The following is a 55,316-nucleotide window of genomic DNA, read 5'->3' as shown; positions in this document are numbered from 1 at the left end:
CAAGGCGAAAAGCTGCTTCAGCAGCAACGCAGCGTATGAAACGGCCAACCATTAACGGCCCGCGCCAAAAGGATTGAGCGCGCAACTGCCAGCCATAAAGGCCCCGCCCTAATCAAAATCCTGCTTCTCCATCCACGGAATAATCCGCTCGAACGCCTGCTCGATCCGCTCCAGCGAGGTGGAATAGCTCAGCCGCAAGGCATTGCTGCAACTGTTGCCGAAGGTCTCGCCGGGAATGGTGCAGACTCCGGTTTCCTTCAACAGCCGCAACGCCACGTTGGTGCCGTTTACCCCTTCTGGCAGCGACGGAAACAGATAAAAAGCGCCCTCGGGCTTGTAGCCAGTCAGGTGCGGCGTCTGTTCCACCAGCTCGACCAGCCGGTCGCGACGCCGGGTGTACTCGCTCAGCATCTGCTCGATAAACGGCCCGCCGCTGCGCAGCGCCGCTACCCCGGCCCACTGGAACGGCGTATTGGCGACCGTGGTGGTGAACATGTGATAGCGCCGCAGCTTCTTGATTGCCGCCTGGCTGCCGATCAGCCAGCCGATGCGCATACCGGCCATGCTGTAGGTCTTGGAAAAACTGCTGACTACCATCACGTGATCCAGATCGCTGCAGCACGACAGCACCGACGGGTATTCTCGCCCGTCATAGATCAGGTGGTCGTACACCTCATCGCTGATGACATGGATACCACGGTAGGCCGCCTCTTCCAGAATCGCCTCCAGCGTCTCGCGCGGATACAGCGTGCCGGTCGGGTTGCTCGGCGAGTTGAGAATGATCGCGTAGGTATGCGGCTCAATGGCATCGATCACCTCCTGCGGATCAAGCTGGTGATGATTCTCGGCACGCGTTGATATCTCGGTCACCTCGCCGCCGTTCATGCGAATCAGCGGTGCATAGAGCATGAACGCCGGATCCGGCACGATAAAGTGACGGCCTGGGGCTGCAACCGCTGTCAGCGCCAGATAGAGCGCCTCGGTCGCACCGGTGGTGACCATGATGTTGTCCGACGTCAACGGCCGCTGGTAGCGTTCGCTGTAGTACTCCGCCAGCGATTCCAGCAGCTCCGGCAGGCCGGCGTCCATGGTGTAGCCAGTCTGTCCGGCGCGCAGCGCCTCGACCGACGCTTCAACCACCACATCCGGCGCCGGCAGATCCGGCTGACCGATGGACAGATGGATCACATCCTCCATGTTGGCGGCCAGATTGACCATCTTGCGAATCCCCGGAATGGGAATGGTCAGCAGCGCCGGATTCCAGATCGGGTCTTCGGATTCATACAGATCAATATCGGAGTTTCCCAGCGGCATGGCATTACTCCTTGACGGTGGTAAAGAGCGCCGGACGGCGGTCGGTCAACGGAGCGGCCTGCTGATACGCATACCCCGCGCGCAGCACCAGAGCATCATTGAAGCGCGCGCCCACCAGTTGCAAGCCAATCGGCAGCCCCTGGCTGTCAAATCCGCAGGGCACAGAGATGGCCGGCTGGCCGGTCATGTTGAACGGATAGGTAAAGGGCGTCCAGGTCGGCCAGCGGGTGCTTGGCCAGTCCTCCGGCACCTCGCGCCCGGTCTTGAAGGCGGTCAGTGGCAGGGTCGGGGTGAGCAACAGGTCGTACTTCTGATGGAAGGTCGCCATGCGCTCGCGCAACGCCATCGACTCGTTCACCGCCCCCATGTAGTCCAGCATGCTCAGGCGGGCTGCCTTTTCCGATACCTTGACCAGTTCCGGATCCATCACCTCCCGTTTCTTCGGCCCCAGGTCGCGAATGGCATTGGCCGCTCCGCCGTAAAACAGATGGCCAAAGGCAGCCAGCGGATCACTGAAACCGGGGTCAACCCGCACCACCTCGGCCCCCAGTTCGGCCAGCACGCGGGCCGCCTCGGCCACGGCTGCTTCCACCTCGGGATCAACATCCACATAGCCCAGATTGGGGCTGTAGGCGATCTTCAAACCCTTTACCCCGCTGCGCAACTCAGCCAGATAGTCGATATTGCGGCGCGGCACAGCGTGGGTATCGCGGTAATCGGGCTCGGCCAGCACATTCATCATCAGCGCACAGTCTTCAACCGTCCAGGTCATCGGCCCGGCATGGGCCAGGGTGCCAAAAGGGCTGGAGGGCCAGTGCGGCACTTCACCAAAGGAGGGTTTGAGACCGACGATGCCGCAAAAGGAGGCAGGAATCCGAATCGAGCCGCCGGCATCGGTCCCCAGCGCCATCGGCGCCATGCCCAGGGCAACCGCCACCCCGCTGCCGCCGCTGGAGCCGCCGGCGGTTTTGTCCGGATTCCAGGGGTTGTTGGTGACCCCGTCAACCGGGTTGTCGGTCACCCCTTTCCAGCCGAGCTCCGGCGTTGTGGTCTTGCCGATCGGCACATAGTTGTGGCGGGCCAGCGCCGCGGTACAGGCGCCGGTCTTGCCGAGTGTGCTTTGCGGGTCGACCGTGTGCGAGCCTTTCAGGGTCGGCCACATCGGGGTCAGAAAGACGTCCTTGACCGCCACCGGTACGCCGTCCAGCAACCCGCTGGGGCACCCTTCGACATAGCGCTGCTCCGCTGCACGTGCCAGCGCCACACTGGTCTCCCGGTCAACCAGACAGAAGCCGTTGGTGTGCCCATCAACACGCTCAATCTGATCAAGCAGACAATTGGCCACCTCGACCGGTGACAGCTGTCGATCAACAAAATGCGCACGCAGCTGGGTTGCCGTCATTGCCAGAATGTCGTTGGACATATTCGCCTCCTCAGTGCCAGAGAGCCCGGACTTCGCCTTATTGCCGGGCGCTATTTCCCCCTGTTCACGATATTGAGCAGGGGCTCATCGGCCAGCCAGCGCTGCAGGTTGGCCATGAACTGCTCGCCCAGCGCACGGCGCCAGCCGATAAAGTCGCCCGCCATGTGCGCAGACAGCATCACATTGGGCAGTTCCCACAACGGATGGCCTTCCGGCAGCGGCTCGGGGTCCACCACATCCAGCACGGCCCCCCCCAACTGGCCGGCCTGCAGGGCCGCGACCAGATCGTCGGTCACCACGATGGCACCGCGGCCGACGTTGACCAGCAGCGCATCAGCGCGCATGCGCGCTAACCGGTCGCGGTTGATCAAGCCTCGCGTGGCGTCGGTCAGCGGTGCGGTAATCACCACAATGTCAGCCTCGGGCAACGCGCCATCCAGTTGTTCACTGGCCAGTACGCGGCTGAAGTGTTCGGCGCTGCGGGCGGTCCGGGCGATACCGATCACCTCGATATCCAGCGCCGACAGCAGCCGCGCCACCTCGCTGCCAATGGACCCGGCGCCGATCACCAGCGCCCGCTGCCGGGCCACCAGCGCGGTCTCGCGATGCTGCCAGCGCTGCTGGCGTTGCAGCGCCAGGTTGCCGAGGCTGTCCTTGGCGTGCATCAGCACCGCACCCAGCACGTACTCGGCGATGCCCAGATCAAACACGCCGCGCGCGTTGGTCAGCAGTACATCGCTGTCCCACAGCGCTGGGAACATCAACGCATCAACGCCGGCACTGGTCGCATGCACCCAGCGAATGCGGTGCTCGTCCGGCCAGCAGCGCTCAAGCAGGTCGGTGCGAAAATCCGTCACTACCAGCACATCGGTCTGCGGCAAATGCGTGCGCAGATCAGACTCGCTGCTGACCGTGCGCAGTTCTACCGTGGTCGGCAGATCATCCAGCCCCGGCAGCGGCGCGTCGCCGGGCGCAACCAGTACCAGCACGCGGGTCATGCCGCCACCTGCTCTAGTGCCCGGGTGAAGCGGGCTACCGCCTCGTCAACTTCGGCACTGCTGACCGTCAGCGGCGGCAACCAGCGAACGATCTGCCCCTCGGTGCCGCAGCGCAGCAACAACAACCCCTGCTGCTCCGCCGCGCTGGTCAGCCGGGCGGCCAGATCACCTCGCGGGGTGCGGAAGTCGTCGGCGATTTCCATCCCCAGCATCAGCCCCTTGCCGCGCAGGGTGTCGATCATCGGGAAGCGTTCTTTCAGCTCGTGCAGGCGCTCATTCAGCCGCTCACCCTGGCGGACGGCGTTCTCGACCAGCTGCTCACTGTCGATCACCTCCAGCGTCGCCAGAGCGGCGGCACAGGCCACCGCATTGGCGCCATAGGTGCCGCCCTGCGAACCGGCCAGGCCTTTGCTCATCAGCGCTTCGGAAGCGGCAATGGCCGACAGCGGGAAGCCGCTGGCCAGGCCCTTGGCGGTGATCACGATATCCGGGGTGACGTCAAAGTGACTGTGGCTCCAGAACCGTCCGGTGCGGCCATAGCCGGCCTGAATCTCGTCGCAGATCAGCAAAATGCCGTGCTGCCGGCAGCGTTCGGCCAGCCCCTGCATGAACACCTTGTTGGCCGGGTAGTAACCAAATTCGCCCTGCACCGGCTCGATCAGCATGGCGGCGGTGTCGCTGGGCGCAGTGCGGGTTTTCAGAATGTGGTCCAGCTCGCGCAGGGCAAACGCGGTAGCCTCTTCCTCGGTCCAGTCATAGCGATAGGCATGCGGGAAGGGCGACACCTCCACCCCGGCCATCATCGGGTGGAAGCCGGTACGCACCTTGGTGCCGGAGGTGGTGAGGGAGGCGGCGGCCATGGTGCGGCCGTGAAAGCCACCGTCAAACACGATGATATTGGCCCGTCCGGTGGCCTGCCGCGCCAGGCGCAGGGCCGCCTCGACCGACTCGGAGCCGGAATTGGCAAAGGCCACCGAGTCGATGCTCTCAGGCATGCGCTCGGCCAGCGCATCGGTCAGTTCCAGCATCGGCCGATGCGCCACCGTGGTGTACTGGGCGTGAATCACGCGGCCGACCTGCGCCTGCGCCGCCGCCACCACGGTCGGATGGCAATGGCCGGTGCTGGTCACACCAATGCCGGAGGTAAAGTCCAGATAGCGGCGGCCGTCGGTATCAACCAGCCAGCTACCTTCGCCGTGATCGACACAGACCTGGCTGGCCTGCTTGAGTAACGGTGACAAATGGTGCATAGCCATCTCTCCTGTCCTTTCGGCGGGCCGGAGCCCGTATCTGATCGGCCAGCGACACGCAGAGCGTGTCCTGACACGCGAGCGGGATCAGTGCAGTGCGGCAATCACGCCGGCAGTCACATCCCGACAGGTTCGCTGTTGGCCTGCGGTGGTCACCAGATCCTTGGCAACCGCTTGGCGCAGCCGTTCAGCAGCCTGTGCGCAGCCCACCCAGTCCAGCATAAGCGCCGTGGTGAGCAGCATGGCAGCAGGGTTTGCGAGCCCCTGGCCGGCGATATCCGGCGCGCTGCCATGTGTGGGTTCGAACAGCGCGGGCATCGCCCGGCTGTCCGGATTGATATTGCACGACGGCGCCAGCCCCAGTCCGCCCGAGAGCACGGCGGCCAGATCCGTCAGAATGTCTCCATGCAAGTTGCTCGCCACGACCACATCGAAGGTCCACGGGCACTGCACGAACTTCATGCAGGCGGCGTCGACCAGCTCGTGGTGCACGCCTATCTCGGGGAATTCCGCGGCAACCTCGGCAAACACCTCGGTATACAGATCACCCCAATACGGCTGGGCGTTGCGCTTGGTGATCAGGCACACCTGCGCCGCCGCCCGTCCCTTATTCGCGCAGTGAAAGTCGCGACTGCCCTGCCCCCGTGCAGCCAACCGCTCACGAGCACGGGCAAAGGCATGGCGAATCAGCCGCTCGGTTGCCCGGCGGGTAAACACTTCCAGCTGGGTCGCCACCTCATCGGCGCTGCCGCGGTGCAGCCGGCCGCCCTGATTGACGTACTCGCCTTCGCTGTTTTCGCGAATCACCAGCATGTCGACCTCGGCCGCGCGTGGGTCAGCCAGATACTGCGGTGCGCCCGGTAACAAGCGCGCCGGCCGTTCGCAGGCCCACAGGTCCAGCCCCTTGCGAAACTGCAGCAGCGGTGCCAGCGAGACGCTGTCGGGCAGGCAGTAGCGTTCGGCATCGGTCAGCGGCCCCGGGTCGCCCAACGCGCCCATCAGCAGCGTGTCATAGGCTTGCACCTGGGTCAGAGCATCGGCGGGCATCATCTCGTCGTGCTGGCGGTGCCAGTCGGTCGACGGCCAGTCCAGCCAGTCCCAGGTCAGACCGAGCGGGGTCTGGCGATCAAGCGCGGCAAGCACCTCGGCCGCGGCCGCCATTACCTCCGGGCCGATGCCATCGCCGGGCATGAGGGCAATGCGCCTTGGCTCGGTCATCTGTCAGGCCCCGCCCATGCACAGGTATTTGATCTCGGTGTACTCATCCAGCCCGTGCCGCGAGCCCTCACGGCCCAGTCCACTGGCCTTGACGCCGCCAAAGGGTGCCGCCGCGTTGGACACCGCGCCTTCGTTGATGCCGATAATGCCAGCCTCCAGCGCATCGGCAACACGCCAGACGCGGTGGATGTTGGTGCTGTAGAAATAGGCAGCCAGCCCGTAGGGCGTGTCGTTGGCCAGCGCGATGGCCTGCTCCTCGGTATCGAAACGGATGACCGCAGCCAGCGGGCCGAAGGTTTCATCGGCGCAGACCTGCATGTCCGGGGTCACGCCGGTCACCAGTACCGGCTCAACGTAGTTGCCTTTGGCCTCGCCGGGTGAGGCGCCGGCAACATGCCGCGCTCCCTTGGCCAGCGCATCGTCAAAGTGTTCCTGCACCTTTTTCACCGCGGCCCGGTTGATCAACGCGGACTGGGTCACGCCTTCGTCAAAGCCGTCGCCCAGCTTGAGCTTGCCCATCGCCTCGGCGAGTTTCTCGACAAACGGGTCATGAATGCCGCTCTGCACCAGAAAACGATTGGCGCAGACGCAGGTCTGCCCGGTATTGCGGAACTTGCAGACCATTGCCCCCTCGACCGCACGGTCCAGATCGGCATCGTCAAACACGATAAAGGGCGCATTGCCACCCAACTCCAGTGACACCTTCTGGACGTGCTCGGCGCACTGCGCCATCAACTGACTACCAACACTGGTCGAGCCGGTAAAACTCAGCTTGCGCACCGTCTCGCTGCCGGTCAGCACCTCACTGATCATCGACGCCTTGCCGGTCACCACGTTAAACACGCCCGCCGGAATGCCCGCTTCCTCCGCCAGCACACCGAGCGCCAACGCGGTGAACGGTGTGGCACTGGCCGGTTTGACGATCATCGGGCAGCCCGCTGCCAGCGCGGCACCGGCCTTACGGGTAATCATTGCCGCCGGGAAGTTCCAGGGTGTGATGGCCGCCGTCACCCCAATCGGCTGACGGGTCACGACAATATGCTGCCCGGGCTTGGCACCGGGGATGGTCTCACCGTAAACCCGGCGCGCCTCCTCGGCGAACCAGCGAATAAACGACGCCGCATAATCAACCTCCCCACGCGCCTCCACCAGCGGTTTGCCCTGCTCCAGTGTCATCAGGCTGGCAATGTCCTCGCGGTGCTTGAGCATCAGCTCGTACCAGCGCATCAGCAGGTCAGCACGCTCCAGCGCGGTAGTCTTGCGCCACTCGGCAAAGGCCTGGTCGGCCTGGGCGATACACTCGGTGAGCTGCGCCTCGCTCAGGCTGGGTACGTTGCCAATAATGTCGCCACTGGCCGGATTATCCACCTCAATCGTCGCGCCATCACTGGCATCAATCCATTGGCCGCCGACCAGACATTGCTGGCGATACAGACGGGATTCGGTGAGACGGGACAGAGCAGACATGTGGCCTCCTGTAGGGATTCCGCAAAATATGAAGCCAAGCGCAGAGGCGCTTGGCTGAGTGAATAAAACCGATACGCAGCAGGCTGCGCAGAAGCACCGTCAAAGCCATATTGAAGGCTTGCCGGCAGGAACGTGTTTCCTCACAGGGTAGGAAGGATTGACGCGAGAATCAAACTTCCGGCAGTTGAGGAACCGTGATTACGCCGGGCAGTCTAGAGTGAGTTGCAGGGTGTCTTTTCCGCACTCTGCCTGACCCCCAACCTGACCCCCCCAACCCGAGGAGGCAACACATGCAACGGATACTCCCCACGCTCGCCGGTTTGCTGCTCGCCAGTGCCGCCACTGTGACCATGGCCGAGACTGCCGCGCCGGAGGGTGCCAGCGTCTACTTCATTACGCCGACTGATGGCGCAACCGTCAGTTCACCGGTTACAGTGCAATTCGGGCTCGATGGCATGGGCGTTGCCCCTGCTGGCGTCGAGCGCGCAGCGACCGGCCACCACCACCTGCTGATCGATACAGACCAATTGCCCGCCGCTGGACAACCCATTCCAGCCGACGAGCATCATCGTCACTTTGGCGGCGGCCAGACCCAGACCAGCCTCGACCTGCCCCCGGGCAAGCACACCCTGCAACTGGTGGTCGGTGACCACAATCACGTTCCCTTATCGCCCTCTGTTGCCTCCGAGCGAATCACCATCACCGTCGAGTAATCTTTCCGCCCACCCGCCCTGACTGCCAAATCGGCGAGGGCGGGCACAGCAGCGGAACTGCAGCGCCCGTTCGCGGACCAACCTTTCAGATACCCATTGCAAGGAATCCGCACCATGCTTCGAGGGACGATTCTGATCAGTGCCGCAAGCTGCCTCTGTGTTCCGCTCAATCTGCCAGCTGCTGACTTCAGCTTTGAACAGGTCATCACCCAGGCGCGCGAGCGAGCCGCAAACGCCTACCAGCCGCCCAAAGAGGTACCCCGTTTTCTGCAGGAGCTCAGTTTCGATGACTACCAGGGTATCCGCTTCAAGCCGGAAAACAGCCTCTGGCACGATAGCGACTCCGCATTTCGGGTAATGCCGGTGCCCACCGGCCTGTTTTACCGCCGCCCGGTACAGATGCATATCGTTGATGAGCAGGGCACCGAGCCGCTGACCTTTGCCAAAAGCCAGTTCACTTACCCCAACACCGAAGTGGAACGGCTGGTGCCGGCTGACCTCGGTTATGCTGGATTCAAGCTGACCTTCCCGCTCAAGGGTGAAGACCAGCAGAACCAGTTTCTGGTGTTTGCTGGCGCCAGCTACTTTCGCGCGGTAGGGCGCGACAACAACTTCGGCATCTCCGGCCGTGGCCTGGCCATCGATACCGGCATGCCCGGCGGCGAGGAGTTTCCGGACTTTGTCGAATTCTGGCTTGAGCGCCCTGCGCCCGACGCCACCAGCATGACATTCTATGGTTTGCTCGACAGCCCGAGCATGAGCGGGGCCTATCGCTTTGTCGTCACGCCCGGCGAAACCACCGCGCTGGCGGTCGAGTCCGTGCTGTTTCCGCGCAAGGACGTTGAACTACTCGGCATCGCGCCGCTCACCAGCATGTTCTATTACGGCGAAAACAGTATCCGCCCACGGGGTGAATGGCGGCCGGAAGTGCACGACTCGGATGGTCTGCTGATCCATGACGGCGGCACCGGGGAATGGTTCTGGCGGCCGCTGCGCAACCCGAGCACCCTGCGCATGGACTATTTCAGCGTGCAGAACCTGCGCGGCTTTGGCCTGTTGCAGCGCGATACCGACTTTCGCAGCTACCAGGACCCGGAAGCCATCTACGACGGTCGCCCCAGCAGTTGGGTCGAAACTGACGGCAACTGGGGGTCGGGCAAGGTCGTACTGGTCCAGATCCCCACCGCAAATGAAACCAACGACAATATCGTTGCCTTCTGGCAGCCCAGCGATCCGGTTCAGCATGGCAAGCCAATTCAGCGACGCTATCGTGTGTTGTTCGGCGATCAGACGATTGCCGCCAGCCCGCTGGGTAGTGCGCAAGAAACCTTCGTTGGCGACGGTACGCGCGTCGGTGGCGGCAATCAGGAAGGTGCGCTGCGGCTGATTGTCGACTTTGCCGGCGGCCCGCTCGACGCGCTGGACGAAAACGCCGCCGTGCTGGGGGAAGTGCAGATGCAGCACGACGGCGAACTGCTGGAGCAATTCGTTCAGTATCTTCCCGCCCTCAAGCGCTGGCGACTGTCCATGCTGGTGCGCCCGGCGGCTGACCAGTCTCTGGCGCTGCGTGCCTATCTGCACAGCGCCGAACATACCCTGAGCGAAACCTGGCAATACGAAATTCCCGCCGGCAACGATATGACCACAGCGGAATAAGCAATGAACGCGCACGATAGCCAAATTATCCTGCAGCGTATTCTTGCCTACTGGCAGTGGTCCGGACTGCCACTGGACCGGGACAGCGAGCTGAGAGCGCTGGCCATAACCCGTCAGGCGTTGCAGCAACACCAGCTACCCGCCCTGGAGGTCGCGCTGCAAGCCACTCGCGCCGCCCTGCCAGCAGACGCCGCAACGCCCTTGGCAAATCCTCCCCTACGCCGGGGCAGCCTGCGCTACGGAGCCTACTGATGAACAGCCAGCTCCCGGAGCTGCTGCCAGACGCCGCCAGCGCGCACGACAACTGGCGCGTCAGCGCGCGATGCCGACGGCTCCTGCTGCTGATGCTGGTATTGGGGCAAACCCTGGCCGCCACCTGGCTGCTGCTCGCAGTGCTGCCCTATCACGGGCGAACATGGGTAGAGGCGGGCATCGCCGTCCTCTTCGCCCTACTGTTCACCTGGCTGTCACTTGGCTTCTGGATTGCCCTGTTCGGGTTTGTGCTGCGTCGCTGCGGCGGTGATCAGCGCAGCTTGCTGCATCGCCAGAGTGCCGCCGCCCTCGCCACCACGCCACTCGATCGCACCGCGGTGGTGATGCCGATCTATCACGAGCCGGTAGCGCGCAGTTTGCTCGGGCTCAAGGCAATCTATCGGAGCCTGGAAGCCAGCGGCACGCTGCAACACTTTGATTTCTACATCCTGTCCGACAGCCGCGACGCCGATATCTGGCTGAAGGAACAGACGGCATGGCAAGCCCTGCGCACCGAACTGAGTAGCGAATCCGCAACCCAGCCGCGCCTGTTCTACCGTCGTCGCCGTCTCAATCTGAAACATAAGAGCGGCAACATCGCCGATTTTCTGCGCCGATGGGGACACGAATACCGATATATGCTGGTGCTGGATGCTGACAGTCTGATGGGCGGCGAGACCATCGTGCAAATGGTGCGACTGATGCAGCGCCATCCCCGGGTCGGCATCCTGCAGTCGAGCCCGCGTCTGCTCAACGCGCAATCGCTGTTTGCCCGCATCCAGCAGTTTGCCAATCAGTTGTATGGCCCGCTGTTCACAACCGGGCTGGCGGCGGTACAGTTGGGCGAGGCAGCCTTCTGGGGACACAACGCGATAGTGCGCATCGCTCCCTTTATGCAGCACTGTGGACTACGCCGTCTGCCGGGCCGGGGTCTGTTCAAGGGAGCGATACTCAGTCATGACTTCGTTGAAGCCGCCTACATGGGACGCGCAGGACAGGAGGTCTGGCTGGAACCGGAACTGCATGCCAGCTACGAAGAATCGCCGCCAACGCTGAGCGATGAACTCACCCGCGACCGCCGCTGGGCCAAGGGTAACCTGCAGCATCTCTGGCTGATGCTGTTCGGTCGACGGCTAAAGCTGGCTCACAGGCTGGCCTTTCTCAATGGCATCATGGGTTATCTGGCTTCGCCGCTGTGGTTCGGATTTCTGCTCCTGACCACCGTCGAGGTAGCACGTCTGGTGCTCTGGCCCATCAACTACTTCCCGCAACCCAACCAGCTGTTCCCGCTTTGGCCGGAATGGCACCCCTCACGGGCGCTGACACTGATTGGCATTACCCTGACATTGCTGTTTGTTCCCAAGCTGCTGGCATTGGCCGATGTGCTGATCAGCGGCCAGCGTCGACGCTACGGCGGTGCCCTGCGTCTGAGTCTGAGCGTATTGATCGAATCACTGGCCTCGGCGCTGCTGGCCCCCATCCGCATGCTATCCCACAGTCGCTACGTAATTGAGGCCCTGTTCAACATCAACCTGCGCTGGGCCGGGCAGAACCGCAGCGGCGAGACCAGTTGGCTGGCCGCCATCGTTGATCAGGGTATTGGCAGCCTGTTGGCACTGGGCTGGGCCGCCTTCGCCTTATGGCTGCAACCGATGTTCTTCCTCTGGTCGCTGCCGGTAGCCATTCCTCTGGTGCTGGCTGCTCCCCTGTTTGTCCTGTTCAGCCGCATCGGCATAGGCGGATGGCTGCGTGAGCACAGCCTGCTGCTGAGCCCTGACGAACAGCAGGGCAATGCCCTATCGGATGCTCTGAATCAACCATCGAGCCTGCCGGTGCTGTGTGAGCGCGATGCCTTTGTCGAAGCGGTTATCCATCCGGCTACCAACCGCCTGCAGGCTGGCCTGGCCCACGCACCAAGAGCACGACGACAGCAACAGGAATTGCAACTGCTGCGCCAACGCTGCCTTGAACTCGGGCCGGATCAGCTGGAACGGGCGCATAAGCAACTGCTGGCAGAGGACGCTGACGCCCTGCGCTGGCTACATCAGCAAGTCTGGCTAAGCCCCCCCGACAGCCCCTGGGGCAGATGCCTGGCCGCACGTATCGCCGATGGAGATGACCGCCACGATGGCGTCCAGGCGGCTTCCCACAGCTGATCGGAGAAATACCCCGATTCAGGTACTTGCCATAAAAGCAGATGGCGATATGCTTCTAATCAGCCAGCCATGCACTGGCGACCCGTTCGGACAAGCTGCCCCGATCTACCACTGTTGCGGTAGGCCGAGTCGCCGCGAGGCCGTTGCCGTATCTTTTTTCGGTTTGACCGACCAGCTTTTGCGCCTGCCACAAAGGCGCATTCAGGGAGAGAGAAATGATCAAGAAAGCCTTGGCACTGTTTGCCGTTCTGTTTTTGTTCAGTGGTCACGCGGCCGCTGGCTTTGACGGCTACGTAGAGGTAACCAACAACACCGGCTATGACATCTACTATCTGTATGTCAGCCATGCCAAGTCCGACTCATGGGAAGAGGATGTGCTGGATGACGACATTCTGCCCAATGGGCATACCGTGCGCGTCAACCTGCGTAACGCCAAATCATCAATCTTTGACATCCGTGCCAAGGATGAAGACGGTGACACCTACACCATCTGGGATCTGGACGTCGCCCGTCACGACGTCGTATTCACTCTGGATGATATGGACTGATGTCCCGCTGCGGGGGCTTGCCGCCCCCGCAGTCTCCTGCCTCAGCCCGTCTTCTGGACAGCGCGGCGCACCACCCAGAGCTGATACACCAGCGCCAGTACCACAGCCATCCCCGCCGGCACCAGCAACGCCCTGAACTGCCACTGGCCAAAACCGAGCGCGCCGACCGTCCCGCCCAGAATAAAGCCGCCAATCAACAGCAGAAACAGCGTTGCCTTGCGCCGATCCATCGGCACCCCACGCAGACGCGCGCCCAGCATGACGCCCAGATCAGTGAAGATGCCTGAAACGTGGGTGGTGCGAATGATGGCACCGCTGTAGGTGGTAACCATCGCGTTCTGCAGCCCGCAGGCGGCCGAGGCCAGATAGTGTCCGGCCAGACTGTTGCCCTGCAGAGCGAACATCGCCAGCACCAGCAACAGCGCTTCCACCAGCAGCGCAACGCCGTAGCGACGGCCATGCTCCAGCGCACTGCTGCCGATAAACAACCCGCTGAACGCCGCCCCCAACACAAAACTGAGCAACACCAGCAACAGATGCAGCACTTCGGCAGACTGCAGGTGGGTCAGACCAACCCCGAGCAGCGTCGAGGTGCCGGTCAGGTGCGACACCGCCTGATGGCTGAAGCCCAGCAGGCCGACCGCGTTGACCACGCCGGCCATCAACGCAAGGGTAAAGGCACCCGCCTCAATCCAGGATGGCAATCTGGAAATCACGCTCCCCCTCCTCCGGCAAAAAGCCCATCATACGCCCGATAGGCCCTGTTGGCCCGGCAGCGCTTCAGTTCGTCAGCAGAGGACACCGCAAGCGTGGATATCCGTCGCCAACTGCGAGTAGAATCGCTGTTTTTCGAAATTTCGACAGGACACTCGCACATGGGTCGCGCTTATCAGAACCGCAAGGAATCCATGGCCAAAACGGCCGACGCCAAAACCAAGCTGTACAGCAAGTACGCACGGGAGATCTACGTTACCGCCAAGTCCGGCGGCGTCGACCCCGATGGTAACCTGGCGCTGCGTGGTCTGATTGATCGCGCCAAGAAGGACCAGGTCCCCGGCCACGTTATCGACAAGGCCATCGACAAGGCCAAGGGCGGCGGTGGCGAAGACTTCTCCAAGGCCCGCTATGAAGGCTTCGGCCCCGGTAACTGCATGGTGATCGTCGATTGCCTGACCGACAACCCGAACCGCACCTTCGCCGACGTGCGCAACTGCTTCACCAAGACCAAGAGCAAGATCGGCACCGAAGGCAGCGTCAGCCACATGTTCGATCACTGCGCGATCCTGGCGTTCAAGGGCGAAGATGAGGAAGGCACGCTGGAAGCGCTGATGATGGCCGACGTTGACGTCACCGACATCGAGAACGAGGATGGCGTCATCACCGTATTCGCCCCGCATACCGAATACTTCAAAGCCAAACAGGCGCTGATCGATACCTTCGGTGAGCTCGACTTCGAGGCCGACCTGATCCAGTTCGTACCGCAGACCACCACCGAAATCAGCGGCGATGATATCGCGCTGTTCGAGAAGTTCACCGACATGCTGAATGATCTCGATGACGTGCAGAACATCTACCACAACGCCGAGTTCTGACCCCGCTGCGGGCGCCTGCGGGCGCCCGTCAGTTGCCTCCGCTGCGCAGCAGGGCTGCCGCCACAAAGGCCGCCACTACCAGCAGCGTCACCACCCCGCTCACCAGCGACGACACCCGCTTGCCTGTGCCCTTGCGCTGATCGGCAAACGCCTGCTCCACCTGCTGCAGACTCGGCTGCTTGCCCCCTTCCAGAACCAGTACCTCACGAGCGCCGGCGCCCAGCGCCAGTTCACGCAACACCCGCAACTCGACCTCGGTCAGGCCGCCCTCCAGGCAGTCGCGCTGCTGCATCACCAAGCGCGGCGCGGCTGGAAACAACCGGTTGCCTGCGGCCTTGCGCAGTAACCACTGCAGGTACTTTTCCGCCAGTGCGAAGTCGCCAATCAGCACCCGTGGATGGTCAGTGACGCTGACCCGACGCATGCCCTCTTCGAGCGCCATGCTCAGCGCCTCGTGGCCCGCCGCGACAAGCACCACCTTGCCAGCCTGATCACCCAGCACCACCATCGGCGGCTCACTGATCACCTCGCCGGAGTGCAGATCACGCAGGTCGAAGCGGTCACGCCACAATTGCAGCAGATACAATCGATCCCCCAACAGTCGACGCAGGCTCATGCACGAACCTCCCGCGGATGGCCCGGATAGAACTTGAGCGCATCGGGTCGGCGCAAACGCTGAAACGCGGCGACCTCCCAGGGCCGAATCGCCATAATCATGCTGACGCCAAAGCGCTGCTCCAGCGGCAGCACCAGGTCTTCCTGATGGCTGTGCCGAAACGCCTGGGCCAGACGCTGCAGCTTCTGGTGCATCTGCTCGGTGGATTGTGGCGAGAGCATCCCGCTGAGGAACAACCGCAGCTCGCCCGGGCGATTGAAGTGACACTGGAAGAAATCGCTCTGCACCTGCTGCTCGAAGAAGCGCTGAATCGGCCCGCCCTGCTGCCAGCGAAAATCATGACTGATCAGCGGCTTGATACGGTTGCCCGGCAGCAGTTCAATCAGCCCCATCCGATCCAGCCGCGCCAGGCGGCCCACCGCTTCCACCTCACTGAGCTGATAGGTATCGAGCATCTGCGCCAGACTCCAGCGATTCAGCGCGCAGATCGCCACCAGCAGGAGGCGGTCATCGCCCACCAGTTCCTGCTCCTGCTCGGCAGTCAGCGCATCAATGCGCTGGGCCTGATCCAGCCTGCGGACCAGATCGGTAATCTCCAGCCCCAGCAGCGCACAGATCTGATCCAGCCGCTGCAGCGAAAACTGCCGCTCGGAGAACAGCCGCTTGACGCTCGCCTCCGACAACTCAAGCGCCTCGGCAACCTGCTGATAGGTGATTCCACGCTCTTTCAGCGCACCTTTCAATGCCGCGACAATCGCTGCGGTCTGCGCCATATGACAATACCTTTACAAACAATCAATGCGGTGAAGGCGGTTAAAGCCACCAGGAAGTATCGCCATGTAATACCTTAAGCGCCCCTCTGCGCAACCTTTTCGGTCGCGCTGGCATCGCCGAGTGCACCCGTGCACAGTCCGCTCCAGACGCAGCCAAACCCCCTGCGCACCCCACGTTCTGGAGGCAACACCATGGATACCGAGATCAACAGTAACTCCTCAGGCTGGATTTTCTTCGTCAAGGCGTCGTTCGCGATTGCCCTGCTGGCAACCGGCGCGGGCGTGGTATTCGCCCCCACCGACCTGCTGGTCAAGGGCTACATGTCGGTCTGTGCGCTGTTTCTGGTCAGCACCACCATCACCCTGTCGAAAACCATGCGGGATGAACACGAAGGCAAGCGCATTCACAACCGCCTGTCCGAAGCCCGCGCCCAACAACTGCTGAAAGAATATACGGAGTAACCGTCATGACACTCTGGAGAAAAGTAGGCACCCTGTTCCGCGCCAGCGCCCATGAACCGCTTGAACAGCTGGTCGACGCCAACGCCCTGCGCATCATGGAGCAGGAACTGCGCGACACCGAGCACGCCATGCTGCTGGCCAAGCGCGAGCTGGCCGGGCTGATGGCGACCATCAAGCAGCTGCAGCGCAGCAACGAGCAGCTCAGCACCGACCTGGCCCAGCGCGAAGAACAGGCGCGGCAGGCACTGGAGCGAGATGAAGCCGGTCTGGCCTACGAGCTGGCCGAGTGGATCGCCGCGCAGGAGAACCAGTTGCAGCAACAGCGCCAGCAGGCCGAGCAGCTGCAGCGGCAGGAAACCAGCCTGCGCGAACAACTGCGCCGCGCGGCGCAGATGCACCAGCAGTATCGCCGCGAACTGCAGCTGGCACGGGCCAACCGCAGCGCCGAGCGCCTGCTGGGCAATCTCGGTCAGCAGACCCGTGGCCTGCAGGCCCACATGGGCGATCTGGCCAGTTCTCTGGAGCGCATTCGTCAACGTCAGGACAACGCCAGCGATGTCGGCGCCGCCCTCCAGCAATTGCAGGACGAGGACGACGGCAGTGCACTCGACCAGCGGCTGCAGCGCGCAGGCATTGCCACCGGCAAGACCGACGCCAACAGCGTTCTCGCCAGACTGCGGGGCAACGCCAGTTCCAGCGAATAGGCAACGCCATCAGGAAGGGCGACACCGGTCGCCCTTCCATAACTTTTTTATTTCTTAACCAACAATAAAGAATATTTAATCTATTCTTCAGCGGATGCCACAGTGGGTTCTCACCCAATCGGAGCCATCCCATGAAGCGCTTTGCCCCTCTCGCAGCCCCCCTTCTTCTCGCTTGCAGCAGCCTGCTGTTTGCCGCCCCGGCTGTCGAACACCTGCGCCTTTCTGTGATACCCACCGCCGTGTCCAGCGGCGCCGCCGAGGCGATGGTGGTCAGTGGCGGACGCTGGACCACCGAGCGCCATCTGGTGCATGCCGCGGTGCTGATCGAACACCCCAAAGGCCGCTTTCTGTTCGACACCGGGCTGGGCCGCCAGACCGCCGAGGCCTTTGCCCGCAACAACTGGATCAACCGCACGCTGCTGGCCTACGAGCAGCTGAACCCGGCGCGCGACCAGCTGGAAGCGGCCGGCTACAGCGCCAACGATATCGACTTCATTTTGCCCAGCCACCTGCACTGGGATCACCTCGGCGGGCTGCCGGACTTCCCCGGCATTCCAGTCAAAGTGCTGCCCGGCGCACTGGAGGAAGCCCGCGACCATGGCGAGCCGCCAGCCTTTTTGGCCGAGCAACTGGAAGGCGAACGCGAGTGGCAACAGATCGAACTCAGCGACACGCCCTATCAGGGCTTTGAACGCAGCCTCGACCTGTTTGGCGACGGTCAGCTGATTCTGGTGGATCTGAGCGGCCATACCGCTGGCCAGGCCGGGCTGTTCGTCAATCTGCCCTCCGGCAAGCGCCTGTTTCTGATCGGCGATACCAGCTGGACCGAACGAGGCGTTGAACAGAACAAGCCACGGCCGATATTCGTGCAATGGCTATCCCACGTCGATAGCGACCGCGAACGCAACAGCCAGCAGCTCAAGCGCGTGCATGAGCTGCATCTACGCGATCCGGAGCTGCTGATCATTCCCGCCCACGACGAGTTCGTCGCAGCCGGGCTGGCCCGCTTTCCAGCCTTCGAGGAATAACGATGGATCTGCGCAGTCTGCGCTACTTCTGCGCCGCTGCCGAAGCTGGCAGCCTGACCGCGGCGGCCGAGCGCTGCCATGTCGCCCAGCCTTCCATCTCCAACGCTGTCGCCCAGCTGGAACAGGAGTTTGCCCTGCGGCTGTTCAGCCGCAGCAAGAGAGGCGTGACGCTCACGCCCGAGGGTGAGGCCTTCTATCAGGAGGCCGCGCGCCTGCTTGGCAGCGCCGGCGAAATGGAGCAACGCTTCAAGCGCGTCGAGCGCCCCACCCTGTCGGTCGGCATCAACGCCAGCCTGGCCAGTCGCGACAGCGGCTACCTGCTGCAGCTGACCGCCGGCAGGCTCACGGACTATCGCCTGCAGGTACGCAGCCAGCCTGCTCAAAGTGCAGACCTCTGGCTGCTGAGTGAACGGCAGGTGCCAGCCGGCTATCACTTTTTTGCGCTGCTGGAACAGGAGTACCGGCTGCTGCTGCCCCGTGGCTGGTCCCTCAATCAGCCTCTTGAGCTGGAACAGGCTACCCAATACCCATGGATCGACCGGCTCGACTGCGAACTGCGCAGCGCCTTCCTGGAGCGCCTGCCCGAGTTGGCCGACCACGCCAGCCTGCAGGTGGATACCGAAGACCTGGCCCTGAGCCTGGTGCAGCACCGCCAGGGGGCAACCGTTATGGCGGTCAGCGACGACATCGACCTGCTGAGCCCGGCCATCGACAGCCACTCCCTGCGCGGACTGGTACCCGAGACGCTGCGTCATCGCCAGCTGGGGCTGGCCTGTCGGGCTGAACTGGCAGACAGCATCATTGCCGCTTTCGGCTAGCCCCCTCTTTTCGCCCCTGCGCCGCTGGCCTACACTCGACTGATGGCCCTGACACCCGATGCTGACCCGCTCTATCAAGCCGCCCGCAACCGCGTGCGTGCCGCCCTGCTGCCAATCGTCAACGGAGCTGCACCGGATGCCGACGCAGTTCACCAGTTACGCGTCTGCTGCAAGCGCTTGAGGGCGCTGCTGCAACTGTACCGTCCATATGCAGGGCACCAACGGTTGCGCCAGTTGGACCAGCAGCTCAGACAGATCGCCAAAACGCTGGCCGGCAGCCGCGATCTGCACGTACAGCAGCAACTGATCAAACAACTTGCCAGCACGCTGGACACACCGCTGAGCCCCGCACTCAACAGCCGGCTGCTGCAGGCATCACATGCCCGTGCGCCGAGCAGCACCGACAGCGAGCATCTGATCGCTGCCTTCGCCGCCGTTCTGGCCGACTGGCCCCATTCGGCCACTGGCGCAGCCGACCATTGGCAGATTGGCCTGCAGCGCACCATCAAACGCGCGCGTAAACTTGCTCGCAGCGCCTGCAACAGTGATCAGGATGCGCTTTATCACCGCTGTCGCAAATGGATCAAATACGCGCTGTATCAGCGCGAACAACTGCACGATGCGCGCCTGCCGGCCGATCGCCAGATGACACTGCTGACGCGCCTGGGTGAGCGACTGGGCGAGCTGCAGGATCTCTGCAATCTGGAAGCACAGCTCCAGCGCTCCCCCGCCTCGACAGACAGAGATGCGCTGGCCGCTCGACTGGAACAGCGCAAGCATCACTGCAAACGCCGTATTATCCGGCTGTTTATACGGACATTCGGTCGCGGCGGATTCCGCTGCTGATCCGGTAAGCTGTTATCCAAGGAGACCCTGATGGATTGGCGAGGCAGACGGCGAAGCAGCAATATTGAAGACCGCAGAGGCGACAGCATCTCCAGCGCCGGTGCCGGCGGCGCGCTGCTGCTGCGCTTGATTCCCATGCTGATCGGCACCCGCGGCGGCCGCTGGATTCTCGCCATTGGCGCAGTCGCCATCATCGGCGGCAAGATGCTCGGTATCGACCTGCTGCCCCTGCTGCTCGGTGGCGGCCAGCCGGTGACGCAACAGGGCCAGCAACCGCTCTCCCCCGCCGAGCAGGAGCTGACCGAATTCGTCAGCGTGGTGCTGGCCGACACCGAGACCACCTGGCATCAGGTTTTCCAGCGCATCGGCCGGCAGTATCAGGAGCCTAAACTGGTGCTGTTTTCCAACCGCGTGCAGTCCGCCTGCGGCAGCGCCAGTTCGGCTGTTGGCCCGTTTTACTGCCCGGGCGATCAGCAGGTCTATCTGGATCTGGCGTTCTTCAACGACATGAAACAGCAGCTCGGCGCCCCCGGCGACTTCGCTCAGGCCTACGTCATCGCCCATGAAGTGGGCCACCACGTGCAAACCCTGCTGGGCATCAGCCAGAAGGTGCGTCAGGCAGGCGCCGGCCGCAGCCAGGCCGAGGTAAATGCGCTGTCAGTCCGTCAGGAGCTGCAGGCCGATTGCTTTGCCGGCCTCTGGGGCCACGCCGCCAACCGCGAACGCCAGCTGCTCGATCCTGATGATCTGGATGAAGCCCTGACCGCCGCCAGCGCCATCGGCGATGACCGCCTGCAGCGTCAGGCGGGCCAGGATGTGGTGCCGGACAGCTTCACCCACGGCACCTCGGCGCAGCGGATGAAATGGTTCAAGCGCGGCTTCGACAGCGGCGACATCACCGCCTGCGATACCTTCGCCGGGCCGATCTGAGCCCGGTTGCGACTGCACCGAGTCGCGCATGGCCGCCCGGCCGGCCAGCACCCTGCAATCCGACCGGTACAGACGACAACCCTGCGCCTGGCTTCCAATCGATCGGAGTCACACAAAGACACAAGACCCGCCGCCATTCCGGATGTACAATCGCCACCCCGCAGGAGAGAGGGCTCAGCCCCGCCGAAGGCGCAAACTCCCATAAACGCTCAGGCACAGGCACTGTGGACACGATTAACGCCGTCTGGAGAGAGGCTGCATGGCAGCCCACCGAAGGGGCAAGCAGGGCATGACCCTGTAAACTCTCAGGTATCAAGGACAGGGGGAGAGGCTACGCAAACGCAGGAGAACTGTGTGCTGACCTCTGTCTATATCATCGCCATCACCGCCGAAGCCATGTCCGGAGCACTTGCCGCGGGCAGACGCAACATGGACTTTTTCGGTGTCGCCGTTATCGCCTTTTTAACCGCTCTGGGTGGTGGTACCGTCCGGGACATTCTGCTCGGCAACTTTCCGATCACCTGGACCCAGCATCCCCTTTACATCTACATCACCATCACCGGTGGCCTGGCAACCATAGTGCTGGCGCGCTTTATGCGTCACCTCCACCAGCTTTTTCTGGTGCTCGACGCCATCGGCCTGGTCGCCTTCACCGTCATTGGCTGCAATGTCGCGCTGAGACTGGGCTACGACACAGTGGTGGTGGTTATGGCCGGCATCATCACCGGTATCTTCGGCGGCATTATCCGCGACATCATGTGCAATAGAATGCCTCAGGTGTTGCGCCATGAACTCTACGCCAGCGTCTCGCTGGTCGTCGCTCTGCTCTATCTCGCCCTACGACATCAGGGTGCCAGCGAAAGCGTCAACTTGCTGGCTGCTTTCAGCGTGGGCCTGTTGCTGAGAATGGCAGCGATTCGCTGGAAATTGTCGCTGCCGGTGTTCAGCTACGCCAAATCCCAGTGGGACTGATGAGCGAAATCGCCAGCAAGGGCCTCACTGGCTGCGATGCCTGTCGGGCCGACCTGATCGTCGTCAGGGCCGTGCTGGTCGCGAACCGAACCAGCGCGACCAGCGGGCGTTAACCCAGAGCGATAGCCCGATCACCGCGGAGCCCGCTGCAAGTCGCAGCAGGTCGGCATCGTGATTCCAGATCAGCAGATTGACCAGCAAACCTGCCGGCACCAGCGCATTATTCATGATGCCCAGGGTGCCGGCGTCTACCTGAGCTGCACCCCGGTTCCAGAACAGAAAGCCAAGTCCGGAAGCGACCAGTCCCAGCCAGGCCAGCACCGACCACTGCAGCGCGGTGTGCGGCAGGCGCTCAGGGTTGCCGAGCAGCAGCCAGGCCGGCAGCATGACCATCAGCGCGCCAATAAAGAACAGGCCAAAACCGCGCCACTGCTGAGTTGAGGTCAGCTCATAACGACGCACCAGATGGGCATAGCCTACCTGCCCGGCGGCGAAGGTAAAGTTGGCCAGTTGCAGAATCAAAAAGCCGCGGATAAAGCTGTCGCTGAGCCCGTCGTAGCGCATGATCCCGGCACCAAGCACCGCAACCGCGGCGGCGACCAGAGGCCCCAGACTGAAACGCCGGTTCAGCAGATCATCAATCAGCGCCACGTGCAGTGGCGTAAAAATGGTGAATAGCAGCACCTCGGGCACCGAGATGTACTCGAAGGACTGATACAGGCAAATGTAGGTGACACCGAACTGCAGGGCGCCAACCAGCAGCAGCCCCGGCACCACCGGGCGCGGCAACAATCGAATACGCAGCAGCGGGAGAAACAGCAGCCCGGCCAGCATGGCCCGCGTCAGCACGGCAAAATAGCTGTCGACCTGCCCGGCCAGATACTCGCCGATGAGGCTGAAGGAAACCGCCCATAACAGGGTTACCGCAACAAGATAAGGCATCGCCGCTCCACACAGGCCAGATGGGCGGGGAGTATAGCGGTTTCAGGTCAACAGCTGCTGCCTCACACGCCTGCTCAGCACCCCATGCAGCATCACCGGCAACAGGGTCAGGGTAACCAGGGTGGCACCGAGTATGCCCGCCATGACAATCACACCGACACCACGATAGAGCTCGGTACCGGCGCCAGGCAGAAATACCAGCGGCGCAATCCCGCACAGGGTGGTCAAGGTTGAAATGGCAATTGGTCGCAGGCGCGCCTCAACCGCCTCACGAACGGCCTCGACCGGCGTCATGCCCTGATGATCAAGATTATCGATGGCGCGATCCACAATCAGGATCGGATTGTTCACTACCGTACCCATCAGAATCAGAAAGCCCAGCATGGTGATCATGTCCAGCGGCTGACTGAAGCCACCCAGCCCCGCTGCTGCCAATGCGGAACCGGCCAAATTCAGCAGCGCCAGCCCGGCCAGCCCGCCAGCCATGCCCAGCGGAATGCTGACCATGATCAATAACGGGTAACCCCAATGGCGGAAGATCGCCACCAGCAGCAGGAAGACAATCAACAACGCCGCCAGGTAGTTGCTGCCCAGCGACTCGCGGGTGGCATCCAGCTGGTCGGCGGCACCGGAGATCGACAGGCTAACCCCCAACGGTACCTGCCCTTGGGCTCGCAGATACTCGACCAGCTCGGTACGCACCTGCTCGACTCCCGCCTCCAGAGGGACAGAACGCGGCGGGATGATATTCAGCGTCAGGGTACGGCGGCCGTCTACCCGGCGCATTACGCTGGTGTCGACCTCCTCTTCGATACGCGCAAGCGAGGACAGAGGCAGCACCTGGCCGCTCGGTGTGTATAAGGTAAGACCGCGCAGGGTCTGCAGGTCGGGCTGCAGAGCCATGGCATTGTAGAAGTAGATGTCGACCTTGTCGTCGTCCTGAAAGTAATCGCCGACATAACTGCCATTGGTCAGGGCCGACACCGCAAAACCCATTTGCTCGGCGTCCAGTCCCAGCTCGGCGGCGCGCTCCCAGTCCGGATAAATCTGCAGCAGAGGCTGCGCCAGGCTGAGGTTGGAGGGCTGGGTCTGAATCGACGGATCTTCGAAGATTTCACCGGCCCGGTCATAGGCCAGACGAGCCACTTCATAGAGACTGGCGAGATCCGGACCGGAAATATCCAGGTTGATGCTGCGCGTACCACCGTTATTGCTGCTGATAATCGAGCCCCGGGTGGCGAACGCGCGCATACCCGGGTACGTACGAAAATGCTCGACCAGTGCACGCATCAGCGCATCAATGTCTGCCGGGTCCGCAGGTACACCAATCATCCACAACCCTTCAGTCGAAACGTTCATCATCAGCATGGCGATTGGGGGAACCGGACTATCAGCGTCCTCAGCCGCGGCGGCCTGGGTATAGGGCAGAAAGTGCGCCTGAACCTGATCCGCAATCTGTTGCATGCTGGCCAGGTTATAGCCGGGCGGTGCGTTCATCATGGCGAAGGTCTTGGCCTCCTCGCCTTCAGGCAGATACTCGGCTGGTGGCGTCAGCGTCAGCACAATCAGCAGGCTGCCCCCCATAACCACCGCGGCGCAAAGCAAGCGGCGCCGGGCGCTGGCCAGCAGCCAGCCCACCAGATCAGCACAGTGGCGGGCCAGCCGGCCCTGTTCGCTGGCCGGCTCCAACTCGCCGCCGCGCAGCCTCGCACAGGCTGCGGGCACGGCAGTTATTGCAACCAGCATGGAAACCAGAATCGCCGAGGTAATGGCAATGGCAATGTCAGAATACAGCTGCCCTGCCTCTTCACGGATAAACATCACCGGCAGAAACACCATGACCGTCGTCAGTGTCGAGGCCAGAATCGCGGGCCAGACCCTGCTTACCCCGGCTACCGCAGCACGCAGCCGATCCAGACCGCGCCGGCGCTCCAGTTCAATGCTCTCCAGCACCACAATACTGTTGTCCAGCGTCATCCCAATGGCGAAGGCGACTCCGGCCAGGGAAATCACGTTGATCGTACGTCCGGTCAGCATCAGGCCAAGAAAGGCGGCAATGGTGCAGATTGGAATCCCCATGACGCCAATCAGCGTTACCCGCCAGGAACGCAGAAACAGATACATGATCACAGACGCAAGCAAGGCGCCAAGGATCAGGTTTTTCCAGACATTGACCACCGAGTCACGGACATAGACCACGTCATCGGAATTCAGCCTGATCTGCATGCCCTGCGGGTTTAGCAACTCCTGATTGACCAGCGCCATCTCGGCAAGCATGGCCTGCTTGATGGCAATCACATTGGAGCCGCTTTCTCGCCTGACAGCCAGACTGACAACGGGGGCGCCATTGACGTAGCTGCGCTGAACAATACGCGCGTGATCAAGCGTGACATCGGCCAGATCCTGCAGACGAATCAGGCTGTCTCCCCGTCGCTCAACCACCAGTTGGCGAATATCGTCCAGGCTCTCGAAACGGCCGACGGTACGCAGCAAAAACCGTCGCTTGCCGCTATCAATCTCGCCACCGGAAACATCCCGGTTTCGCGACCGCAGCGCGTCACGCACCGCGGCAGGCGTCAGACCGTGCAACGCCAGCCGTTCGGGGTACAGGCGAACCTGTACCTGACGGGCCGCACCACCACGCACATCCACCTGAGCGACACCGTTGACCGCCGATAGTCTCGGACGCACGTTGTCTTCGATGTAATCGCGCACCATATCCATATCCAGGTTGCGCGGATTACCCTCCAGCGGTGATACCGCCAGGTACATGAAGGCATTGGCAGAGAAGGACGTCGCGTTGACCGACGGCTGATCCACATTCTCGGGGTAACCCGACACCTGCGTGAGGGCATTGTTGACGCGTATCAGCGTCTCGTTCAGATCCACGCCAAAGGGAAAGTCCAGTTCGATCTCGGCCCAGCCGGTCCCGGCAACCGACGTTATACGCTCGAGATTGGGCAGGTTACGCAAAAACTCTTCCTGCTCGACCAGAATTTCCTTCTCGATATCCTGCGGCGTCGCACCGGGCCACCGGGTTTCAACAGTCACCGTGCGGGTTTCCAGGTCCGGAATCATCTGCACGGGAATCCGCAGCGCGGCCATGGTACCCAGCACGCAGAGAATCAGCAGCGCAACGGTCACCAGAATGCCGTGGCGAGTAATGGCCTGGAACATGTCAGTCGGCCTCGTGGTTGAGCAGGTTGAGCAACTGCCCTTCGCGCAGGCTCTCGTTACCTTCAACGACTACCAGCTCTCCGGCCTCCAGACCCTCGCGCACCTCGACCACCCCGTCAAATGCCAGTCCGGACCGGACCTGCTGCTCCCGGGCCCGCCACTGGCCTGCTTCGTTGACGGCCCGCCAAACAGCCACGCGGCCGTCAACCTGCCGAAGCAGCGCATCCCGGGAGACTACGACGCCCTGTTGCTGCTGATCCAGCAACAGCTCGCCCTGCACCGACATCCCGGGAATCAGGCCAGCAATATCGTCGGGCAGCGCAATACGCAGCAAAAAGGTGCGCGCCTGCTGACTGCTTAACGGGATGCGCGCGGTTACCGGCAACACAAAATCTTCTCCGGGGTGACCTTCGAACTGCAACTCGACCCGACTGCCTGGCTCGGCACGGGCATAGAAGCGCTGCGGCACCTGAAGGTCGGCGCGAAGCTGCTGCAGGGTGATCAACTCCAGCACCCCGGTCCCGGGCTCGACCCACTCGCCCAGCTCAGTCAGGCGTCGACTGATCACGCCACTGAAGGGAGCCTCCAGCCGGTGCCGGCGCGCCAGCGCCTCGCGCCGTTGCAGGCCGGCACGTGCCCCCGCCAACGCCGCATCGGCCTGCGCAACGGCGGCTTCCAGGCCGCGCACCTCGCTGGCGGCAATACTGCGGCGCTCTGCCAGCGTACTGGCCTCGCTGAGCCGGCGCTGCGCGTCATCGAGCGTGCTGCCCAGACGCGCAACCTCGGCCCGGTCGCGATCCAGATCACGCTGTACAAGCTCATCATCCAGCGTCATCAACAGCGCGCCCTTCTCAATCCGCTGGCCCTCCTCCACCGGCAGCCCGGAAACCCGTCCCTCCACTTCCGCAGACAACGTAGCGACCCGCGCCGTGGAGACACTGCCGCTGACCGGCACCACCTCCACCAGCGGCTGCAGCGTAGTGGTCGCAACCCGCACCGGCACAGCGGTCTCGGCACGCGCCAGAGGCATCAGCAGTAACAGGCAAACAACAATGACAGAGCGCAGCACAGGAGGAGCCTCCGACAACGTCAAAGTGAATCAGCATGCCAGAAATGAAAAAACACACCTACAACAAAGCAGATGAGGATGTTTCACGATATGGCGGAGGACAAACCGGCCAAAAATAACATTGCACACAACCTATATTGTGTTAGCATGCAAAACTTAATTGCATGCAATCTATATTTTCATTACCGGAGACTCTTTATGTCCATTGAACAGGTTATCTATCGCGCTTCTGCAGAAGCTACCGGAGGCCGTGACGGTCGTGCCATTTCCTCCGACGGTGTACTGGATATCGAATTGACTACGCCAAGAGAGTTGGGCGGCGCAGGCGGTCAGGGCACCAACCCGGAGCAGCTGTTTGCTGCAGGCTATTCGGCCTGTTTCATTGGTGCGATGAAGTTTGTCGCAGGCCGCGACAAGCTGCCCATGCCGGCTGATGCGTCGGTTGAGGGGGTGGTCGGTATCGGTCAGATTCCGCAGGGCTTCGGCATCGAAGTGGAACTGCGCGTCAGCCTGCCGGGCATGCCTGCAGAGCAGGCCGAACAACTGATCGAGCGCGCCCACCAAGTCTGCCCGTATTCCAACGCCACCCGCGGCAATATTGATGTGACCCTGACCCGGGTCGAGTAAGACGCACAAACAACAACGGCGCCCAAAGGCGCCGTTGTTGTGTCAGCCGCTTCGCTTAGAGCGGCTTGCCGCGATTGCCATGCGCGGCAACAAAGGCCTGCACGTCGGCCAAGCTGTTCGCCAGCACGGTCATACGCTCTTCGCGCTCGAACAGATCGCTCAGATGCGCCGGCAGGTGCAGTGCTTCGCCAACGCCAGCCTGACGGACCGCATCCGGGAACTTGACCGGGTGCGCAGTCCCAAGGGTGATCATCGGCGTCGACAGCGAGCGGCGACATTCACGGGCTGCACGCACGCCGATGGCGGTGTGCGGGTCCAGCACTTCACCGCACTGCGCGAATACCTCGGCGATGGTTGCACAGGTGCCTTCGTCGTCAACCGCCAGCGAGTCGAACAACTTGCGCGCCTCAGTCCAGCGATCATCTTCGACCGACAGCTTGCCGCTGACCTTGAAGTCGTCCATCAGCTTGGCCACCAGCGCACCGTTACGACCGTGCAGATCGAACAGCAGGCGTTCGAAGTTGGACGACACCATGATGTCCATCGACGGCGACAGCGACGGGTGCAGGGTGTCCTTGTCGTAGTGATTGCCGCTCATGAAGCGGTGCAGGATGTCGTTGCGATTGGTAGCAACGATCAACTGGCTGATCGGCAGGCCCATATTGCGCGCCAGGTAACCGGCGAAGATGTCGCCGAAGTTGCCGGTCGGTACCGAGAACGCCATGGAGCGCGCCGGGCCGCCGAGCTGCAGGGCTGCGTGGAAGTAGTAGACGATCTGCGCCATGATGCGCGCCCAGTTGATCGAGTTGACCGCGACCAGACGAGTACCCTTGAGGAAACCCTGGTCGGCGAAACTGGCCTTGACCATCTCCTGACAGTCGTCGAAGTTGCCTTCGATGGCGATGTTGTGAATGTTGTCGCCGAGAATGCTGGTCATCTGGCGACGCTGCACCTCGGATACCCGGTTGTGCGGGTGCATGATGAAGATGTCGACGTTTTCGCAGGCTTTGCAACCCTCAATAGCGGCCGAACCGGTGTCACCGGAGGTGGCGCCCATGATCACCACGCGCTCGCCACGCTTGACCAGGAAATAGTCGAGCAAACGGCCCAGCAGCTGCAGGGCAAAATCCTTGAACGCCAGGGTCGGGCCGTGGAACAGCTCCATCACCCACTCGTTGCTGTCCAGCTGACGCAGCGGTGCAACTGCCTTGTGCTCAAAGACGCCGTAGGTGTCCTGCAGAATCTGTTTGAAATCGGCGTCCGGAATGCTGCCAGTGACGAACGGGCGCATCACGTTGAACGCCAGCTCGTGGTACGGCAGACCGGCCCAGGATGCGATCTGCTCCTGGGTGAAACGCGGCAGGTTCTCGGGCACATACAGACCGCCGTCAGAGGCCAGACCGGCCAGCAGCACGTCTTCGAAATTCAGGGCCGGAGCCTGGCCACGGGTACTGATATAACGCATATCGGCAAACCTTCGGTTTGAGCTGCAAGCCGCAAGCGGCAAGCCGCAAGCACCACCTGGGTTACTTGCCGCTTGCCGCTTGCCGCTTGTCGCTGGATTAGTCCAGTTGTTCCACGCGGATCCGCATCAGCGGGCCGGCGATATCCTCGAGCGACTCCAGCGCGGCAATCGCATCGTTCATGTTCTGCTCGCGTACGCGGTGAGTCAGCAGAATCATCGGCACCAGGCCGTCCTGCTCTTCCACGTCCTTCTGCATGATCGATTCGATGTTGATGCCACGCTCGGACAGGATGGTCGCGACCTTGGCCAGCACGCCCGGACGGTCCTGCGCGTGCAGGCGCAGATAGTAGGCGGTTTCGACCTCATCAACCGGCAGCACCGGCAGATCCGACAGCGCATCAGCCTGGAACGCCAGGTGCGGAACGCGGTTGGTCGGGTCGGTGGTCAGAGTGCGGACCACGTCGATGATGTCGGCAACAACGGCGGAAGCCGTCGGTTCAGCACCAGCACCGGCACCGTAGTAGAGCGTGGAGCCAACAGCGTCGCCATTAACCATCACCGCGTTCATCACACCGTTGACGTTGGCGATCAGACGGTCGGCCGGGATCAGGGTCGGGTGCACGCGCAACTCGACGCCGTTTTCGGTGCGGCGTGCCACGCCCAGATGCTTGATACGGTAGCCCAGCGCTTCGGCGTAATTTACGTCGGCAGTAGTCAGCTTGGTGATCCCTTCGGTGTAGGCCTTGTCGAACTGCAACGGGATACCAAAGGCGATGGAGGCCAGAATGGTCAGCTTGTGCGCGGCATCAATACCCTCGACGTCGAAGGTCGGGTCAGCCTCGGCATAACCCAGCGCCTGCGCTTCAGCCAGAACGTCCTCGAAGGTACGCCCCTTGTCACGCATTTCAGTCAGGATGAAGTTGCCAGTGCCGTTGATGATACCGGCAACCCAGTCAATGCGGTTTGCGGCCAGACCTTCACGCAGCGCCTTGATAATCGGAATACCGCCGGCAACCGAGGCCTCGAACGCAACCATCACGCCCTTGGCGCTGGCAGCAGCGAAGATCTCGTTGCCGTGCACGGCAATCAGCGCCTTATTGGCAGTCACCACGTGTTTGCCGTTCTCGATCGCCTTGAGTACCACATCCTTGGCCAGGGTGTAGCCGCCGATCAGTTCGACGATGATGTCGATCTCGGGATTGTTGACCAGCTCGAAAACGTCGTCGGTCACCGGGGTCATGCCCAGGTTGCAGGCCGGGTTGGGGTGCCGGGTTGCAATCTGGGCGACCTCAATGCCACGCCCAGCACGCCGGGCAATTTCCGTCGCGTTGCGCTGCAGAACATTGAAGGTGCCACCGCCGACGGTGCCCAATCCACAAATACCTACTTTGACCGGTTTCAAACTTTGGTCCCTACCTGGTTGTTAGTCGATTACATGAAAACGCGCCGACGATCTGCCCGTCGGCACGGCTGTTACTGATTCTCCAGCGCGATAGCGGCCAGCTGCGCCGCCGGCTGATAACCCGGGATCAACACCCCGTTGGCCATGAAAATGGCCGGTGTACCCTGCACACCCACCTGCTGACCCAGCTCGAACTGGCGCTCAACAGGATTGTCACAGCTGGCTGGCGCGACCTCGTCACCCTGCTTGGCAGCCGTCAGGGCCGCCTTGCGGTCGTCGGCACACCAGACCGACTGCATGACACTGGCAGCACGGGACTGCATTCCGCCGCGCGGGAAGGCAGCATAGCGCACCTCGATACCCAGATCATTGAGCTGCTGCACCTCGTTATGCAGCTTGCGGCAGTAACCGCAATCCACATCGGTAAATACCGTGATATGGGTCTTGGGCTGCTCTGGCGCAAACACGATCAGCTCCTGCTGCGGCAGCCCGTTGATGACCGCGCCGATGTTACGCGCTTCGGCGATGGAGGTAAGGTTACGTGGCTTGCCGTCGTTGACCTCGATCAGAGAGCCCTGGACAAAGTACTTGCCGTCCGCCGAGGCGTACAGCACTCGGCCGCTTTCCAGCTCAACGCTGTACAGACCGGCCACGGGAGACTCGCTCACCGTCTTGACCGGCACATTGAAATTCATTGTCTTCAGAGCGTCCCGAATAGCCTGATCCGGATTCGCCATGACCTGTGTCGCCGCCAGGGCCAGTATGGCGGCCAGGCCGATTTTCAGTCGCATAGTCCACTCCTTTTGAAGACCGCAAAGCTTACCACGAATAAAGGAAGCGCTGACCAATTCCACACGCCCTGCGGGATGTTCGGCGCAACCCGGATGCCGTCACCCTCGGGGATGATGCTGGGCATGCAGATCATGCAGGCGCTGCCGAGCAATATGGGTATAGATCTGGGTTGTCGACAGATCACTGTGCCCCAGCAGCATCTGCACCACCCGCAGGTCCGCCCCGTGATTGAGCAGATGGGTAGCAAAGGCGTGGCGCAGGGTGTGCGGAGACAGCTCGCTGCGAATGCCGGCCGTCAGAGCATGCAGCTTGACCCTGTGCCAGAATGTCTGACGCGTCATCATCTGCCCCAGCCTGCTGGGAAACAGTACATCACTCGGCTTGCCTGCCAATAGTGCCGCACGGGCCGTATCAAGATATTGCTCCAACCAGCGCATCGCCTCTTCCCCCAAAGGGACCAGACGTTCCTTGCTGCCCTTGCCGGTCACCCGCACCACACCCTGACGCAGATTCAACTGATCGAGCCGCAAGCCGACCAGCTCACTGACCCGCAATCCGGTGGCATACAGCACTTCCAGCATGCAACGGTCCCGCAACCCCAGACTGTCTTCGCTGTCCGGTGCGGACAGCAGGCGCTCAACGTCGGCCTCACTGAGCGACTTGGGCAGCGGCCTGCCGATCTTCGGCATGGCAACATCCCGGGTCGGGTCGTCAGTGATCAACTGCTGGCGCAGCAAGTAGCGGTAGAAACTGCGTACACAGGACAGCAGCCGGGCACTGGAACGCGCCTGATAGCCGGCGCTAAGCCGCCAGCCCAAGTGCGCCATCAGATCGGCGCGCGACAGCTGCAGCAGCCGGCTGCGACGCTGCCCCAGCCAACCGGCCAGCGTGCGCAAATCAGTGCGATAGGCGCTGCAGGTGTGCTTCGACAGCCCCTTTTCCAGCCAAAGGCTGTCAAGGAACTGATCGATCAGTTGCTGATCCGCGTCACTGACCGGCATCGGCGCAACATCAGGCATGGATTTGACTCGAGTGGACGGGCGATTCGTCGATTAAAAACACTCAGGCACAAAAAAGCAGCCCTCAGGCTGCTTTTTTGTTGGTCAGTTGTCCGATCAGGACAGCTTTTCCTTGATGCGAGCTGCCTTACCAGACAGAGCACGCAGGTAGTACAGCTTGGCCTTGCGAACGTCACCGCGACGCTTGACAGAGATGCTGTCGATCAGCGGAGAGTAGGTCTGGAACGTACGCTCAACGCCAACACCGCTGGAGATCTTGCGAACGGTGAAAGCAGAGTTCAGACCACGGTTACGCTTGCCGATAACCACGCCTTCGAAGGCCTGCAGACGGGAGCGATCGCCTTCCTTAACCTTGACCTGGACGATTACGGTATCACCCGGTGCGAACGCGGGGATTTCCTTGGACATCTGTTCAGCTTCAAGCTGGGCAATAATATTGGACATCTTGCTTCTCCTGCACAGGCCGTCGGACCTGTATCAATGGTTATCGGTTGCCTGCTCGCGGATATATTCCGCCAACAGCTGTTGCTGTTCTTTGCTCAACTCCAGCTCTTCGAGCAACTCTGGCCGACGTTGCCAGGTTCGACCCAAAGACTGTTTGAGGCGCCAGCGCCGGATCAGTTCATGGTTACCGCTGAGCAGCACCTCCGGAACGCGCTGCCCATCAAACTCTTCCGGCCGGGTGTAATGTGGGCAATCGAGCCATCCCGCCGAAAAGGAATCTTCTACCGCGGAATCCGCATGCCCCAATACACCGGGAATCAAGCGGGTTACCGCGTCCAGGAGCACCATGGCTCCCAGTTCGCCACCGGACAACACGTAGTCGCCAATGGAGATTTCCTCATCTACGCAGCGATCAATGATGCGCTCGTCGATGCCCTCGTAGCGCCCGCATAACAGCACAAGGCTGTCGAGCTGCGCCAGCTGTTCGACGCGTTTCTGCGTCAGAGGCTGCCCCTGCGGAGACAGGTAAATCACCCGCGGGGTGGAGGGAGCCTGCTGGCGGATGGCATCAATAGCCTCCAGCAGCGGCTCAACCTTCATCAACATGCCGGGACCACCGCCGAAGGGGCGATCATCCACCGTGCGATGACGGTCATGTGCGTGTTCACGCGGGTTGCTGAAAGCGACCTCCAGCTGGCCCCGCTTGACCGCCCTGCCGGTGACACCGGACTCGGTCAGCGCCGTGAACATCTCGGGAAACAGGGTAACTACACCGGCCCACACCGGTCAGAACTCCGCATCCCAGTCAACCTGCATGACTTGCGCCTCCAGATCGACCCTGATTACAAACTGGCCCGGCAAATAAGGCAACAGACGTTCACGCTGATCAACACTGCCTGCGCAGGGCTTGACCACCATGACATCGTTGGAGCCGGTCTCAAGCAGGTGATCCACCTTGCCGAGCAGCTGCCCTTCCTGGTTTATAACCTGGAGGCCTTCCAGCTGATGCCAGTAAAAATCGCCATCTTCAAGCTCGGGCAATGCGTCGGACGCAATGCTGATCTCGAAATCGACCAGGTCCTCGGCCTTGTTGCGGTCGTCGACCCCCTTGAGGTTGACTACCAGCACGCGTCCCTGGACGCGACCACCGAGAACGGACACCGTGCGCTGCTCGGAACCCCTGTTAAGGGACCACTCGGCATAATCGAGCACGTTATCCAGCGGGTCGGTATGGGAATAGACCTTTACCGCCCCACGCACCCCATGAACCGAAACGATCTTGCCGAGTACAACCCGATGGGCCCCGGCCGGCTCAGGAGTATTAGCCATATCAGGCAGCAGCCTGACCAGCTTCCTTCAGCAGAGCTGCAACGCGATCAGACGGCTGCGCACCCTGGCTCAGCCAGTACTGAACGCGCTCATCGTTCACGGACAGACGCACTTCACCGCCGGTGGCTACCGGGTTGAAGAAGCCTACCCGCTCAACAAAACGGCCATCGCGAGCATTGCGGCTGTTGGTGACGGTCAGATGATAGAAGGGGCGCTTCTTGGAGCCACCACGAGCAAGACGAATGGTTACCATGTCGACATCGTTTCCTGTGTTTGAGTATCGCTACTTAATCGTTTGCGGGCGTGCAGCTGACAACGCATACACCTATAGCCCGAAAGGTCGCGTATTCTACGGAATATCCCGACCAATGAAAACTCTTTTTTCCGCAGCGACCGGCACCGCCGGTCAGCTGCCTGCCCCAACGCCGGAAAACGGCGATCAGGGCAGTCCTCAGAACCGCGGCATCCCGCCACCCGGGGGCAGCATGCCACCGCCACCACCCATTCCACCCATACCGCGCATCAGCTTGGCCATACCGCCCTTGCCGGTTACCTTCTTCATCATCTTCTGCATCTGCTTGTGTTGCTTGAGCAGGCGCCCGATGTCCTGAATCTGGGTACCCGAGCCCGCCGCGATGCGACGCTTGCGCGAGCCGCTGATGAGGTCCGGGTTGCGGCGCTCGGCCGGCGTCATCGAGTTGATGATCGCCTCCATGCGCTTGAACTGCTTGGCCGCCTCGGTCTGCGCCGTTTCCATCTGCGCAGCACTGATCTTGCCGCCCATCATCGGCAGCTTTTCCATCATCGAGCCGAGCCCGCCCATGGCGTTCATCTGCTGCAGCTGATCACGGAAGTCCTCAAGGTCGAAGCCCTTGCCCTTCTTCAGCTTCTTGGCCAATTTCTCGGCCTTGTCCTTGTCGATCTTCTGCTCGGCCTGCTCAATCAGGCTGAGCACGTCACCCATACCGAGGATGCGCGAGGCGACACGGTCGGGATGGAAGACTTCCAAGGCGTCGATCTTCTCGCCCATACCTAGGAACTTGATCGGTTTGCCGGTGATATGACGCACCGACAGCGCCGCACCGCCACGGGCGTCACCGTCGACCTTGGTCAGGATGACACCGGTCAACGGCAGCGCCTCGTTGAAGGCCTGAGCGGTGTTGGCCGCATCCTGACCGGTCATGGCGTCGACCACAAACAGGGTTTCCGCCGGCTTGGCTGCCGCGTGCACCTGCCGGATCTCGGCCATCATCTCGTCGTCGACGTGCAGACGGCCAGCGGTATCAACGATCAGTACGTCCATGAAGCGGTTCTTCGCCTCACGCATCGCCGCCTCGACGATGGCGACCGGCTGCTGATCAGCGGAGGACGGGAAGAACTCGACCTGTACATCGGCTGCCAGCGTTTCCAGCTGTTTGATCGCCGCCGGACGGTAGACGTCGGCGCTGACCACCATGACCTTCTTCTTCTCGCGTTCACGCAGCGTCTTGGCCAGCTTGGCCACACTGGTGGTCTTACCCGCGCCCTGCAGACCGGCCATGAGGATCACGGCCGGCGGGCTGACCGCCAGGTTCAGCCCTTCGGACTGCCCCATGACCGCTTCCAGCTCGGACTTGACGATCTTGACGAAGACCTGCCCCGGCGACAGGCTGCGCGACACTTCGGTGCCGACCGCGCGCTCACGCACCTGATCAACGAAGGTCTTGACTACCGGCAGCGCGACATCAGCCTCCAGCAGCGCCATGCGCACTTCGCGCAGGGTGTCCTTGATGTTGTCTTCAGTCAGCTTGGCCTGACCTGTCACACCGCGCAGGCTGTGCGACAGGCGCTCGGTAAGATTCTCGAACATGTGCTTTCTCCCAGGGCGGGCCCGTTTTCAGCCCGGCCGCCATTTCAGCGGCGCAGTATACCCCGCACACCCGGCACAGGATAGGGAAGCACCGGCAGACGCTTTCACCCGGACGCGGCTTATGCCACACTGCGGCTTTGTTGATAATCGCTCGCAAGGACGTATGACAGCCCTCGCCCCCAGTCTGCTGGCCGCCGGTTTCTATATCAGCGGCATCCTGTATCAGATGCACTGCCTCGGCAAACGTCTGGCCGTCAACGCCAGCCTGTTGCGCGCCATCGGGCTGATTGCCCTGCTGGCCCACGCCGTCAGTCTGTATATTCAGCTCACCACACCGCAGGGCTTTGCCCTGGGCCTGTTCAATATCGGCTCGCTGATTTCCTGGCTGGTGGTTGCGGTCACACTGGTGTCGAGTTTCCGCGCGCCAGTCACCAGTCTGCTGCTGGGGCTTTATCCGCTGGCACTGATCACCGCCCTGCTGGCGGGCTTCTTCCCCGAACAGGGCACGACACTGGCAACGGACCAGGACGGCTTGCTGGTGCATATTCTGCTGTCGGTGCTGGCCTACGGCATTTTTACCATTGCCGCCTTCCAGGCCACCCTGCTGGCTGTGCAGGACTATCAGCTCAAGCACAAGCACCCTACCCGCTTCATTCGCACCTTCCCGCCGCTGCAGACCATGGAACAGCTGCTGTTCCAGTTTCTGCTGTGCGGTGAAGTGCTGCTGACGCTGGCACTGATCTCAGGCTTTGTCTTCCTGGAGAACATGTTCGCCCAGCATGTGGCCCACAAGACTCTGCTGTCGTGCCTGGCCTGGGTGGTGTTCGGCATTCTGCTGTGGGGCCGGCACTTCCGCGGCTGGCGCGGCAGCAATGCGATCCGCTGGACACTGGCGGGCTTCCTGTTGCTGATGCTGGCCTATTTCGGCAGCAAGCTGGTACGCGAACTGCTGCTGGCCGCCTGACCCATACTACGACCTGCCGAGGCTAGCCCTTGAACGAATCCCATACTGGCCTGCTGCTGATTCTGCTGGTGGTGCTGATCGTGCTGTCGGCGTTCTTCTCCAGCTCCGAAACCAGCATGATGAGCCTCAACCGCTACCGGCTGAAGCACTTGAGCAAGGAAGGCCACCGAGCGGCGCGCCGCGCCTCCCGTCTGCTGGAGCGCCCCGACCGACTGCTCGGCACCATTCTGGTCGGTAACAATATCGTCAACATTCTCGCCGCCTCGATCGCCACGGTGATCGCGGTGGACGTCTGGGGCGAAGCCGGTATCGCGATTGCCACCATGATCCTGACCGTGATCGTGCTGATCTTCGGCGAGATCACACCCAAGACCCTGGCAGCCCTGCGCCCGGAGCTGATTGCCTTCCCGGCCAGCGTGATCCTGTCCGGCCTGCAGCGCCTGCTCTATCCGGTGGTGTGGGTGTGCAGCGCCATCAGCAACCTGCTTTTGCGCATGCTCGGGGTCAACCCGCACAGCAAGGATGGCGATCAGCTGACCACCGAGGAGCTGCGCACGGTAGTGCGTGAAGCCGGGCTCGGCATTACCCGCAGCCGCCAGAACATGCTGCTGGGCATCCTCGATCTGGAGAAGATGACGGTCAACGACATCATGATCCCGCGCAACGAGGCTGTCGGCATTGATTTGGACAGCGACATGGCCGCGATCAATCACCAGCTGCGCAGCTGTCACTACACCCGGCTGCCGGTCTATCAGGGCGACATCAACAACGTCACCGGCATCGTCCACATGCGCTCAATCGCGCGCCTGCTGAGCCGCGGCGAATTGACCAAGGAAGCCCTGATCGGCGCCTGCAAGGAGCCCTACTTCATCCCGGAAAGCACACCGCTGCACACCCAGCTGTTCAACTTTCAGAAACAGAAGCGCCGGATTGCCATCGTCGTCGACGAGTACGGCGACGTCATCGGCCTGGTGACGCTGGAAGACATCCTGGAAGAAATTGTCGGCGACTTCACCACCGAAATGCTCAGCCTGAGCCAGGACATCCATCCGCAGGCCGATGGTACCTATGTGATCGATGGCAGCGCGTCTATTCGCGACATCAACCGTCACCTGCACTGGAAGCTGCCTGCCGACGGCCCCAAGACCCTCAACGGCGTGATCACCGAGCAGCTGGAAACCATTCCGGAAACCTCGGTCTGCCTGACCACCGGCCACTACCGGATGGAGATTCTGCAGACCAAGGACAACATGGTGAAAAGCGTTCGGATATGGGATCGGGCCTTGAACCAGGTCGACCCGCGCCGCTCAGACGAAGCGGATCAGACCACCGACGGCGCCAGCTGACGGACGATACCCGCCGCCCACTGCCGATACCCGGCCGCCGATGGGTGATAGCCGTCGCGAGCCAGATAAACCGGCTCGAATGGCAGATCCAGTGACAGGTAGTGGGCGCCCGACGCCCGGGCGACCGCCTGCAGATCGGCGTCCATCAGGCCCGCGCGCAACCCGAACCAACCGCGCAGCGGCTGGGGCAACGCCCGGAAATGCCCCAGCGGCGGCACGCCAGTCAGCATCACCTGTCCCGAACAGACTTGCAGCTGCTCGATCAGGCCCCGCAGATTACGCCGCCAGCGCGGCCGTGGAGTAAGGTGGGTGGTATCGTTGACGCCCAGCACGATCAGCGCCAGGTCCCACTGCTGCCCGGTAACCGCAGGCAGCAGGTCTTGCAGACAGTCTCCGGCCACCGCGCCGTTGCGACCAGCCGCCTGCCACCGCACCGGGCGCCCAAGCTGTTCAGCCAACTGACTGGCCAACTGCCCGACAAGGGCCTGCTGCTGACACTCGACCCCGACGCCGGCAACGGTGGACTCGCCAACCAGCAACAACCGCAGCGGCCTTTCCCGAGCGCCATCCGGCGCCGCCACCAGCCCCTGCCAGGGCTGCTGCGCGTCCGGCAGGCGCAGCGCCGTGCGCTTGACCCATATCGCCTGAGGCAGCAACAGCGGCAAGGCCGGTGCCGCCAGATACCACCACCGACTCAGAGCGTGACCTCAACCGCCGATGCCGCACGCACCGCCTTGGCAACAGCCGCCTCAATGGACTCGTCACGCGCCAGCGCGACACCCATACGACGCTGCCCATCAACCTCGGGCTTACCGAACAGCCGCAGCTGGGTGTCCGGCTCCTTGAGGGCCGCGCCCAGATTGCCGAAGCTGACATTGGCCGACTGGCCCTGCACCAGCACTACCGCCGATGCCGATGGACCGACCTGGCGGATTACCGGAATCGGCAGTCCCAGAATGGCGCGCGCATGCAATGCAAACTCGGACAGATCCTGCGAAATCAGGGTTACCAGCCCGGTGTCGTGCGGGCGCGGAGAGACTTCGCTGAACCACACCTGATCGCCCTTGACGAACAGCTCGACCCCAAACACACCACGGCCACCAAGCGCCTCGGTGATGGTCGACGCAACACGTTTAGCCTCAGCCAGCGCCCCTTCGCTCATCACCTGCGGCTGCCAGGACTCGCGGTAGTCGCCGGCCTCCTGACGGTGGCCGATAGGCTCACAGAAGGAGGTGCCGTCAATGTGCCGCACGGTCAGCAAGGTAATTTCATAATCAAAGTCGACAAACCCCTCGACGATCACCCGGCCCTGACCGGCACGACCGCCGGACTGGGCATACTCCCAGGCCTTGTCGATATCGGCCTGCTCGCGCACCAGACTCTGCCCCTTGCCCGATGAACTCATCACCGGCTTGACTACGCAGGGCATGCCAATGGCAACGACCGCGGCACGGTATTCATCCAGCGTGTCCGCGAACCGATAGGCAGAGGTCGGCAGGTCCAGCGTTTCCGCAGCCAGACGGCGGATGCCCTCGCGATCCATGGTCAGGCGCGCTGCCTCGGCGGTCGGCACGACGTTGTAGCCTTCCGCCTCCAGCTCGACCAGCGTCGCGGTCGCAATGGCTTCAATTTCCGGCACGATGTAATCGGGCTGTTCAGCTTCAATAACCTCGCGCAGCGCCTGGCCGTCCAGCATGCTGATCACATGGCTGCGGTGCGCGACCTGCATCGCCGGGGCGTGCTCATAGCGGTCTACCGCGATAACCTCACAGCCCAGCCGCTGCAGCTCAATGGCCACTTCCTTGCCCAGCTCGCCCGAGCCCAGCAGCAATACCCGCGTCGCGCTTTCTGCGTAAGGGGTCCCGATTACCGTCATGCCTGTCTACCTTGGATAGTTGATTGAGTCGCCGTGCCGATCCACAGCCCCTGCCCGCGCGCACGCTCCTCGCAGCGCGCCAGCACCCCAAGACGCTGCTCGTCGGTCATCCGGCCCCAGCGGGCTATTTCCATGCCGGTGCGCTGACACCCGGTGCAGATGTCGTTATCGTCCAGCGCACAAATGCTGACACAAGGCGAGCGAACGGGGGCAGAGCGGGTCATCAGTCTTCCTGTATCTTGAGTTCGTCACGGAAGCGTTTGGCGTTTTGCACGTAATGGGCGGCGCTCAGTTCCAGCATCTTCTTCTGCTGATCGCTCAGCGTCTTGACCACCTTGCCGGGGGAGCCCATGACCAGTGAACCGTCCGGGATCTCCTTGCCTTCCGGAATCAGGCTGTTGGCGCCGATGATGCAGTGTTTACCGATCTTCGCGCCATTGAGCACCACCGCGTTGATGCCGATCAGGCTGTAATCACCGACCGTGCACCCGTGCAGCATCGCATTATGGCCGACTGTGATGCCTTTGCCGAGGGTCAGCGGCACGCCACTGTCGGCATGCATTACCGCGCCGTCCTGCACATTGCTGTGTTCGCCGACGGTAATCTGCTCGACATCACCGCGAATCACCGCACCAAACCAGACGTTGGCGCCAGCCTCCAGCTTGACCTTACCGATGACCGCTGCGGTGTCGGCAATCCAGGCGTCAGCCGCCATTTCTACCCGATCCTTGCCCAGGCTGTACTTCATGCTTCGTGCTCCTAATTCTTGTTGTGCCCGTCGTAGGGCGTATGCAAGGTGATACCCGCGTCAAAGCCGGTATTCATCAATTCAACCAGCATCAGCGCCGTCAGCCCCCAGATCTTGAAGCCGTTGAAACGGTAGCTGGGGACGTACCAGCTACGCCCTTCATAGTCGATACGGTGGGTCATTTCGCGCGGATCAGACATAAAGAACTCGACCGGCACGCGAAACACCTCTTCAATCTCACTGGCGTTGGGAATGATCTCGAACTGGTCGGGCACGACGCCCACATAGGGCGTGACCTTGATACCAAAACGCGACACCAGCGAGTCCATGGGGCCGACCACATCCACCAGCTCCGGCAGCAGGCCGATTTCCTCATGCGCCTCGCGCAAAGCGGTATAGCACAGGTCCACATCGCCCGGGTCACGCCGTCCGCCGGGAAAAGCCACTTCGCCTGAATGGGTAGACAGTCGCTGCGAGCGCAGGGTCAGAATGATTTCCGGCTGCGGTTGCTCGGTAATGGCGATCAGTACTCCCGCCTCCGGCAAACCAGGCGCAACGATCTGTCGAGGGGTGTGCTGCATCACCCGCATGCGCATTTCGTCTAGCATGCATACATCCTCGTTTATTTCGTCAATGATGGCATGATCACCAGGGCAGAACCAGCCGCACCATGGCGTGAATACCGCACGATAGGCCACCGTGCACCGAGCTGATTTATACCCCTGAGCTCTTGCCCGCAGGCCTCACGATCAGCAAGATAGAGCCCAATTACCCAGCAGCCAGCCGGAAGCCAGTCATGAAGTTCTGTAGCGAGTGCGGTCAAGGCGTCACCGCACGCGTCCCCGACGGGGACACCCGTTCACGGTTCGTCTGCGACCATTGCCAGACCATCCATTATCAGAACCCGCGCATCGTCGCCGGCTGTCTCGCAGTGCACGGCCAGCAGGTACTGCTCTGTCGCCGGGCCATCGAGCCGCGTCGCGGTTTCTGGACCCTGCCCGCAGGCTTCATGGAAAACGGCGAAACCACCGAAGAGGCAGCCCTGCGCGAAACCTGGGAAGAGGCCCGCGCCAGACTTCAGCAACAAGAGCTGTATATGCTGTTCAACCTGCCGCATATCAATCAGGTCTACATGTTCTTCCGCGGCGAGCTGGCCGATCTGGAGTTCAGCGCCGGCGAAGAAAGCCTGGAGGTGCGCCTGTTCCACGAGCACGAGATTCCCTGGGACGAACTGGCCTTTCCGACCGTGGGCAAGACCCTCAAGCAGTACTTCCTTGACCGCCAGGAGCAGGCCTTTCCGGTACGCATCCGCGACATCCTCTACCGCCCGGGGCAGCACCGCCGATGAAGCTGACCACCCTGCTCCTCGGCTGCATTCTGCTGGCGGCATCCTGCGCCTGGGCCGGCCAGCCACCGATCGACCGGATACTGATCAGGAAGGCCGAGCGCAGCCTGCAGATCATCAGCGACGGCCGCGTGCTGCATGAATACCGCATCTCCCTTGGCCGCCAGCCGGTGGGCCCCAAGCGCCAGCAGGGCGACCAGCGCACGCCGGAGGGCATCTATACGATCGACTGGCGCCACGAGAGCCCGCAATACAATCTCAGCCTGCATCTGGACTACCCCAACCTCAAGGACCGCATGGCAGCCTTTGAGGCCGGTATAGACGACCCCGGCAGCATGATCATGATTCATGGCACGCCAATCGACGAGCAATACCCGGAGTGGTTCTTCAAGGGCCTGGACTGGACCAACGGCTGCATCGCCCTCGGCAACGCTGAAATGCGCGAACTATGGGAGCTGGTGCCCGACGGTACGCTGGTCGAGATCGTGCCCTGAACAGCAACTAGCGCCGCTGCATCAGATGGGCCTCCAGACGCCAGACGTCAAACGCCGGCTCCTCGTAGGGATGAGCCTGGCGCAGCGCCTCGATGACCGCCTCGATACAATCACCGGCGCACAGGGTTTCCACGCGGTACTCTGATACCTGCTCAACGACGCCGGTCTGGCCGAGATAGGGCTCACTTCCCGCAAGCGGCCTGAACTGGCCCTGCCCAAGCACCTGCCAGCTGCAGCTGTCATAATTGCCAAGCCGGCCGGCACCCGCGGCAAAGACTGCCTGCTTGACCTGCTCGACATGGCTGGCAGGCACAAAGAAACATAACTTGTACATGCTATTGTCCTCTAGCACCCGGCCACCAAATAGTGGCACATTAGAATCACAAAAAGTCCGCCAACAAGGATCACGACGCCATGACAATCGACAGCAACCGCCTGCTGCTTGAGCTGGAAAAGCAGCGCCGCGAAGTCAACCGCAATATCATCAACCCGGCTATTCCGCAGCTCAGCCTGGATTCGCTGACCCCCATGCTCAACATGGTCGCCCAGGCCCGCAAGGACTACCTGTGCGGCCTGCTTGAAATCGCGGGCCAGGCGGGCGGGCGCGCGCCTTCCGATGAGCATGTCGACACGCTGCGCAAACTCCGGCTGACCTACGAAGAGCTGGTCGGCGCCGCCAACGCACTGGAAACCGCCATCCAGCGCGACTATCTGGACGTCATTCCGAGCCGGCGCTGAGCGATTCCAGCGCCAGCAGGCACACCTGTTCCTGCTCGGCGACCAACTCCGCCAGCCGCTCACCCGGCAACTGCGTCAACAGGGCATAGCGCCGAGCGCCCCAGACCATCAGATGCAGCGCCTCAAGGCGTGACACCGAAGGCTTGACCGGCAGGTCCGGGCAGGCCTCCAGCACCCGCTGCCAGATATTCATCAGCTCGGCATAGGCACGCTGCTGGTGCTTCTGCTCGGCAATCACCGGCTCCAGCTCCAGCATCTGCGGATGAAACCAGGCCGCCTCACCAGCCACGCCGCCAAGCAATCGCACCAGCCGACCGACACGCTCCTGCCACACCAGCCCGACGGGCTCTATGGCCTGCTGTTCAATTGCCTGCAACAGGCGCTCGATGCAGTGACGCACATACCCCGAGTGCAGCGCCTGCTTGCTGGGAAAGTAATCGTACAGGGTGCCCACCGCGACCCCGGCCTCCAGCGCCACCGCGCGGGTCGTCACGCGCTCCCAGCCATCGCGCTGCCAAATCCGAACATAGGTATCGAAAATCGCCTGCACCGTCATCTTGGCGCGCCCCTGGGTCGGGCGCTTGAGCGGCTTGTTGCGAGACTGAGCGGGGCTGTTCTTGCTGGTCATGGAATCCGAACCCGGTAAACACGCTGACAGGCTACAGTCATCCTACTGTCGAATCACCCCTTTTCCGGAGCGCCCATGACTGTGATCAGCCAACTGCAAAATAACAAGAAGGACCTTAATCAGGTTCGCGTCGTCACCCAGCCGATGCCGGAGCTGAAGCCGGGCGAAGCACTGCTGCGCATCAGCCGCCTGGCGCTGACCACCAACAACATTACCTACGCCGCCTTCGGCGAAACCCCGCACCTGCGCTACTGGGACTTCTTCCCCACCGGTGCGACCGAGTGGTTCCACATGCCGGCCTGGGGCTTTGCCGAGATCGTCGAGAGTACAGTTGAGGGTCTGGCGGTGGGTGAACGCTTCTACGGCTACTGGCCGATTGCGTCGCACGTGGTCATGAATCCGGTGCGTGTTTCCGAACGCGGCTTTTACGACGGCATTCCTCACCGACTGGAACTGACCTCGGCCTACAACCAGTACCAGCGCATCAGCACCGATGCCGCCTACCGCGGCGCTGATGAGAACTATCAGATGCTGCTGCGCCCGCTGTTCATCACCTCGTTCATGCTGGCCGACTTCCTGGAAGACAACAACTTCTTCGGCGCCCGCCAGATCATCGTCTCCAGCGCCTCCAGCAAGACCGCCTACGGCACCGCCTTCTGCCTGGAGCAGAACGACAGCGTGGCGCTGATTGGCCTGACCTCCGGCGGCAACACCGACTTCGTCGCCCAGCTCGGCTGCTACCAGCAGGCTGTCGCCTACGAAGACGTTGAACAACTCGATGCCAGCATCCCCACCCTGTATGTCGACTTCTCAGGCAACGTGGCGCTGCGCAACCGCATTCACGAGTACTTCAAGGACAGCCTGGTCTACGACTGCTACGCAGGATCAGCACAGAACCACGAACACCTCAGCGCCGCCGAAACGCCTGTGCACGGCCCTGCACCGCAGCCGTACTTTGCGCCCTACCAGATCAAGAAGCGCAACGCCGACTGGGGCGCGGCGGAAGTGACCCGCCGCTTCAACGCCGCCCAGCTGGCGTTTATCGAACGGGTGCAGAACCCGTCTGCACCGTGGCTGAACGTCATCGAGCACACTGGCCTGGAGCAGGCAAAGACACTGGTAGAGGATCTGGTCGGCGGGCGTATCGATCCCAAGGATGGCCACGCAGTCGTCCTCGACTAAGCCAGCGACCCGGCCAGGGCGTCGTGCACCTGCCGCCCCCATTGCGGACGCGACCTGTCGCGTCCCTGCACATGCCCCACCTACGCCCGCTGCAGGGCTAGGGCATCCCGAGGCCGGACGGCCTAGCGTGGAGGCAGGCTCAGCACGACCACTTTCACCGGCAACAGCCCGCTCGACACCTGGCCGATGCGGGTAAACGCCGACTTCGACAGGTCAATCACCCGGCCACGAACGAAGGGGCCTCGGTCATTGATGCGCACCACAACAGATCGGCCGTTATCCAGATTGGTCACCTGCACCCGGGTGCCAAAGGGCAAGGTGCGATGGGCTGCGGTCAGCGCATCGTGACGATAGCGCTCGCCATTGGCGGTCTTGCGTTGCTCGAACTTGTCCGCGTAATAAGACGCCTGCCCGGTCTCGGTCGCACCTCCGAGCTTGCCGCCGCCCAAATGACTGCAACCGGCCAGCGCCAGCATAATCAGACCCAGAAACAGAACACGTCCGTTCAATACGACACACCTTTTGCACTAGGAAGCCAGGTGCCTCCTGGGCGGAGGCGGTGGTCGGATAGACCGCGCTATCAGCGTCGGGTTCACGGCAAGAGCTTGCGCCTGATAACCGGCACTGGCGTGCGCACGGCAAGGGGTCGACGGCATCACACCCGGTCAGGGCGTCGCGGCAGGCTGGTTCAACCCGGCATCCGTCCTGACCCGCAGAAAGCGGGCAAAACGCGGCAGACCGCCAGAGGTCAGGCCATTAAAGCGATAGGTCACTAGCGTACCGATGGCCGGTGGCGACTGGCGCTGCGCATCACTCAGGCCGCTGCCCAGCCGAAATCGCCGCCCGGCCCCATCTTCGACCAGCAGAGCGCCCACCTGCCCGAGGTATTTGCCCTGTCCGGCGGTATATCCGATCACCCGTGCCTCGGCATCCTCGAACGGCTTGTATTTGAGCAACAGCGGATGACGCCCGGCGCGGTAGCGCGCGCTGGCGTGGTGGAGCATCAACCCCTCCCCGCCGACGGCCACCGTGCGCCCAAGCAGAGCGTCCAGCTCATCGGCACTCGCCAGCCGCCGCTGCACAACCGGCTGCAGAGTGGCTAGCTGCAGATCGGCCAGCTCGCGCATCGCCAGCACCCGGGCGCTGAAGTCACCGCCGTGCTCGGGCAGGTCAAACACCATAAAGCCTACCCCTTGCCAGTCAGCAACGCTCGCCTGCTGGCGGCGAGCCAGCGCGCTGACCTCATCGAACCGCCCACGTCCGAGCCACAACTCACCATCCATCGGCAGTGCCGGCCAGCCGAGGGTGAACTCCTCCGGCGCATTGATGCGGTAACCGCCACGACTCAGCAACTGCTGACCGTCCCAGCGCGCGCGAACGCCATCCAGCTTCTCACTGACCCAGTAGTCCGCAACCGCCCCTTCACCACGATAAACCTCGGCCAGCATCAAACCGCTGTCGGCGCTCGCCGGCAGGTGCAGCAAGGCGCAAAAGAGCAACGCTCGGCGTATCCAGGCGAACACGGCAACCTCCCTGTTGCAGGTAAGGCCGGCAGACAGTCGGGCAGAAAGCGCACAGCCGCCGGCATCGCGTGCGCCGCCACAGGCTAGCAATACCAAGGGGGCGAACAAGCAGCCGGGACGAGAGGTTAGAACGCCGTCACAGCAGCGCAACGATCAGGACGCAGCCTCAGGCCTACTGACCGCGATCGACCAGCGCGGCGTCATGGCCTCGAAGTCGGTGCGCACGCTCGCGGGCAGATAGCTGGCCGAGTCCAGTACCCGCATTGCGCCCGCAAAACGTTCAAACACCACCCAATGCCAGAACGGCCGCTCACCTTCCCAGTGGTATTTGATCGCCAGCAACGCCAGATCAGGCAGCGCCTGCCAGGAAACGAAAGGCTCCTCGGTGGCCGACACCTGCAAGCCGCCGTTTTCCAGCAATCGACGCACGTATTGGGTGTCCGACCAGAGTGCCTTGTCATCGGCATAAATGCCCATCGCATTGGCAACGGCCTTCATCTGCGGATAACTGCAGCCGAGCAAAACGGCGGCCGAGGCAATCCCGCAGCCGGTGGACTCCTGCTGAATCACGGGTTGAAGCATGTCAGCTGAACTCCACCTGCCAAGCAGCAGCGTGCAGCGACAGGGCAAGCGGCATAGCCGAAATCAGTACCAAATGGCTCATCACATCACATCCTGGGCAACAGCAGGGGCGTGCCCCGGCAGAACGCCGGCAGCCCCCGGGAGAGGCCGGCACTATAGCAGGGCCCGACCCGACAAACATCTGCGGGGCTGACTCCCGGACTGCTGCGCGAACACACGCGAGCAACCTATCGTGCGCTATACTGCGCCGAACGAACGGGATTGGATTTTTTATGAAAGTGTGTGGTGTTGACCTCAACAGTAACGATGCCAATGTCTGCCTGCTGGCACTCGATGACGAGCTGTTCCAGCTGCCTGATTTCCGCGCGCGCCGGGTCAGCCTGACCGACAGCAACAGCACCGGTGCGCTGCGCCATTTCCAGCAGACCTTTGCCAAGCTGATGCACGACTACAAGGTCGACAAGGTCGTTATCCGCCAGCGGCCGATGAAGGGCAAGTTTGCCGGCGGTGCCGTGGGCTTCAAACTGGAAGCAGCGATCGAGCTGATTGCCGATCTGGACGTGGTGATCATGTCACCGACCGATATCAAGGAGTCGATCAAGCGCAACCCCATTCCGGTGCTGTTCTCTGAAACCGGGCTGAAGGCCTATCAGGAACCCGCCTTCAACACCGCATTCGCCTACCTGATGAAAGACAAGTTCGCGAACTGACAGCACCGCGGCCGGCAGCCCGACCGGAGTCCGTCCGGATCAAGCCATTCGGGCTGCCTGCCAACACCGCCTCGCCCCCAGCCCGACCTGACCCCATTGCAAGCCACAGCCAGGCATGGCCTAATGCCAGCCAGTGATAAAAACCATATAAAATTTGTGGTATTGCAGCCAGCAACAAGCGCGTACCTCACCGGCCACCCGGTAGCCGGCACTGCCGATAACTCAACTAGTATTGAGCTTGTCAACGGACTGAACGCTGGCTGGCTCCCTGGCTGGATTATCAGAACTATCATGTCTTAATCGAGTTAAACCGCGCTCAACAAAGAGAAGCTGAATGGGATTCAGACCGCTGTCTATCAGGCGCAACATCTGGCTGCTCTACAAGCTGCTGTGTGCTACTGCGGTCATTGCGCTGGCCGGCCCACGTATGTCCACTGGCAGTATCTGACTGCGCAGACCGAGGCCTCCCAACGCAGCCTGGTCAAGCAGTGGTTCGGCAGTTTTTCATCGCTGCTGGAGCAGCAGGAAACCATCATCACCCTGATTGGTCAGGACATCCTCCTGCGCCAGCGCGAAGGCAACCCGGATATTCGATCCGAGCTGGACCGGCTGATGAACATCAATCCGGAATTCTTTGCCGGCTTTGCCCTGTTTTCCACCGCAGGCGAGGTGCTGGACACAACCTCCAATCTGGTAAGGCCCGACCCGCCAAACCTGCTGCAACAGCCCGAATCGAAAGACTCCTTCGTATACGCCATCGAAAGCGACAAAATGGTCCTCGGGCGAACCTACAACGCTCCCAGACTGGTAATCCCGGCCAGAAAGGCCATTCGCGATACTGACGGGCAGTTGCTGGGCATCATGACCGGCGCACTGAAAATCCAGGCGGACAGCGGTCATTTCGCCCATGCTGCCGTCCTCGGTCCACATAACCGCATCACCATTCTTCGCACCCGTAATCGCTATATCCAGTACGCGACTAACGGGGAGCTGATCGCTGACTTCTTCGTCCAGCCCCTGCCGGACACGCGGTATCGGCAGCTCATGCAGGCCCTTCAACAGGGCCAGCGCGAACCCGAGCATCCCTCAGGGCGCCAGACCACCATCACCTTCAGATGGGATACCAACTCGGACAGAGAGCACGTCCGTGGCGTCGCACTCTACAACCCCCGCTACGAATTCTGGCTGCTGTCTGAAGTGGAAGAAGGCTATCTGATCAATCAATTCCTCAAGACTGCAACGCTTTATATTGCGTTGACTGCGGCGTTTCTGATCAGCATGTTCTACCTGTTTCGCTTTATCGACCGGGAGCTGAACCGCCCCGGGTTTCGCGGAGGCTTCATCTTTTGAGAGAATGGAGCCCATATGAGCAAGCACCCCAAGTTTTCCCCTGAAGTCCGTGACCGGGCCATCCGTATGGTTTATGAGGTCCGGGAATCCCACACATCGCAGTGGGCCGCCATCGAGGCAGTGGCCAGCAAGATCGGCTGCACCGCCCAGACACTGAGCAGTTGGATTCGGAAGGCAGCTGCGCCTGCGGTCCCCTCTGCCTCGGCTACTGATGCCCGCGTCAAGGAACTGGAACGTGAGGTTCGTGAGCTCAAGCGAGCTAACGAGATCCTCAAGGTCGCCAGCGCTTTTTTCGCCCAGGCGGAGCCCGACGGGCAGGCCATCCTGCGCCGTTTGAAGTGATCTGGCAACTGATCGACAAGCACCGGCAAAGCTTTGGAGTCGAGCCACTGTGCCGCGTGTTGCAAGTGTCTCCATCGGCTTACCGGCGCCATGCTGCACGGCTACGTGATCGCTCACGACGCTCCGCCCGAGCGATCCGTGACGAGGCACTTGCTGTACACATTCATCGTGTCTGGCGGGAAAATTACGAGGTCTACGGGGCCAGGAAAATTTGGCGGCAGATGCATCGCGAACACCAGGTGGTTGCGCGCTGCACAGTGGAACGGTTGATGCGTGAAATGGGGCTCTGCGGCGTTACGCGGGGCAAAATGGTGAAAACCACCCACGCCGATCCTGACAATGCCAACCCTAGGGATCTGGTAAAGCGCCAGTTCACTGCCGAACGTCCCAATCAGCTCTGGGTCGCCGATTTCACATTCGTTTCAACCTGGCAGGGATTTGCCTATGTGGCGTTCATCGTCGATGTCTACTCACGGTTTATCGTGGGCTGGCGTGTCAGCCGACACATGCGTACAGAGTTTGTCCTGGATGCTCTGGAACAGGCGCTTCACACTCGTCGGCCTGAGCCACACCGGCTGGTTCATCACAGCGATAGGGGCTCGCAATATCTGTCGATTCGCTACAGCGAGCGGCTGGGCGAAGCTGGCATCGAACCCTCGGTTGGCAATACCGGTGACAGCTACGACAACGCACTGGCAGAGACCATCAACGGCCTCTACAAGACCGAACTGATCCACAGGCGAGGGCCATGGAAAAGCGTAGACAGTCTGGAGTGGGAGACGCTGAAGTGGGTGACCTGGTTCAACCATCAGCGCCTGCTGGAGCCAATTGGAAATAGGCCACCGGCCGAGTTTGAGGCACTATACGAACAGAGTCAGGCAACCATATCAGTTGCTGCCTGACTCAAACAAAACAGCCTCCGCGAAACCCGGGGCGGTTCAAGCAGCAACACCGCCGCCAGCAGCTGCAATATCAGGCCGATCACGACACCCTGACCGGCCTGCCCAATCGCAACTTTCTGCTGGAGGCCTTTGACCAGTGGCAGACAGGAAAACAGAACTTCTCACTCCTGTTCATCGACCTCGACCACTTCAAGGGCATCAACGACCATTTCGGCCACAGCATTGGTGATCAGATCTTGGTAGAGCTGGCACGCCGCTTCGAGCAGGCCCTGCGTGAAGGCACCCTGCTGGTGCGGCACGGCGGTGACGAGTTTGTGCTGTTGATTGCCACCCATGCCGACAGTACCGCCGCCGAGGAGCGGGTTGGCCGGCAAATTAACGCCATTTGCGCCAATATTGCCTTCTCCAATATGACCTTCTCCCCTGGCTGCAGTATCGGTGTGGCGCGCTACCCGGAGCATGGCACCACCCTCGACGAGCTGTTGCGCGCGGCGGATGTGGCCATGTATGAGGCCAAGAAGGAGCGCAACACCCTGCGCTTCTTCCGTACCGATCTGGAAGAGCAATACCTGTACCGGGTCAGGATCGAACAACACCTGCGTGGCGCCGAAACCCGCGGCGAGATCTTCCTGGTCTATCAGCCTCAGGTTGACCAGCATGGCCGCATGTATGGAGTGGAAGCACTGGTACGCTGGCAAAGCCCGGTTCTGGGCAGTGTGCCGCCGGACGCCTTCATCCCGATTGCCGAGCACTCAGGGCTGATCACCACCCTTGGTTACCACATCATTGACCGGGCGCTGGCCGACATCGCAGGGCTGCAACAGCAAACCGGCAAGACCTTCAACCTGTCGATCAACGTGTCCGCCCGGCAGTTGATGGAAAACGGCTTTATCGATCAGCTGTTGGAACGAATCGACAGCAGCCTGCTGGGCTTTGAGCAGATATGTATCGAAGTCACGGAAAATCTGCTGATTGAAGACATCGAGCAGATCCACCACATCCTGACCCGCGCCAAGGACGCCGGCGTGCGGATGTCACTCGATGACTTTGGTACCGGCTATTCCTCACTGAGCACCCTGCGCTCGCTGCCGTTTCACGAGGTCAAGATCGACAAAAGCTTTGTCGATCACGTCACCGACGACAAGACCGCCCTGGCCATGGTGCAGAACATCATCGCCATCGGCCAGAACTACGGCATGACCGTGCTGGCAGAAGGCGTTGAAACCGAGGAGCAGTTGCAGTGCCTGATCACCTGCGGATGCGACCATTTCCAGGGTTACCTGTTCGCCAGACCACTCACTCTGGACGACCTGCGCGCCTGCATCGCAAGGGAAAGCCTGTCGCCAACGCAGTGAGCCGGCGCTAGTCGGCGAAGGCTCACAGATCAACCGACCAGCCACTGATAAATCAGCCGCCCCGGCGCCAATGCACCCAGCCCGGCTCCGATAACGCCGATAAAGGCACCAACCGCAAAGGCGCGGTGCCGCCTGATATGGCCGGCTCGGGCTGAGTACACCGACACCGCCACACACACCAGCACCCAGACCGACAGCAGATGGATAGGGTTGTAACCATGGAACACATCCATAAAGCCGGTCAGCCAGAACGAAGACATGGCCACAATCACCATCGCCGTCATCCACGACCAGCCCACAACCCTATGCAACCGCGTCCCCTTGCGGGTCAGCAACTGAAAGCCCCCGGCGAGCAACGCCCAGAGTGCAGCAACAAGATGAAGCGTAACGGCCATGGTGCACCCGCGCGCTAAAGTGGAGAAATTCGCCAGCCGCTTTGGAGCCGCGAAGCGACGGAAAATCGGTCGCTGTGCAGCCGATTGTTAAAACCTGCCCAGCCAGTACTGCGGACGCCGCCGGTCATGGGCAACAACCAGAACCTGAAAGCCATCAGGTCGTTCTCGGTAAACGACAGACAAGGGAACTCTGTGAAGGGCCGCTCTACGAATATCTGGTGGCAACTCGACTTGCCAGGCCTTAGGTGACTCGCCAACCAAATTAGCCAGGGCCTCAAATTCCTCTATGAAGGCACCACCCAATCCCGGAACCTTTGATTCGTAATAACCTACTGACTCCAGGAACTCGGCTTCCGTTGCCGGGTGAGAAGAATAGTTCATTTGATCAGTGCTCTAGCCTTCCTCATGACATTCTCACCAGCCACAGAATGAACTGTGCCATTGTCGAGTTCTTCGCCTCTACGGCGGGCCTCAAGCAGCCAATCGGATCTGAGCTCCTCATACGACGGAGACTCCAGACTCAATACCAGTCGCTGGATCAATTGAACTCGCTCCTCCTTAGGGAGATGGAGCGCCTCGTCTTCAATTTTCTGGAGATTCATGAAAAAACCTCTCGTTCGCGTATCGCTGAATTTTGACACGGATGGGTATCAGGTGCCACGACTCGGTTTTTCGCTTTAACGCCCAAAGCAGCGGCGCGCGTTAGCGCGTCCAGTCCGTAGGACGATGCTGCCTTTGATTGTTATGTGCTTACTCATCAGCGCCCAGCAAAGATTCGATTTTTTTCTTTGTATAGGCTTCTAAAAGGTCTTTTGAAACCCGCCAAAGTGTGCCTATTGAAGCATCCTTGAATTCGGACTTGATAGTGTCCCAAACTTGACTATTCCTAAGTGCTTCAAGAAATTCGTGACCAAATGCTGTTAGTCGTAAAGGAACAACCCCCCAGGACACATATCCATCAACCCCTTTTCGATAGCCAAGATCATGACCCTGCTCACCCTGAACCAAGTTTTGGTCAGCGAGAATGCGTAGATGAAAAATAAATTTATCTTCCTGATAACTGAAGCCGAGTTTCCCCAATTCATTTATATCTGTGGTAGGTGTGCCTGAAGCTTCAAATGCCTCAAGCAATCTCTTTAAGTATTCATGATCAATTTTCACAAATTACTCTCTTGTTTTCACAGGCACATGAAGTTTGGTTAAGGGGCGGGCTTTAGCCCGTCCCAGTGAGCGGAGCGAACGGTGTTGAGCGACTTGTTATACGTCTTCACGCACAAACCCCGCCCCGGAAAAATAAATATCAAAGCTTCCAATTGAGTCGAAGCATTGAGCGCAGAAATAGTTTAACTTTGGTACTTTGTTGGAATCATAGCGGGGCGTAGGAAGTAAGCAATTACCATCATCCACGGATACCAACACAAGACGATCAATTAGGTTATGGTCGTAGTAAATATCACACCAGTAACCAGTTGCCTTTGGATGCAGCCATTTATTTGCCCAGACATCTACGAAGTCAGGGTTTTGAACTCCTTCTTCATCGTATCGCATGACCATTCTCAGTCTTGGATCTTCTTTGAGAAATCTTTCGGATGACCATGCTTTTGATACACCTCCCCAGTCGAGCTTAGGGTCTGTGCCTGCCATGAAGCTCAAGATTTCCTCATGACTCATGTCGCGAACTAGTTTTCTGTTTGGGCAAATTGCTTCTGCAGCATATGGGAGCCCGAAGAAAATAGAAGAAATTAAGCTAAGGGCAAAAGCAATTGGCTCTGCATTGTAGTTTGCCAGCCAAAAAACCGCCGCAATCAGCGTTGCCACAAAAAACACGGCACCAATAACTCTGAAAACCTCAGGCCTTCCTTTTATGTATAGCGCGGACTTCTGAAGTAGTGCGTTCATGGAGATGCTCGTATAACAGTTGAGTGGACCGACGGCTTTATGACTGCATATTAGTAACTTCTTCATAACAACGTCGCGCCCAGGTTACCAAAGAACTAAAAATTCTTTTTAAAACAATTGGTTAGATTGTTGCCGCCGCATACCATCTGTATTCGCTTGACTTCCTCTTTTTGCGCACCCAATAATGCTGTACAAACATACAGCATGGATGCGATATGGACACCACACCAGCCAAACCGCAGCTGCGCGAGCAGTTTCGTAACGTCATCAGGGTGAATCACTACAGCATTCGCACCGAGAAGACCTATTGGTACTGGATACGCTACTTCCTGCGTTACCACCGGATGCGTCACCCGCTGGAGATGGGACCAGCGGAAGGTAGCGAGTTTCTTACCTGGCTGGCCGTCAGTCGGCAGGTAGCTGCCGCCACACAAAATCAGGCGCTCAACGCGCTGGTGTTTCTGTATGGCAAGGTGTTGGGTCGCCCGCTCTGCGATATCGGCGACACCGTCCGGGCCAAACGCCCTGCACGCATCCCGACGGTGCTGACGCACAGTGAAGCAACCCAGATCATCGGGTTGCTGCCGGAGCCTCACAAGCTGATTGCGTCGCTGATGTACGGCTCGGGGCTGCGTGTCGTCGAGGCCTGTCGGCTGCGTATCAAAGACATCGACTTCGACCGCCAGATCATCACGGTGCGCAGCGGCAAAGGGGACAAGGACCGCATCACGCTGCTGCCCGCATCGCTGATCGAGCCACTGTGTGCACGCAGAGCGCGCATCCAGCGTGCCTGGCGCGAGCAGGATGCGTTTTACCAGTGCGACGCGAGCCTGCCCTACGCGCTCCGGCGTAAATACCCTAATGCTGCACGAGCGCTTGAGTAGCAGTGGCTGTTCCCTTCCCAGGGGCTGTGTGCCGACGATGAAGGCAACATCGTGCGGCACCACATGCATGTCAGTGCGGTGCAGACGCTGCTGGGGCATGCCGATGTGCGTACTACGCAGATTTATACCCATGTCCTTGGTAATGCCTTTGCCGGGGTGCAAAGTCCGCTCGGGTAGGCCTTTGGCTTAGCCGGGCAATCCG

61 protein-coding genes, 1 riboswitch and 1 other annotated feature are annotated in these 55,316 nt (G+C 61.4%); of the genes, 26 read left to right on the top strand and 35 right to left on the bottom strand.

Translation table 11 applies throughout. The annotated features are described in order from the left end of the window. Window positions 1–108: 108 nt before the first annotated feature. From B7O88_RS00970 to B7O88_RS00945, 6 genes are all read right to left on the bottom strand, one after another. Entirely contained in the window at window positions 109–1,314 is a 1,206-nt protein-coding gene (locus tag B7O88_RS00970; protein WP_088273315.1) for a pyridoxal phosphate-dependent aminotransferase, read from the bottom strand. Window positions 1,315–1,318: 4 nt separating this feature from the next. Then, window positions 1,319–2,737: an amidase gene (locus B7O88_RS00965; protein ID WP_088273314.1), complete on the bottom strand. Its 1,419-nt coding sequence runs from the start codon at window positions 2,735–2,737 to the stop codon at window positions 1,319–1,321. A 50-nt stretch (window positions 2,738–2,787) separates the two neighbouring features. Next, a complete protein-coding gene (locus B7O88_RS00960) occupies window positions 2,788–3,735 on the bottom strand; it encodes a D-2-hydroxyacid dehydrogenase (protein WP_088273313.1) in 948 nt (315 codons plus the stop codon). Next, on the bottom strand, window positions 3,732–4,985 hold the full coding sequence (locus B7O88_RS00955) for an aspartate aminotransferase family protein (protein ID WP_088273312.1): 1,254 nt from the start codon (window positions 4,983–4,985) through the stop codon (window positions 3,732–3,734). The genes B7O88_RS00960 and B7O88_RS00955 overlap by 4 nt, the downstream gene beginning before the upstream one ends. An 87-nt stretch (window positions 4,986–5,072) precedes the next feature. Continuing rightward, the gene (locus tag B7O88_RS00950) at window positions 5,073–6,203 is read right to left on the bottom strand and encodes an isocitrate/isopropylmalate dehydrogenase family protein (protein ID WP_088273311.1); all 1,131 of its coding nucleotides are present in this window, start codon (window positions 6,201–6,203) and stop codon (window positions 5,073–5,075) included. Window positions 6,204–6,206: 3 nt separating this feature from the next. Continuing rightward, window positions 6,207–7,670: an NAD-dependent succinate-semialdehyde dehydrogenase gene (locus B7O88_RS00945; protein ID WP_088273310.1), complete on the bottom strand. Its 1,464-nt coding sequence runs from the start codon at window positions 7,668–7,670 to the stop codon at window positions 6,207–6,209. A 290-nt stretch (window positions 7,671–7,960) separates the two neighbouring features. Between B7O88_RS00945 and B7O88_RS00940 the strand changes: the two genes are divergently transcribed. From B7O88_RS00940 to B7O88_RS00920, 5 genes are all read left to right on the top strand, one after another. Next, complete coding sequence (locus B7O88_RS00940; protein WP_088273309.1) at window positions 7,961–8,383, top strand: DUF4399 domain-containing protein; 423 nt, start codon at window positions 7,961–7,963, stop codon at window positions 8,381–8,383. Between the two features lie 114 nt (window positions 8,384–8,497). Then, a complete protein-coding gene (locus tag B7O88_RS00935; protein ID WP_088273308.1) occupies window positions 8,498–10,039 on the top strand; it encodes an OpgD/OpgG family glucan biosynthesis protein in 1,542 nt (513 codons plus the stop codon). Between the two features lie 3 nt (window positions 10,040–10,042). After that, on the top strand, window positions 10,043–10,291 hold the full coding sequence (locus B7O88_RS00930) for a hypothetical protein (protein WP_088273307.1): 249 nt from the start codon (window positions 10,043–10,045) through the stop codon (window positions 10,289–10,291). Then, the gene (gene mdoH / locus B7O88_RS00925) at window positions 10,291–12,447 is read left to right on the top strand and encodes a glucans biosynthesis glucosyltransferase MdoH (RefSeq protein WP_088273306.1); all 2,157 of its coding nucleotides are present in this window, start codon (window positions 10,291–10,293) and stop codon (window positions 12,445–12,447) included. The genes B7O88_RS00930 and mdoH overlap by 1 nt, the downstream gene beginning before the upstream one ends. 215 nt (window positions 12,448–12,662) lie before the next feature. Next, window positions 12,663–12,995 carry a hypothetical protein gene (locus B7O88_RS00920; RefSeq protein ID WP_088273305.1) on the top strand — a complete coding sequence of 111 codons (333 nt, stop codon included), beginning with the start codon at window positions 12,663–12,665 and terminating at the stop codon, window positions 12,993–12,995. A 41-nt stretch (window positions 12,996–13,036) separates the two neighbouring features. On the opposite strand, the gene B7O88_RS00915 is transcribed toward B7O88_RS00920, so the two are convergent. Continuing rightward, window positions 13,037–13,711: a YoaK family protein gene (locus tag B7O88_RS00915; RefSeq protein ID WP_088273304.1), complete on the bottom strand. Its 675-nt coding sequence runs from the start codon at window positions 13,709–13,711 to the stop codon at window positions 13,037–13,039. A 159-nt stretch (window positions 13,712–13,870) separates the two neighbouring features. Here B7O88_RS00915 and B7O88_RS00910 point away from each other — a divergent pair, with 159 nt between their 5' ends. Continuing rightward, complete coding sequence (locus tag B7O88_RS00910) at window positions 13,871–14,587, top strand: YebC/PmpR family DNA-binding transcriptional regulator (protein ID WP_088273303.1); 717 nt, start codon at window positions 13,871–13,873, stop codon at window positions 14,585–14,587. A gap of 28 nt (window positions 14,588–14,615) precedes the next feature. Here the strand turns inward: B7O88_RS00910 and B7O88_RS00905 are convergent, their stop codons facing one another. Both B7O88_RS00905 and B7O88_RS00900 read right to left on the bottom strand, forming a co-directional pair. Beyond that, window positions 14,616–15,203 carry a rod shape-determining protein gene (locus tag B7O88_RS00905; protein ID WP_088273302.1) on the bottom strand — a complete coding sequence of 196 codons (588 nt, stop codon included), beginning with the start codon at window positions 15,201–15,203 and terminating at the stop codon, window positions 14,616–14,618. After that, entirely contained in the window at window positions 15,200–15,976 is a 777-nt protein-coding gene (locus B7O88_RS00900) for a helix-turn-helix domain-containing protein (protein ID WP_088273301.1), read from the bottom strand. Before B7O88_RS00900 ends, B7O88_RS00905 begins: the two co-directional genes overlap by 4 nt. Window positions 15,977–16,168: 192 nt before the next feature. On the opposite strand from B7O88_RS00900, the gene B7O88_RS00895 reads away from it, so the two are divergent. The 7 genes from B7O88_RS00895 (at window position 16,169) to B7O88_RS00865 (ending at window position 21,736) form a co-directional block, all read left to right on the top strand. Beyond that, window positions 16,169–16,438, top strand: coding sequence for a YiaA/YiaB family inner membrane protein (locus B7O88_RS00895; RefSeq protein ID WP_088273300.1), 270 nt, complete (start codon window positions 16,169–16,171; stop codon window positions 16,436–16,438). Between the two features lie 5 nt (window positions 16,439–16,443). Beyond that, on the top strand, window positions 16,444–17,142 hold the full coding sequence (locus B7O88_RS00890) for a PspA/IM30 family protein (protein ID WP_088273299.1): 699 nt from the start codon (window positions 16,444–16,446) through the stop codon (window positions 17,140–17,142). 131 nt (window positions 17,143–17,273) lie between these two features. Continuing rightward, on the top strand, window positions 17,274–18,170 hold the full coding sequence (locus B7O88_RS00885) for an MBL fold metallo-hydrolase (protein WP_088273298.1): 897 nt from the start codon (window positions 17,274–17,276) through the stop codon (window positions 18,168–18,170). 2 nt (window positions 18,171–18,172) lie between these two features. Beyond that, window positions 18,173–18,988, top strand: a complete 816-nt coding sequence (locus B7O88_RS00880; RefSeq protein ID WP_088273297.1) for a LysR family transcriptional regulator — start codon at window positions 18,173–18,175, stop codon at window positions 18,986–18,988. Window positions 18,989–19,030: 42 nt separating this feature from the next. Continuing rightward, window positions 19,031–19,834, top strand: coding sequence for a CHAD domain-containing protein (locus B7O88_RS00875; protein WP_088273296.1), 804 nt, complete (start codon window positions 19,031–19,033; stop codon window positions 19,832–19,834). A gap of 30 nt (window positions 19,835–19,864) precedes the next feature. After that, window positions 19,865–20,764, top strand: coding sequence for a KPN_02809 family neutral zinc metallopeptidase (gene ypfJ / locus B7O88_RS00870; RefSeq protein ID WP_088273295.1), 900 nt, complete (start codon window positions 19,865–19,867; stop codon window positions 20,762–20,764). Between the two features lie 234 nt (window positions 20,765–20,998). Next, a riboswitch (glycine riboswitch) is annotated at window positions 20,999–21,096 on the top strand. Between the two features lie 22 nt (window positions 21,097–21,118). Next, entirely contained in the window at window positions 21,119–21,736 is a 618-nt protein-coding gene (locus B7O88_RS00865) for a trimeric intracellular cation channel family protein (protein ID WP_088273294.1), read from the top strand. 63 nt (window positions 21,737–21,799) lie between these two features. Here B7O88_RS00865 and B7O88_RS00860 read toward each other — a convergent pair whose 3' ends face one another. The 3 genes from B7O88_RS00860 to B7O88_RS00850 are packed head-to-tail and all read right to left on the bottom strand — an operon-like array spanning window position 21,800 to window position 26,924. After that, entirely contained in the window at window positions 21,800–22,678 is an 879-nt protein-coding gene (locus tag B7O88_RS00860; RefSeq protein WP_088273293.1) for a carboxylate/amino acid/amine transporter, read from the bottom strand. Between the two features lie 42 nt (window positions 22,679–22,720). Further along, a complete protein-coding gene (locus B7O88_RS00855) occupies window positions 22,721–25,855 on the bottom strand; it encodes an efflux RND transporter permease subunit (protein ID WP_088273292.1) in 3,135 nt (1,044 codons plus the stop codon). A 1-nt stretch (window position 25,856) separates the two neighbouring features. Further along, window positions 25,857–26,924, bottom strand: a complete 1,068-nt coding sequence (locus B7O88_RS00850) for an efflux RND transporter periplasmic adaptor subunit (RefSeq protein WP_088273291.1) — start codon at window positions 26,922–26,924, stop codon at window positions 25,857–25,859. A gap of 198 nt (window positions 26,925–27,122) precedes the next feature. On the opposite strand from B7O88_RS00850, the gene B7O88_RS00845 reads away from it, so the two are divergent. Continuing rightward, complete coding sequence (locus B7O88_RS00845; protein WP_088273290.1) at window positions 27,123–27,551, top strand: organic hydroperoxide resistance protein; 429 nt, start codon at window positions 27,123–27,125, stop codon at window positions 27,549–27,551. Window positions 27,552–27,606: 55 nt separating this feature from the next. On the opposite strand, the gene thrC is transcribed toward B7O88_RS00845, so the two are convergent. The 9 genes from thrC to ffh all read right to left on the bottom strand — a co-directional run bounded on the left by thrC (window position 27,607) and on the right by ffh (window position 35,851). Further along, window positions 27,607–29,016, bottom strand: a complete 1,410-nt coding sequence (thrC, locus tag B7O88_RS00840; protein WP_088273289.1) for a threonine synthase — start codon at window positions 29,014–29,016, stop codon at window positions 27,607–27,609. 97 nt (window positions 29,017–29,113) lie between these two features. Beyond that, on the bottom strand, window positions 29,114–30,418 hold the full coding sequence (locus B7O88_RS00835) for a homoserine dehydrogenase (RefSeq protein WP_088273288.1): 1,305 nt from the start codon (window positions 30,416–30,418) through the stop codon (window positions 29,114–29,116). 71 nt (window positions 30,419–30,489) lie between these two features. Next, window positions 30,490–31,209: a bifunctional protein-disulfide isomerase/oxidoreductase DsbC gene (dsbC, locus tag B7O88_RS00830; RefSeq protein WP_088273287.1), complete on the bottom strand. Its 720-nt coding sequence runs from the start codon at window positions 31,207–31,209 to the stop codon at window positions 30,490–30,492. 99 nt (window positions 31,210–31,308) lie between these two features. Then, complete coding sequence (xerD, locus tag B7O88_RS00825) at window positions 31,309–32,229, bottom strand: site-specific tyrosine recombinase XerD (RefSeq protein WP_412779046.1); 921 nt, start codon at window positions 32,227–32,229, stop codon at window positions 31,309–31,311. A gap of 96 nt (window positions 32,230–32,325) precedes the next feature. Next, window positions 32,326–32,673, bottom strand: a complete 348-nt coding sequence (gene rplS / locus B7O88_RS00820) for a 50S ribosomal protein L19 (RefSeq protein ID WP_088273285.1) — start codon at window positions 32,671–32,673, stop codon at window positions 32,326–32,328. A gap of 33 nt (window positions 32,674–32,706) precedes the next feature. Further along, window positions 32,707–33,456 carry a tRNA (guanosine(37)-N1)-methyltransferase TrmD gene (gene trmD, locus B7O88_RS00815; RefSeq protein ID WP_088273284.1) on the bottom strand — a complete coding sequence of 250 codons (750 nt, stop codon included), beginning with the start codon at window positions 33,454–33,456 and terminating at the stop codon, window positions 32,707–32,709. A gap of 3 nt (window positions 33,457–33,459) precedes the next feature. Beyond that, complete coding sequence (gene rimM / locus B7O88_RS00810) at window positions 33,460–34,002, bottom strand: ribosome maturation factor RimM (protein WP_088273283.1); 543 nt, start codon at window positions 34,000–34,002, stop codon at window positions 33,460–33,462. Window position 34,003: 1 nt separating this feature from the next. After that, the gene (rpsP, locus tag B7O88_RS00805; RefSeq protein WP_088273282.1) at window positions 34,004–34,255 is read right to left on the bottom strand and encodes a 30S ribosomal protein S16; all 252 of its coding nucleotides are present in this window, start codon (window positions 34,253–34,255) and stop codon (window positions 34,004–34,006) included. A 198-nt stretch (window positions 34,256–34,453) separates the two neighbouring features. Continuing rightward, window positions 34,454–35,851 carry a signal recognition particle protein gene (ffh, locus tag B7O88_RS00800; RefSeq protein WP_088273281.1) on the bottom strand — a complete coding sequence of 466 codons (1,398 nt, stop codon included), beginning with the start codon at window positions 35,849–35,851 and terminating at the stop codon, window positions 34,454–34,456. Window positions 35,852–36,014: 163 nt separating this feature from the next. Between ffh and B7O88_RS00795 the strand changes: the two genes are divergently transcribed. Next, window positions 36,015–36,815, top strand: coding sequence for a cytochrome C assembly family protein (locus B7O88_RS00795; protein ID WP_088273280.1), 801 nt, complete (start codon window positions 36,015–36,017; stop codon window positions 36,813–36,815). 29 nt (window positions 36,816–36,844) lie between these two features. Continuing rightward, complete coding sequence (locus tag B7O88_RS00790) at window positions 36,845–38,161, top strand: HlyC/CorC family transporter (RefSeq protein WP_088273279.1); 1,317 nt, start codon at window positions 36,845–36,847, stop codon at window positions 38,159–38,161. Here B7O88_RS00790 and B7O88_RS00785 read toward each other — a convergent pair. The 5 genes from B7O88_RS00785 to B7O88_RS00765 are packed head-to-tail and all read right to left on the bottom strand — an operon-like array spanning window position 38,137 to window position 41,393. Further along, window positions 38,137–38,826 (bottom strand): SGNH/GDSL hydrolase family protein, encoded by a 690-nt coding sequence (locus B7O88_RS00785; RefSeq protein ID WP_235005697.1) that lies wholly within the window; start codon window positions 38,824–38,826, stop codon window positions 38,137–38,139. The genes B7O88_RS00790 and B7O88_RS00785 overlap by 25 nt on opposite strands. A 29-nt stretch (window positions 38,827–38,855) precedes the next feature. Next, window positions 38,856–40,037, bottom strand: coding sequence for a formate-dependent phosphoribosylglycinamide formyltransferase (purT, locus tag B7O88_RS00780; protein ID WP_088273277.1), 1,182 nt, complete (start codon window positions 40,035–40,037; stop codon window positions 38,856–38,858). Continuing rightward, window positions 40,034–40,261, bottom strand: a complete 228-nt coding sequence (locus B7O88_RS00775) for a DUF1289 domain-containing protein (RefSeq protein ID WP_088273276.1) — start codon at window positions 40,259–40,261, stop codon at window positions 40,034–40,036. Before B7O88_RS00775 ends, purT begins: the two co-directional genes overlap by 4 nt. After that, window positions 40,261–40,785, bottom strand: coding sequence for a gamma carbonic anhydrase family protein (locus tag B7O88_RS00770; RefSeq protein WP_088273275.1), 525 nt, complete (start codon window positions 40,783–40,785; stop codon window positions 40,261–40,263). Before B7O88_RS00770 ends, B7O88_RS00775 begins: the two co-directional genes overlap by 1 nt. 11 nt (window positions 40,786–40,796) lie before the next feature. Continuing rightward, on the bottom strand, window positions 40,797–41,393 hold the full coding sequence (locus tag B7O88_RS00765) for an NUDIX hydrolase (protein ID WP_088273274.1): 597 nt from the start codon (window positions 41,391–41,393) through the stop codon (window positions 40,797–40,799). Between the two features lie 188 nt (window positions 41,394–41,581). On the opposite strand from B7O88_RS00765, the gene B7O88_RS00760 reads away from it, so the two are divergent. After that, window positions 41,582–42,133, top strand: coding sequence for an NUDIX hydrolase (locus B7O88_RS00760; protein WP_088273273.1), 552 nt, complete (start codon window positions 41,582–41,584; stop codon window positions 42,131–42,133). Further along, a complete protein-coding gene (locus tag B7O88_RS00755; protein WP_088273272.1) occupies window positions 42,130–42,624 on the top strand; it encodes a L,D-transpeptidase family protein in 495 nt (164 codons plus the stop codon). The genes B7O88_RS00760 and B7O88_RS00755 overlap by 4 nt, the downstream gene beginning before the upstream one ends. Window positions 42,625–42,631: 7 nt before the next feature. Here the strand turns inward: B7O88_RS00755 and B7O88_RS00750 are convergent, their stop codons facing one another. After that, window positions 42,632–42,958: a YqfO family protein gene (locus tag B7O88_RS00750; protein WP_088273271.1), complete on the bottom strand. Its 327-nt coding sequence runs from the start codon at window positions 42,956–42,958 to the stop codon at window positions 42,632–42,634. Window positions 42,959–43,038: 80 nt separating this feature from the next. On the opposite strand from B7O88_RS00750, the gene B7O88_RS00745 reads away from it, so the two are divergent. Continuing rightward, the gene (locus B7O88_RS00745; protein ID WP_088273270.1) at window positions 43,039–43,362 is read left to right on the top strand and encodes a hypothetical protein; all 324 of its coding nucleotides are present in this window, start codon (window positions 43,039–43,041) and stop codon (window positions 43,360–43,362) included. Here the strand turns inward: B7O88_RS00745 and B7O88_RS00740 are convergent. Then, window positions 43,343–43,990, bottom strand: a complete 648-nt coding sequence (locus tag B7O88_RS00740) for a TetR/AcrR family transcriptional regulator (protein WP_088273269.1) — start codon at window positions 43,988–43,990, stop codon at window positions 43,343–43,345. The genes B7O88_RS00745 and B7O88_RS00740 overlap by 20 nt on opposite strands. A 75-nt stretch (window positions 43,991–44,065) precedes the next feature. Here B7O88_RS00740 and B7O88_RS00735 point away from each other — a divergent pair, with 75 nt between their 5' ends. After that, entirely contained in the window at window positions 44,066–45,172 is a 1,107-nt protein-coding gene (locus tag B7O88_RS00735; protein ID WP_088273268.1) for a DUF2855 family protein, read from the top strand. Window positions 45,173–45,294: 122 nt separating this feature from the next. On the opposite strand, the gene B7O88_RS00730 is transcribed toward B7O88_RS00735, so the two are convergent. The 3 genes from B7O88_RS00730 to B7O88_RS00720 all read right to left on the bottom strand — a co-directional run bounded on the left by B7O88_RS00730 (window position 45,295) and on the right by B7O88_RS00720 (window position 47,277). Next, window positions 45,295–45,648 carry a septal ring lytic transglycosylase RlpA family protein gene (locus B7O88_RS00730; RefSeq protein ID WP_088273896.1) on the bottom strand — a complete coding sequence of 118 codons (354 nt, stop codon included), beginning with the start codon at window positions 45,646–45,648 and terminating at the stop codon, window positions 45,295–45,297. 189 nt (window positions 45,649–45,837) lie between these two features. Then, window positions 45,838–46,695, bottom strand: a complete 858-nt coding sequence (locus tag B7O88_RS00725; protein WP_200818390.1) for a DNA ligase — start codon at window positions 46,693–46,695, stop codon at window positions 45,838–45,840. A 153-nt stretch (window positions 46,696–46,848) separates the two neighbouring features. Beyond that, on the bottom strand, window positions 46,849–47,277 hold the full coding sequence (locus B7O88_RS00720; protein ID WP_088273266.1) for a hypothetical protein: 429 nt from the start codon (window positions 47,275–47,277) through the stop codon (window positions 46,849–46,851). A gap of 272 nt (window positions 47,278–47,549) precedes the next feature. Here B7O88_RS00720 and B7O88_RS00715 point away from each other — a divergent pair, with 272 nt between their 5' ends. The 4 genes from B7O88_RS00715 to B7O88_RS00700 all read left to right on the top strand — a co-directional run bounded on the left by B7O88_RS00715 (window position 47,550) and on the right by B7O88_RS00700 (window position 51,936). After that, window positions 47,550–47,987, top strand: coding sequence for a DUF3010 family protein (locus tag B7O88_RS00715; RefSeq protein WP_088273265.1), 438 nt, complete (start codon window positions 47,550–47,552; stop codon window positions 47,985–47,987). Between the two features lie 390 nt (window positions 47,988–48,377). Continuing rightward, window positions 48,378–49,337, top strand: coding sequence for a cache domain-containing protein (locus tag B7O88_RS00710; protein WP_088273264.1), 960 nt, complete (start codon window positions 48,378–48,380; stop codon window positions 49,335–49,337). Between the two features lie 15 nt (window positions 49,338–49,352). Then, a protein-coding gene (locus B7O88_RS00705) for an IS3 family transposase (RefSeq protein ID WP_088273263.1) occupies window positions 49,353–50,581 on the top strand; the annotation gives its coding sequence in 2 pieces (ribosomal slippage) (window positions 49,353–49,623 and window positions 49,623–50,581; 1,230 coding nt in all). After that, window positions 49,622–49,753: a sequence feature (AL1L pseudoknot), on the top strand. It overlaps the preceding gene by 132 nt. Continuing rightward, complete coding sequence (locus B7O88_RS00700; RefSeq protein WP_328587503.1) at window positions 50,542–51,936, top strand: putative bifunctional diguanylate cyclase/phosphodiesterase; 1,395 nt, start codon at window positions 50,542–50,544, stop codon at window positions 51,934–51,936. The genes B7O88_RS00705 and B7O88_RS00700 overlap by 40 nt, the downstream gene beginning before the upstream one ends. A gap of 29 nt (window positions 51,937–51,965) precedes the next feature. On the opposite strand, the gene B7O88_RS00695 is transcribed toward B7O88_RS00700, so the two are convergent. From B7O88_RS00695 to B7O88_RS17720, 4 genes are all read right to left on the bottom strand, one after another. Further along, window positions 51,966–52,331, bottom strand: coding sequence for a DUF2306 domain-containing protein (locus tag B7O88_RS00695; protein WP_088273261.1), 366 nt, complete (start codon window positions 52,329–52,331; stop codon window positions 51,966–51,968). A gap of 377 nt (window positions 52,332–52,708) precedes the next feature. After that, window positions 52,709–52,933, bottom strand: a complete 225-nt coding sequence (locus tag B7O88_RS00690; protein WP_088273260.1) for an addiction module protein — start codon at window positions 52,931–52,933, stop codon at window positions 52,709–52,711. Window positions 52,934–53,081: 148 nt separating this feature from the next. Next, window positions 53,082–53,492, bottom strand: coding sequence for a DUF2513 domain-containing protein (locus B7O88_RS00685; RefSeq protein WP_088273259.1), 411 nt, complete (start codon window positions 53,490–53,492; stop codon window positions 53,082–53,084). A gap of 96 nt (window positions 53,493–53,588) precedes the next feature. Beyond that, complete coding sequence (locus tag B7O88_RS17720) at window positions 53,589–54,230, bottom strand: hypothetical protein (protein ID WP_140418550.1); 642 nt, start codon at window positions 54,228–54,230, stop codon at window positions 53,589–53,591. 215 nt (window positions 54,231–54,445) lie between these two features. On the opposite strand from B7O88_RS17720, the gene B7O88_RS00680 reads away from it, so the two are divergent. Together B7O88_RS00680 and B7O88_RS18095 are read left to right on the top strand one after the other, a co-directional pair. Further along, entirely contained in the window at window positions 54,446–55,114 is a 669-nt protein-coding gene (locus B7O88_RS00680; protein WP_235005696.1) for a phage integrase N-terminal SAM-like domain-containing protein, read from the top strand. A 51-nt stretch (window positions 55,115–55,165) separates the two neighbouring features. After that, window positions 55,166–55,291 carry a tyrosine-type recombinase/integrase gene (locus B7O88_RS18095; RefSeq protein ID WP_268806942.1) on the top strand — a complete coding sequence of 42 codons (126 nt, stop codon included), beginning with the start codon at window positions 55,166–55,168 and terminating at the stop codon, window positions 55,289–55,291. The last annotated feature ends 25 nt before the right edge of the window (window positions 55,292–55,316 follow it).

Origin of the sequence: Halopseudomonas aestusnigri (genome assembly GCF_002197985.1) — a bacterium.
Lineage (GTDB): Bacteria > Pseudomonadota > Gammaproteobacteria > Pseudomonadales > Pseudomonadaceae > Halopseudomonas > Halopseudomonas aestusnigri.
This window is presented reverse-complemented; position numbering and strand designations above follow the sequence as displayed.

Bases quoted from the DNA above. Each gene is read 5' to 3' on its own strand.
- B7O88_RS00735 (WP_088273268.1), top strand. From the start codon at position 44,066: ATGACTGTGATCAGCCAACTGCAAAATAACAAGAAGGACCTTAATCAG.
- B7O88_RS00920 (WP_088273305.1), top strand. From the start codon at position 12,663: ATGATCAAGAAAGCCTTGGCACTGTTTGCCGTTCTGTTTTTGTTCAGT.
- B7O88_RS00760 (WP_088273273.1), top strand. From the start codon at position 41,582: ATGAAGTTCTGTAGCGAGTGCGGTCAAGGCGTCACCGCACGCGTCCCC.
- mdoH (WP_088273306.1), top strand. From the start codon at position 10,291: ATGAACAGCCAGCTCCCGGAGCTGCTGCCAGACGCCGCCAGCGCGCAC.
- dsbC (WP_088273287.1), bottom strand. From the start codon at position 31,209: ATGCGACTGAAAATCGGCCTGGCCGCCATACTGGCCCTGGCGGCGACA.
- B7O88_RS00690 (WP_088273260.1), bottom strand. From the start codon at position 52,933: ATGAATCTCCAGAAAATTGAAGACGAGGCGCTCCATCTCCCTAAGGAG.
- B7O88_RS00950 (WP_088273311.1), bottom strand. From the start codon at position 6,203: ATGACCGAGCCAAGGCGCATTGCCCTCATGCCCGGCGATGGCATCGGC.
- B7O88_RS00680 (WP_235005696.1), top strand. From the start codon at position 54,446: ATGGACACCACACCAGCCAAACCGCAGCTGCGCGAGCAGTTTCGTAAC.
- B7O88_RS00740 (WP_088273269.1), bottom strand. From the start codon at position 43,990: ATGACCAGCAAGAACAGCCCCGCTCAGTCTCGCAACAAGCCGCTCAAG.
- B7O88_RS00770 (WP_088273275.1), bottom strand. From the start codon at position 40,785: ATGAAGTACAGCCTGGGCAAGGATCGGGTAGAAATGGCGGCTGACGCC.
- B7O88_RS00695 (WP_088273261.1), bottom strand. From the start codon at position 52,331: ATGGCCGTTACGCTTCATCTTGTTGCTGCACTCTGGGCGTTGCTCGCC.
- B7O88_RS00720 (WP_088273266.1), bottom strand. From the start codon at position 47,277: ATGCTTCAACCCGTGATTCAGCAGGAGTCCACCGGCTGCGGGATTGCC.
- B7O88_RS00860 (WP_088273293.1), bottom strand. From the start codon at position 22,678: ATGCCTTATCTTGTTGCGGTAACCCTGTTATGGGCGGTTTCCTTCAGC.
- rpsP (WP_088273282.1), bottom strand. From the start codon at position 34,255: ATGGTAACCATTCGTCTTGCTCGTGGTGGCTCCAAGAAGCGCCCCTTC.
- B7O88_RS00745 (WP_088273270.1), top strand. From the start codon at position 43,039: ATGACAATCGACAGCAACCGCCTGCTGCTTGAGCTGGAAAAGCAGCGC.
- B7O88_RS00940 (WP_088273309.1), top strand. From the start codon at position 7,961: ATGCAACGGATACTCCCCACGCTCGCCGGTTTGCTGCTCGCCAGTGCC.
- B7O88_RS00910 (WP_088273303.1), top strand. From the start codon at position 13,871: ATGGGTCGCGCTTATCAGAACCGCAAGGAATCCATGGCCAAAACGGCC.
- B7O88_RS00880 (WP_088273297.1), top strand. From the start codon at position 18,173: ATGGATCTGCGCAGTCTGCGCTACTTCTGCGCCGCTGCCGAAGCTGGC.
- B7O88_RS00795 (WP_088273280.1), top strand. From the start codon at position 36,015: ATGACAGCCCTCGCCCCCAGTCTGCTGGCCGCCGGTTTCTATATCAGC.
- ffh (WP_088273281.1), bottom strand. From the start codon at position 35,851: ATGTTCGAGAATCTTACCGAGCGCCTGTCGCACAGCCTGCGCGGTGTG.
- xerD (WP_412779046.1), bottom strand. From the start codon at position 32,229: ATGCCTGATGTTGCGCCGATGCCGGTCAGTGACGCGGATCAGCAACTG.
- B7O88_RS00970 (WP_088273315.1), bottom strand. From the start codon at position 1,314: ATGCCGCTGGGAAACTCCGATATTGATCTGTATGAATCCGAAGACCCG.
- B7O88_RS00930 (WP_088273307.1), top strand. From the start codon at position 10,043: ATGAACGCGCACGATAGCCAAATTATCCTGCAGCGTATTCTTGCCTAC.
- B7O88_RS00955 (WP_088273312.1), bottom strand. From the start codon at position 4,985: ATGCACCATTTGTCACCGTTACTCAAGCAGGCCAGCCAGGTCTGTGTC.
- B7O88_RS00885 (WP_088273298.1), top strand. From the start codon at position 17,274: ATGAAGCGCTTTGCCCCTCTCGCAGCCCCCCTTCTTCTCGCTTGCAGC.
- ypfJ (WP_088273295.1), top strand. From the start codon at position 19,865: ATGGATTGGCGAGGCAGACGGCGAAGCAGCAATATTGAAGACCGCAGA.
- rplS (WP_088273285.1), bottom strand. From the start codon at position 32,673: ATGTCCAATATTATTGCCCAGCTTGAAGCTGAACAGATGTCCAAGGAA.
- B7O88_RS17720 (WP_140418550.1), bottom strand. From the start codon at position 54,230: ATGAACGCACTACTTCAGAAGTCCGCGCTATACATAAAAGGAAGGCCT.
- thrC (WP_088273289.1), bottom strand. From the start codon at position 29,016: ATGCGTTATATCAGTACCCGTGGCCAGGCTCCGGCCCTGAATTTCGAA.
- B7O88_RS00965 (WP_088273314.1), bottom strand. From the start codon at position 2,737: ATGTCCAACGACATTCTGGCAATGACGGCAACCCAGCTGCGTGCGCAT.
- B7O88_RS00935 (WP_088273308.1), top strand. From the start codon at position 8,498: ATGCTTCGAGGGACGATTCTGATCAGTGCCGCAAGCTGCCTCTGTGTT.
- B7O88_RS00755 (WP_088273272.1), top strand. From the start codon at position 42,130: ATGAAGCTGACCACCCTGCTCCTCGGCTGCATTCTGCTGGCGGCATCC.
- B7O88_RS00895 (WP_088273300.1), top strand. From the start codon at position 16,169: ATGGATACCGAGATCAACAGTAACTCCTCAGGCTGGATTTTCTTCGTC.
- B7O88_RS00890 (WP_088273299.1), top strand. From the start codon at position 16,444: ATGACACTCTGGAGAAAAGTAGGCACCCTGTTCCGCGCCAGCGCCCAT.
- B7O88_RS00905 (WP_088273302.1), bottom strand. From the start codon at position 15,203: ATGAGCCTGCGTCGACTGTTGGGGGATCGATTGTATCTGCTGCAATTG.
- B7O88_RS00775 (WP_088273276.1), bottom strand. From the start codon at position 40,261: ATGACCCGCTCTGCCCCCGTTCGCTCGCCTTGTGTCAGCATTTGTGCG.
- B7O88_RS00730 (WP_088273896.1), bottom strand. From the start codon at position 45,648: ATGCTGGCGCTGGCCGGTTGCAGTCATTTGGGCGGCGGCAAGCTCGGA.
- B7O88_RS00765 (WP_088273274.1), bottom strand. From the start codon at position 41,393: ATGCTAGACGAAATGCGCATGCGGGTGATGCAGCACACCCCTCGACAG.
- B7O88_RS00715 (WP_088273265.1), top strand. From the start codon at position 47,550: ATGAAAGTGTGTGGTGTTGACCTCAACAGTAACGATGCCAATGTCTGC.
- B7O88_RS00845 (WP_088273290.1), top strand. From the start codon at position 27,123: ATGTCCATTGAACAGGTTATCTATCGCGCTTCTGCAGAAGCTACCGGA.
- B7O88_RS00750 (WP_088273271.1), bottom strand. From the start codon at position 42,958: ATGTACAAGTTATGTTTCTTTGTGCCTGCCAGCCATGTCGAGCAGGTC.
- B7O88_RS00875 (WP_088273296.1), top strand. From the start codon at position 19,031: ATGGCCCTGACACCCGATGCTGACCCGCTCTATCAAGCCGCCCGCAAC.
- purT (WP_088273277.1), bottom strand. From the start codon at position 40,037: ATGACGGTAATCGGGACCCCTTACGCAGAAAGCGCGACGCGGGTATTG.
- rimM (WP_088273283.1), bottom strand. From the start codon at position 34,002: ATGGCTAATACTCCTGAGCCGGCCGGGGCCCATCGGGTTGTACTCGGC.
- B7O88_RS00855 (WP_088273292.1), bottom strand. From the start codon at position 25,855: ATGTTCCAGGCCATTACTCGCCACGGCATTCTGGTGACCGTTGCGCTG.
- B7O88_RS00960 (WP_088273313.1), bottom strand. From the start codon at position 3,735: ATGACCCGCGTGCTGGTACTGGTTGCGCCCGGCGACGCGCCGCTGCCG.
- B7O88_RS00945 (WP_088273310.1), bottom strand. From the start codon at position 7,670: ATGTCTGCTCTGTCCCGTCTCACCGAATCCCGTCTGTATCGCCAGCAA.
- B7O88_RS00900 (WP_088273301.1), bottom strand. From the start codon at position 15,976: ATGGCGCAGACCGCAGCGATTGTCGCGGCATTGAAAGGTGCGCTGAAA.